48 protein-coding genes, 1 tRNA gene and 2 pseudogenes (1 of these 51 only partly in view) are annotated in these 57,671 nt (G+C 61.1%); 29 read left to right on the top strand and 22 right to left on the bottom strand.

Features of this window, described 5'->3' with window-relative positions; translation table 11 throughout:
* Positions 1-249: 249 nt before the first annotated feature.
* Both carB and MKZ91_RS17750 read left to right on the top strand, forming a co-directional pair.
* On the top strand, positions 250-3,741 hold the full coding sequence (carB, locus tag MKZ91_RS17755) for a carbamoyl-phosphate synthase large subunit (RefSeq protein WP_336172383.1): 3,492 nt from the start codon (positions 250-252) through the stop codon (positions 3,739-3,741).
* A 217-nt stretch (positions 3,742-3,958) separates the two neighbouring features.
* Positions 3,959-4,234, top strand: coding sequence for a hypothetical protein (locus MKZ91_RS17750; RefSeq protein WP_336172382.1), 276 nt, complete (start codon positions 3,959-3,961; stop codon positions 4,232-4,234).
* A gap of 38 nt (positions 4,235-4,272) precedes the next feature.
* Here the strand turns inward: MKZ91_RS17750 and MKZ91_RS17745 are convergent, their stop codons facing one another.
* Entirely contained in the window at positions 4,273-5,739 is a 1,467-nt protein-coding gene (locus MKZ91_RS17745) for an MFS transporter (RefSeq protein ID WP_336172381.1), read from the bottom strand.
* Between the two features lie 295 nt (positions 5,740-6,034).
* Here MKZ91_RS17745 and greA point away from each other — a divergent pair, with 295 nt between their 5' ends.
* Both greA and MKZ91_RS17735 read left to right on the top strand, forming a co-directional pair.
* Positions 6,035-6,511: a transcription elongation factor GreA gene (gene greA / locus MKZ91_RS17740; protein WP_034791305.1), complete on the top strand. Its 477-nt coding sequence runs from the start codon at positions 6,035-6,037 to the stop codon at positions 6,509-6,511.
* A gap of 90 nt (positions 6,512-6,601) precedes the next feature.
* A complete protein-coding gene (locus MKZ91_RS17735) occupies positions 6,602-7,660 on the top strand; it encodes a glycosyltransferase family 4 protein (protein WP_336172380.1) in 1,059 nt (352 codons plus the stop codon).
* Positions 7,661-7,717: 57 nt separating this feature from the next.
* On the opposite strand, the gene MKZ91_RS17730 is transcribed toward MKZ91_RS17735, so the two are convergent.
* From MKZ91_RS17730 to MKZ91_RS17715, 4 genes are read right to left on the bottom strand one after another with little or no spacing between them, the layout of a single operon-like run.
* Positions 7,718-8,740, bottom strand: coding sequence for a glycosyltransferase (locus tag MKZ91_RS17730; RefSeq protein ID WP_336172379.1), 1,023 nt, complete (start codon positions 8,738-8,740; stop codon positions 7,718-7,720).
* Positions 8,737-9,768: a glycosyltransferase gene (locus MKZ91_RS17725; protein WP_336172378.1), complete on the bottom strand. Its 1,032-nt coding sequence runs from the start codon at positions 9,766-9,768 to the stop codon at positions 8,737-8,739. Before MKZ91_RS17725 ends, MKZ91_RS17730 begins: the two co-directional genes overlap by 4 nt.
* Positions 9,769-9,772: 4 nt before the next feature.
* A complete protein-coding gene (locus MKZ91_RS17720) occupies positions 9,773-10,585 on the bottom strand; it encodes a glycosyltransferase family 2 protein (RefSeq protein ID WP_336172377.1) in 813 nt (270 codons plus the stop codon).
* 8 nt (positions 10,586-10,593) lie between these two features.
* Positions 10,594-11,064: an Lrp/AsnC family transcriptional regulator gene (locus tag MKZ91_RS17715; RefSeq protein ID WP_043614306.1), complete on the bottom strand. Its 471-nt coding sequence runs from the start codon at positions 11,062-11,064 to the stop codon at positions 10,594-10,596.
* 656 nt (positions 11,065-11,720) lie between these two features.
* On the opposite strand from MKZ91_RS17715, the gene trxB reads away from it, so the two are divergent.
* From trxB to MKZ91_RS17690, 5 genes are all read left to right on the top strand, one after another.
* Positions 11,721-12,695 carry a thioredoxin-disulfide reductase gene (gene trxB, locus MKZ91_RS17710; protein ID WP_336172376.1) on the top strand — a complete coding sequence of 325 codons (975 nt, stop codon included), beginning with the start codon at positions 11,721-11,723 and terminating at the stop codon, positions 12,693-12,695.
* Between the two features lie 114 nt (positions 12,696-12,809).
* On the top strand, positions 12,810-13,706 hold the full coding sequence (locus tag MKZ91_RS17705) for a LysR family transcriptional regulator VtlR (RefSeq protein ID WP_336172375.1): 897 nt from the start codon (positions 12,810-12,812) through the stop codon (positions 13,704-13,706).
* Positions 13,707-14,316: 610 nt separating this feature from the next.
* Entirely contained in the window at positions 14,317-14,607 is a 291-nt protein-coding gene (locus tag MKZ91_RS17700; RefSeq protein WP_336172374.1) for an ArsR/SmtB family transcription factor, read from the top strand.
* A 44-nt stretch (positions 14,608-14,651) separates the two neighbouring features.
* Entirely contained in the window at positions 14,652-15,773 is a 1,122-nt protein-coding gene (locus MKZ91_RS17695) for an alkene reductase (RefSeq protein WP_336172403.1), read from the top strand.
* A gap of 64 nt (positions 15,774-15,837) precedes the next feature.
* Positions 15,838-16,641, top strand: a complete 804-nt coding sequence (locus MKZ91_RS17690) for an aminoglycoside phosphotransferase family protein (RefSeq protein WP_336172373.1) — start codon at positions 15,838-15,840, stop codon at positions 16,639-16,641.
* A 2-nt stretch (positions 16,642-16,643) separates the two neighbouring features.
* Here the strand turns inward: MKZ91_RS17690 and MKZ91_RS17685 are convergent, their stop codons facing one another.
* Positions 16,644-17,213: a helix-turn-helix domain-containing protein gene (locus MKZ91_RS17685; RefSeq protein WP_336172372.1), complete on the bottom strand. Its 570-nt coding sequence runs from the start codon at positions 17,211-17,213 to the stop codon at positions 16,644-16,646.
* 37 nt (positions 17,214-17,250) lie between these two features.
* On the opposite strand from MKZ91_RS17685, the gene MKZ91_RS17680 reads away from it, so the two are divergent.
* Both MKZ91_RS17680 and MKZ91_RS17675 read left to right on the top strand, forming a co-directional pair.
* Complete coding sequence (locus tag MKZ91_RS17680) at positions 17,251-17,760, top strand: GNAT family N-acetyltransferase (protein ID WP_336172371.1); 510 nt, start codon at positions 17,251-17,253, stop codon at positions 17,758-17,760.
* Positions 17,761-17,898: 138 nt separating this feature from the next.
* Positions 17,899-18,804 carry a lytic transglycosylase domain-containing protein gene (locus MKZ91_RS17675; RefSeq protein WP_442892309.1) on the top strand — a complete coding sequence of 302 codons (906 nt, stop codon included), beginning with the start codon at positions 17,899-17,901 and terminating at the stop codon, positions 18,802-18,804.
* Positions 18,805-18,906: 102 nt separating this feature from the next.
* Here the strand turns inward: MKZ91_RS17675 and MKZ91_RS17670 are convergent, their stop codons facing one another.
* A complete protein-coding gene (locus MKZ91_RS17670; protein ID WP_336172370.1) occupies positions 18,907-19,923 on the bottom strand; it encodes an SDR family NAD(P)-dependent oxidoreductase in 1,017 nt (338 codons plus the stop codon).
* 101 nt (positions 19,924-20,024) lie between these two features.
* Between MKZ91_RS17670 and MKZ91_RS17665 the strand changes: the two genes are divergently transcribed.
* Complete coding sequence (locus MKZ91_RS17665) at positions 20,025-20,945, top strand: LysR family transcriptional regulator (protein ID WP_442892308.1); 921 nt, start codon at positions 20,025-20,027, stop codon at positions 20,943-20,945.
* 113 nt (positions 20,946-21,058) lie between these two features.
* Here MKZ91_RS17665 and gyrA read toward each other — a convergent pair whose 3' ends face one another.
* Positions 21,059-23,836, bottom strand: a complete 2,778-nt coding sequence (gene gyrA / locus MKZ91_RS17660; protein WP_336172368.1) for a DNA gyrase subunit A — start codon at positions 23,834-23,836, stop codon at positions 21,059-21,061.
* A 423-nt stretch (positions 23,837-24,259) separates the two neighbouring features.
* On the opposite strand from gyrA, the gene MKZ91_RS17655 reads away from it, so the two are divergent.
* The gene (locus MKZ91_RS17655) at positions 24,260-24,889 is read left to right on the top strand and encodes a MarC family protein (protein WP_336172367.1); all 630 of its coding nucleotides are present in this window, start codon (positions 24,260-24,262) and stop codon (positions 24,887-24,889) included.
* Positions 24,890-24,992: 103 nt separating this feature from the next.
* Here MKZ91_RS17655 and MKZ91_RS17650 read toward each other — a convergent pair whose 3' ends face one another.
* Positions 24,993-25,541 carry a single-stranded DNA-binding protein gene (locus tag MKZ91_RS17650; RefSeq protein ID WP_336172366.1) on the bottom strand — a complete coding sequence of 183 codons (549 nt, stop codon included), beginning with the start codon at positions 25,539-25,541 and terminating at the stop codon, positions 24,993-24,995.
* 280 nt (positions 25,542-25,821) lie between these two features.
* Between MKZ91_RS17650 and uvrA the strand changes: the two genes are divergently transcribed.
* The 4 genes and pseudogenes from uvrA (at position 25,822) to MKZ91_RS17630 (ending at position 34,729) form a co-directional block, all read left to right on the top strand.
* Positions 25,822-28,743, top strand: a complete 2,922-nt coding sequence (uvrA, locus tag MKZ91_RS17645; protein WP_336172365.1) for an excinuclease ABC subunit UvrA — start codon at positions 25,822-25,824, stop codon at positions 28,741-28,743.
* 41 nt (positions 28,744-28,784) lie between these two features.
* Positions 28,785-29,232 (top strand): annotated as a pseudogene (locus tag MKZ91_RS17640) (GNAT family N-acetyltransferase).
* Positions 29,233-29,269: 37 nt separating this feature from the next.
* Positions 29,270-30,073 carry a DUF72 domain-containing protein gene (locus tag MKZ91_RS17635; RefSeq protein ID WP_336172364.1) on the top strand — a complete coding sequence of 268 codons (804 nt, stop codon included), beginning with the start codon at positions 29,270-29,272 and terminating at the stop codon, positions 30,071-30,073.
* 849 nt (positions 30,074-30,922) lie between these two features.
* Positions 30,923-34,729, top strand: coding sequence for a vitamin B12-dependent ribonucleotide reductase (locus MKZ91_RS17630; RefSeq protein WP_336172363.1), 3,807 nt, complete (start codon positions 30,923-30,925; stop codon positions 34,727-34,729).
* A gap of 158 nt (positions 34,730-34,887) precedes the next feature.
* On the opposite strand, the gene MKZ91_RS17625 is transcribed toward MKZ91_RS17630, so the two are convergent.
* A complete protein-coding gene (locus MKZ91_RS17625) occupies positions 34,888-37,236 on the bottom strand; it encodes an ethanolamine ammonia-lyase (RefSeq protein ID WP_336172362.1) in 2,349 nt (782 codons plus the stop codon).
* Between the two features lie 204 nt (positions 37,237-37,440).
* A complete protein-coding gene (adhP, locus tag MKZ91_RS17620) occupies positions 37,441-38,466 on the bottom strand; it encodes an alcohol dehydrogenase AdhP (RefSeq protein WP_336172361.1) in 1,026 nt (341 codons plus the stop codon).
* A gap of 455 nt (positions 38,467-38,921) precedes the next feature.
* Here adhP and MKZ91_RS17615 point away from each other — a divergent pair, with 455 nt between their 5' ends.
* Positions 38,922-39,350, top strand: a complete 429-nt coding sequence (locus tag MKZ91_RS17615; RefSeq protein ID WP_336172360.1) for a GNAT family N-acetyltransferase — start codon at positions 38,922-38,924, stop codon at positions 39,348-39,350.
* A 94-nt stretch (positions 39,351-39,444) separates the two neighbouring features.
* Positions 39,445-39,520 (top strand) — tRNA-Ala (locus MKZ91_RS17610).
* Between the two features lie 120 nt (positions 39,521-39,640).
* Here MKZ91_RS17610 and MKZ91_RS17605 read toward each other — a convergent pair.
* The 4 genes from MKZ91_RS17605 to MKZ91_RS17590 form a co-directional block, all read right to left on the bottom strand.
* Entirely contained in the window at positions 39,641-40,063 is a 423-nt protein-coding gene (locus MKZ91_RS17605; RefSeq protein WP_336172359.1) for a hypothetical protein, read from the bottom strand.
* A 285-nt stretch (positions 40,064-40,348) separates the two neighbouring features.
* Positions 40,349-40,537 carry a hypothetical protein gene (locus MKZ91_RS17600; RefSeq protein ID WP_336172358.1) on the bottom strand — a complete coding sequence of 63 codons (189 nt, stop codon included), beginning with the start codon at positions 40,535-40,537 and terminating at the stop codon, positions 40,349-40,351.
* 146 nt (positions 40,538-40,683) lie between these two features.
* Positions 40,684-41,178, bottom strand: coding sequence for a BRO-N domain-containing protein (locus tag MKZ91_RS17595; RefSeq protein ID WP_336172357.1), 495 nt, complete (start codon positions 41,176-41,178; stop codon positions 40,684-40,686).
* An 11-nt stretch (positions 41,179-41,189) separates the two neighbouring features.
* Positions 41,190-41,357 (bottom strand): hypothetical protein, encoded by a 168-nt coding sequence (locus MKZ91_RS17590; protein WP_336172356.1) that lies wholly within the window; start codon positions 41,355-41,357, stop codon positions 41,190-41,192.
* 224 nt (positions 41,358-41,581) lie between these two features.
* On the opposite strand from MKZ91_RS17590, the gene MKZ91_RS17585 reads away from it, so the two are divergent.
* Together MKZ91_RS17585 and MKZ91_RS17580 are read left to right on the top strand one after the other, a co-directional pair.
* Positions 41,582-42,373, top strand: a complete 792-nt coding sequence (locus MKZ91_RS17585) for a sulfite exporter TauE/SafE family protein (protein ID WP_336172355.1) — start codon at positions 41,582-41,584, stop codon at positions 42,371-42,373.
* A 666-nt stretch (positions 42,374-43,039) separates the two neighbouring features.
* The gene (locus MKZ91_RS17580) at positions 43,040-43,270 is read left to right on the top strand and encodes a hypothetical protein (RefSeq protein ID WP_336172354.1); all 231 of its coding nucleotides are present in this window, start codon (positions 43,040-43,042) and stop codon (positions 43,268-43,270) included.
* A gap of 280 nt (positions 43,271-43,550) precedes the next feature.
* Here MKZ91_RS17580 and MKZ91_RS17575 read toward each other — a convergent pair whose 3' ends face one another.
* From MKZ91_RS17575 to MKZ91_RS17565, 3 genes and pseudogenes are all read right to left on the bottom strand, one after another.
* A complete protein-coding gene (locus MKZ91_RS17575) occupies positions 43,551-43,808 on the bottom strand; it encodes a hypothetical protein (RefSeq protein WP_336172353.1) in 258 nt (85 codons plus the stop codon).
* Positions 43,809-44,012: 204 nt separating this feature from the next.
* Positions 44,013-44,714 (bottom strand): annotated as a pseudogene (locus MKZ91_RS17570) (recombinase family protein).
* Positions 44,715-45,472: 758 nt separating this feature from the next.
* Positions 45,473-47,092 carry a DUF6538 domain-containing protein gene (locus MKZ91_RS17565; protein WP_336172401.1) on the bottom strand — a complete coding sequence of 540 codons (1,620 nt, stop codon included), beginning with the start codon at positions 47,090-47,092 and terminating at the stop codon, positions 45,473-45,475.
* A gap of 19 nt (positions 47,093-47,111) precedes the next feature.
* Here MKZ91_RS17565 and MKZ91_RS17560 point away from each other — a divergent pair, with 19 nt between their 5' ends.
* The 5 genes from MKZ91_RS17560 (at position 47,112) to MKZ91_RS17540 (ending at position 54,233) form a co-directional block, all read left to right on the top strand.
* Complete coding sequence (locus MKZ91_RS17560) at positions 47,112-47,483, top strand: hypothetical protein (RefSeq protein ID WP_336172352.1); 372 nt, start codon at positions 47,112-47,114, stop codon at positions 47,481-47,483.
* A gap of 390 nt (positions 47,484-47,873) precedes the next feature.
* On the top strand, positions 47,874-48,545 hold the full coding sequence (locus MKZ91_RS17555; protein WP_336172351.1) for a CBS domain-containing protein: 672 nt from the start codon (positions 47,874-47,876) through the stop codon (positions 48,543-48,545).
* 69 nt (positions 48,546-48,614) lie between these two features.
* Entirely contained in the window at positions 48,615-51,059 is a 2,445-nt protein-coding gene (locus MKZ91_RS17550; protein WP_336172350.1) for a phosphoketolase family protein, read from the top strand.
* Between the two features lie 131 nt (positions 51,060-51,190).
* Positions 51,191-52,510, top strand: a complete 1,320-nt coding sequence (locus MKZ91_RS17545) for a glucoamylase family protein (RefSeq protein ID WP_336172349.1) — start codon at positions 51,191-51,193, stop codon at positions 52,508-52,510.
* A 40-nt stretch (positions 52,511-52,550) separates the two neighbouring features.
* Positions 52,551-54,233: an ABC transporter ATP-binding protein/permease gene (locus MKZ91_RS17540; RefSeq protein ID WP_336172348.1), complete on the top strand. Its 1,683-nt coding sequence runs from the start codon at positions 52,551-52,553 to the stop codon at positions 54,231-54,233.
* Positions 54,234-54,341: 108 nt separating this feature from the next.
* On the opposite strand, the gene MKZ91_RS17535 is transcribed toward MKZ91_RS17540, so the two are convergent.
* Positions 54,342-54,467: a hypothetical protein gene (locus tag MKZ91_RS17535; RefSeq protein ID WP_336172347.1), complete on the bottom strand. Its 126-nt coding sequence runs from the start codon at positions 54,465-54,467 to the stop codon at positions 54,342-54,344.
* Between the two features lie 211 nt (positions 54,468-54,678).
* On the bottom strand, positions 54,679-54,921 hold the full coding sequence (locus tag MKZ91_RS17530) for a hypothetical protein (RefSeq protein ID WP_336172346.1): 243 nt from the start codon (positions 54,919-54,921) through the stop codon (positions 54,679-54,681).
* A gap of 218 nt (positions 54,922-55,139) precedes the next feature.
* On the opposite strand from MKZ91_RS17530, the gene MKZ91_RS17525 reads away from it, so the two are divergent.
* A complete protein-coding gene (locus MKZ91_RS17525) occupies positions 55,140-56,057 on the top strand; it encodes a J domain-containing protein (protein ID WP_336172345.1) in 918 nt (305 codons plus the stop codon).
* Positions 56,054-56,368, top strand: a complete 315-nt coding sequence (locus MKZ91_RS17520; RefSeq protein ID WP_336172344.1) for a chaperone modulator CbpM — start codon at positions 56,054-56,056, stop codon at positions 56,366-56,368. The genes MKZ91_RS17525 and MKZ91_RS17520 overlap by 4 nt, the downstream gene beginning before the upstream one ends.
* On the opposite strand, the gene MKZ91_RS17515 is transcribed toward MKZ91_RS17520, so the two are convergent.
* Positions 56,332-56,811 carry a nuclear transport factor 2 family protein gene (locus tag MKZ91_RS17515; RefSeq protein WP_336172343.1) on the bottom strand — a complete coding sequence of 160 codons (480 nt, stop codon included), beginning with the start codon at positions 56,809-56,811 and terminating at the stop codon, positions 56,332-56,334. The genes MKZ91_RS17520 and MKZ91_RS17515 overlap by 37 nt on opposite strands.
* A gap of 208 nt (positions 56,812-57,019) precedes the next feature.
* Here MKZ91_RS17515 and MKZ91_RS17510 point away from each other — a divergent pair, with 208 nt between their 5' ends.
* Positions 57,020-57,379 carry a hypothetical protein gene (locus MKZ91_RS17510; protein ID WP_336172342.1) on the top strand — a complete coding sequence of 120 codons (360 nt, stop codon included), beginning with the start codon at positions 57,020-57,022 and terminating at the stop codon, positions 57,377-57,379.
* A gap of 22 nt (positions 57,380-57,401) precedes the next feature.
* Here MKZ91_RS17510 and MKZ91_RS17505 read toward each other — a convergent pair whose 3' ends face one another.
* Positions 57,402-57,671, bottom strand: the 3' end of a protein-coding gene (locus tag MKZ91_RS17505) for a copper chaperone PCu(A)C (RefSeq protein WP_336172341.1). Its footprint extends 717 nt past the window's final position; only the last 270 of its 987 coding nucleotides appear in the window; its start codon lies off the right edge, out of view — the gene reads right to left on this strand; the stop codon is at positions 57,402-57,404.

The following is a 57,671-nucleotide window of genomic DNA, read 5'->3' as shown; positions in this document are numbered from 1 at the left end:
AAGGTTATCGCGGTGCCGGGCGGGGTGTGGCAGCAGGTTCTGGGGCTCTCGCGTATCCACCCGACGCACGGCGAAAGCGCAGGCGGAAATATGTCGGCTTTCCTGTCGATTCCGGAATTTTCGGGGTTTCGCTTGCAGAAACATTTGCCTATAAGCCGCTTCTAGCCTGAAAAGACCCTCAATGCGTGCCCGGCCGGTGACCTCCCACCTTGGCCGGTTTTTCGCGCAGCTAGAAACGGATGATCGACCATGCCGAAGCGCCAAGATATCAAGTCCATTCTTATCATCGGCGCGGGGCCGATCGTCATCGGTCAGGCATGCGAATTCGACTATTCCGGTACCCAGGCCTGCAAGGCGCTGAAGGAGGAAGGCTACCGGGTCATCCTCGTCAACTCCAACCCGGCAACGATCATGACCGATCCGGGCCTGGCGGACGCAACCTATGTCGAGCCGATCACCCCTGAGGTCGTCGCCAAGATCATCGCCAAGGAGCGCCCGGACGCGCTGCTGCCGACCATGGGCGGCCAGACCGCGCTCAACACCGCGCTGTCGCTGCGCCGCATGGGCGTTCTCGACCGCTACAATGTCGAGATGATCGGCGCCAAGCCCGACGCGATCGACAAGGCCGAGGACCGCGCGCTCTTCCGCGAGGCGATGGCCAAGATCGGCCTTGAGACGCCGAAGTCGCGGCTCGCCAACGCCACCGACATCAAGGACCATGACCGCAAGGTGCACGAAGCCGAGCGCGCCGAGCTGAAGGGTCGCCTCTCCGGCCCGGACCTCGACAAGGCGCTCGACGATCTCGAAAACCGCTGGAACCTCGGCGAAGGCGACCGCAAGCAGCGTTACATGAACCATGCGATGGCAATTGCCGCGCAGGCACTCGACGATGTTGGCCTGCCCGCGATCATCCGCCCGTCCTTCACGCTTGGCGGTACCGGCGGCGGCATCGCCTATAACCGCACCGAATTCTTCGACATCGTCGGCAGCGGCCTCGATGCCTCCCCGACCACCGAAGTGCTGATCGAAGAATCGGTTCTCGGCTGGAAGGAATACGAGATGGAAGTGGTCCGCGACACGGCGGACAACTGCATCATCATCTGCTCGATTGAAAACATCGACCCGATGGGCGTGCATACCGGTGATTCGATCACGGTCGCTCCGGCGCTGACGCTGACGGACAAAGAATACCAGATCATGCGCAACGCCTCGATCGCGGTGCTGCGCGAGATCGGCGTCGAGACCGGCGGCTCGAACGTGCAGTTCGCCGTCAACCCGGAGAACGGCCGCCTGGTCGTCATCGAAATGAACCCGCGCGTGTCGCGCTCCTCGGCTCTGGCGTCGAAGGCAACCGGTTTCCCGATCGCCAAGATCGCGGCAAAGCTTGCGATCGGCTACACGCTCGACGAGCTCGACAACGACATCACCGGCGGCGCGACCCCGGCTTCGTTCGAACCGTCGATCGACTACGTCGTCACCAAGATCCCGCGCTTTGCCTTTGAAAAGTTCCCGGGTGCCTCGCCGGTCCTGACCACCGCGATGAAGTCGGTCGGCGAAGTCATGGCGATCGGCCGCACCTTTGCCGAATCGCTGCAGAAGGCGCTGCGTGGCCTCGAGACCGGCCTCACCGGTCTCGACGAAATCGAAATTCCGGACATGGACGAGAACGGCGATGGCCGCAACGCCATCCGTGCCGCGATCGGCACGCCGACGCCGGACCGTCTGCGCATGGTCGCCCAGGCGCTGCGCTACGGCATGAGCGAAGCGGAAGTCCACGAGGCGAGCAAGATCGATCCGTGGTTCATCGCCCAGTTCAAGGCGATCGTCGACATGGAAGCGCGCATCCGCGAACACGGCTTGCCCCAGGATGCCGAGAACCTGCGCATGCTGAAGGCCATGGGCTTCTCCGACGCGCGCCTGGCAACACTCGGCGGCAAGCGCCCGAAGGAAGTGGCCGAACTGCGCAATGCGCTCAACGTCCGCCCGGTCTACAAGCGCATCGACACCTGTGCTGCCGAATTCGCCTCGCCGACCGCCTACATGTACTCGACCTACGAGACCCCCTTCGTCGGGGCTGCCCGTTCCGAAGCCGAAGTCTCCGACCGCAAGAAGGTTGTCATCCTCGGTGGCGGCCCGAACCGCATCGGCCAGGGCATCGAGTTCGACTATTGCTGCTGCCACGCCGCCTTTGCGCTGAAGGATGCGGGCTATGAAGCGATCATGATCAACTGCAACCCGGAGACGGTTTCGACGGACTACGACACGTCCGATCGCCTCTACTTCGAGCCGCTGACGGCAGAAGACGTGATCGAGATCATGCGCGCCGAGCAGGAAAAGGGCGAGCTTGTCGGCGTCATCGTGCAGTTCGGCGGCCAGACGCCGCTGAAGCTTGCCGAAGCGCTGGAAAAGAACGGCATCCCGATCCTCGGCACGGCACCCGACGCGATCGACCTTGCCGAAGACCGCGACCGCTTCCAGAAGCTTCTGATGAAGCTCGACCTCAACCAGCCGAACAACGGCATCGCCTACTCGGTCGAGCAGGCCCGCCTCGTCGCGGCCGAAATCGGCTTCCCGCTGGTTGTGCGCCCGTCCTACGTTCTCGGCGGCCGTGCCATGCAGATCATCCATTCGGAAAGCATGCTGCAAAGCTATCTGCTCGACACGGTTCCGGGCCTCGTCCCGGAAGACATCAAGCAGCGCTACCCGAACGACAAGACTGGCCAGATCAATACGCTGCTCGGCAAGAACCCGCTGCTGTTCGACAGCTATCTGACGAACGCAACGGAAGTCGACGTCGACTGCCTGTGCGACGGCAAGGACGTCTTCGTCTCGGGCATCATGGAGCACATCGAGGAAGCCGGAATCCACTCGGGCGACAGCGCCTGCTCGCTGCCCGTGCACACGCTCGACACCGCCATGGTCTACGAACTGGAGCGCCAGACGGCAGCGCTTGCCAAGGCGCTCAATGTTGGCGGGCTGATGAACGTGCAGTTCGCCATCAAGGACGGCACGATCTACGTGCTTGAAGTCAATCCGCGCGCATCGCGCACCGTGCCCTTCGTCGCCAAGACCATCGGCGCGCCGATCGCCAAGATCGCTGCCCGCGTCATGGCCGGCGAGGCGCTGGATGTCGCAATCGCCGCCTATGGCGAAAAGCCGGATCCGCGCAACCTCAAGCACATCGCCGTCAAGGAAGCGGTCTTCCCGTTCGCTCGGTTCCCCGGCGTCGACACGCTGCTCGGCCCGGAAATGCGCTCGACCGGCGAAGTCATCGGGCTCGACACCGACTACGCGCTCGCCTTCGCCAAGTCGCAGCTCGGCGCCGGCGTCGATCTGCCGCGCGATGGAACGGTGTTCGTCTCGGTGCGTGACGAGGACAAGACGCGCGTGCTTCCGGCAATTCGCATCCTCGTCGATATCGGCTTCAAAGTGATGGCAACCGGCGGCACCGCACGCTTCCTTGGTGAAAACGGCATCGCCGCCACCAAGGTGAACAAGGTGCAGGAAGGCCGCCCGCACGTCGAGGACGCGATCCGCAACCGCCAGGTCCAGCTCGTCATCAACACGACCGACGGCAACAAGGCGATCTCGGACTCCAAGTCGCTGCGTCGCGCCACGCTGATGCAGAAGGTGCCCTACTACACCACGATGGCCGGCGCCGAAGCGGCAGCGCACGCGATCAAGGCGCTGAAGGCCGGCAGCCTCGAAGTGCGCCCGCTGCAGAGCTACTTCAAGGCCTGATGTTCGATGCGGCGCGCGACAAACCGCGCGCCGCTTCCATGCCCGCGAAACGATCGTCCGACAACGCTGCTTTAATTCAAGGTCTTTGTCCGGTTCTTCCAGCTGAATGCTGGATGAATGCACAGTTCAGCCTGCATTCTTCTGCGCCATGCTCTTATGTGCCTGCGCGCTTCGGGATCGGAGGGGCCTCCGACAAGGCGCGATACGGGGCAAGATCGTGCAACTCTATTTCTTTGACTTGCATTGGGGCGACGAGCACTTCGTCGACGAAGACGGCATCCATCATTTCGACGAGGGTTCAGCCCTCTATTATGGGCAACGCATCGCCGACAAGATCGGCCGTGACGCAGACTACGGATCCTTGAAGGTTCAGGTCTTTTCTTGGGATCGTCGGCTCCTGGCAACGATCTCGCCGTCCGCAGGGCGCGGCGGCGAACAGCGCGCCCTGCTCGCGCGTCGTCACGTTGGAGCGCTGCTGCAGGCTGCCGCCTAGCGGCGACGTCGTTTCATCTCCAGGCGCTCGCGGGCGATTCACCTGGTTTCTTGCCCGCGCCGCGATGATTTTGCCGCAAGTCCCACGGTTCTGAGGCCAAAAAACAGCGCAGCCGTCGAGATCAGGAATGCGACGACGAAGACGCTGAGCAAGGCCGTGTGCAGCGTGGCGACGCTCGCCTTCTCGTCAAAGCCGCGCAGATTGGCAGTCAGCCCACAGATTGCCGCGCCGATGGCGTAGCCGGCCGATTGCAGTGTCGGCAGTAGTGCCGAGGTCTTGTCGCGCTCGCGGCGCGGCGAAACGTCCATCATCAACTGGCTGAGCGTTCCCCACGAGATGCCGAACCCGGCGCCGACAGCGACCTGGCTTGGGAACACCAACCGGAAATCGTCGGCCGCGACTGCGATTGCCAGGCCGGCAAGCCCGAGGCTGAGAAGTGCCGGCCCCGTTGGTACCAGTTTCACACGCAGCTCGTGTGAGCGCAGGCTCGCAACGAGAATGGCGGTCACGCTCCATGACATCGCCATCAGCGCACCGGAAAATCCCGCCGCTGTCGGACCGAAGTCCCACACATATTGCAGGCCATAGATGAGGTAGACCGAGCCCGATGCCTGGGCCAATGGCATGAGCAGAACGACCCAGAGGCCGGTGCCGAGCGGTTTCCTGATGGCGAAGGCTCCTGATGGCAGGATCGAGTGTTCGGCACGCCGATCGGTCTGGACGGCCGCCCAGAGGATGGTCAGCGCCGTCGCCAGTACCGCCGCCATCAGCGGCGCGCTGCTGGCTTTGCTCGAAACCGAGATCAGGAGAATGCCGGCGCCGACGACAAGGAGACGCAACAACGGGATTGGACGGCGGGCTTCGGTCGATGATTTTTGCGCCGGCACAATAATGACGACGAGCGCGATGAAGATCGCTGCCGCCGGAATATTGACGGCAAAAGCCGCGCGCCAGGACCAGTACTCGGTGACGAAGCCTGAGATGAGAGGTCCACCGAAAGCAGCCATTGCCCAGACGATGGCTTCGGCGCCGAAGATTTTCGGTACCAGCCGCTGCGGGAAGAGCTCCGGGATCAGCGCGTAGCAAATGGCGGCGATGATGCCCTCGCCAAACCCTTGAAAGGGCCTGCCGAAAAGGACCTGCGGCATGCTGTTTGCGGTAGTCGCTATGATCGTGCCGGTGACAAATATGATGGCCGCGACGATCAGTGTGCGGCGCGCCCCGAATCGTGCCTTGAGGTTAGCGGCCGCGGCGCCACCGAGGATGGCAAAGACGAGATAAAGCGTGACGGCCCAGGACAGCAAGGTCGCGCCACCGAACTCTTCGACGGCGCTCGGCAGGGCGGTCGAAATGAAGAATTCGTTGAACGCAAACAATGCCACCCCAAGACAGAGCGTGACCGTTGCCGCAATATAGTCCGGCCCGAGCAGTTCGGACCAACGGCCATTTTCCTGCGGTTCTGCCACGCGGTTGTCCACCTTGATATCGACCTCAACCAGATCCATGCGCTAACGTTCCCGTCCTGATCGTTCCTGGGAACATCACTGTTACGACCTCAACCGCAGTTGAGGTAAAGCGCTTTCTCCGGAAGCTGCCAATTGTTGCTTTCTTCCGCAAGTTGCAGTGGCCCGACAGCGTCCGGTGGACGATGGCGAAAGATCTGGCTTTCGCGCTTCCGTTTCTGCTATAAAGGCTGTTCGAAGTTTCGGACGGTTCCGGTGTTCGCGCGCCGGAGACCGTTTTCTTTTGCGTTGGCGCCGCCCTAAGGGCGGCGCCTCGTGCTTGATGAAGGACAAAAAAATGGTCGAAAAAGTGCCGATGACACAGGGTGGATTCGTCAACCTGCAGGAGGAGCTGCGCTGGCGCCAGCAGGAAGAACGTCCACGAATCATCGAGGCGATTGCTGAAGCCCGTGCACATGGCGACCTGTCGGAAAACGCCGAATACCACGCTGCCAAGGAGGCACAGAGCCACAACGAAGGTCGGATCACCGAGCTCGAAGACTTGATCGCCCGCGCGGAAGTCATTGATCTCTCGAAGATGTCCGGTTCGAAGATCAAGTTCGGCGCCAAGGTCAAGCTCGTCGACGAAGACACCGAAGAAGAAAAGACCTACCAGATCGTCGGCGACCAGGAAGCCGATGTGAAGGCCGGCCGCATCTCGATCTCGTCGCCGATTGCGCGCGCGCTGATCGGCAAGGAAGTGGGCGATTCCATCGAAGTGAATGCGCCCGGCGGCTCGAAGGCTTACGAAATCCTCGCCGTCAACTGGGGCTGATCGCCCTCGTGACAAGGGGCGAAGCTCTGCTTCGCCCCGTTCCCTTCCTTTCTGTAAGACCATCGTTGCTCGCGCAAGGAGTGCGCTTTCGTGGCCGATATCCGGAACGTCGAGGTCATCGCTCCCAATTTCAAGCGCCGTCTGTCGGGCGTGACATCCACCATCATTCAGCTGATCCCGATCCAGCGGGCGCTTGGCGAAAAGATTGCCGTGCTCGGCCCGGGCCTTCCGGACACCCTGCCCTCGATCCGGTTTCGCGATCTCCTGGGCCTGTGGAGCGCCCCTGAAGGACGCCCCTGCCGCGTCTGGCACGCACGCCGCAATGTCGAGATGCTGCCAGCGATTGTGCTGCGCGATCTGTTGCGCATGAAGCTGAAGATCGTGTTCACCTCCGCTTCCCAGCGCCGCCATACCGGCTGGAGCAAGTTCCTGATTTCCAGGATGGATGCTGTCATCGCCACGAGCGGCAAGACCGCTGCCTATCTCGAAGTGCCGAACACCGTCATCTTGCACGGCATCGACACCAAGCGCTTTCAACCGCCGGCGGACGCTGTTGCGGCCAAGGTCGCGCTCGGGCTTGATCCAGTGCAGAAATATGTCGGTTGCTTCGGACGCGTTCGTAAGCAGAAGGGAACCGATCTCTTCGTCGACAGCATGATTGCCCTTCTGCCGTGCCGACCGGGCTGGAGTGCGGTCGTTGCGGGACGGGCCACCGGGCCGCACGTCGCGTTCGAGAACGAACTGAAGGAACGCGTCGCCAAGGCCGGCCTTTCCGACCGCATCCGTTTCGTCGGCGAGCACACCAACATTCCCGATTGGTATCGCGCACTCGATCTCTTCATCGCGCCGCAGCGCTGGGAGGGGTTCGGCCTGACGCCGCTCGAGGCGATGGCCACCGGTGTCCCTGTCGTGGCGACCGATGTCGGTGCGTTTTCGGAACTGGTCGTCGTCGGCGAACAGGAAACGGGAACGATCATACCGGCCGGCGAACTTCAGGCGATGGTCGAGGCCAGCGCCGGGTTCATGGACGACGATCGGCGGCGGACGACCGCCGGGGCGAATGGCCTCGGCCTTGCGCGTGCCTCCTTCGCGATCGAAGGCGAAGCCCGTGCCATCAACGCCGTTTATGAGCGTCTGATGCGTTTCTGAAGTGGAGCCGGAGCCCGCGAGGCGATCCGGCCACTGAACGCCTCATCCTGAACCGTGTCAGCGCCTCGAGGCGAACAGCTTCAGATAGGCGTCGGTGATTGCCTGTTTCGAGAACTGGCTCATCAGGGTCTCGTGTCCGCGTTCGGCGAGCCGTTCGCCCAGTGACGCGTCGCTTGCGATGCGGTCGATCGCCTGGGCGAAGCCGTCGGCATCGCCGATGTCGACCATCAAGCCGTTTTCGCCGTCGCGCATGAACCATTGAGGGCCTTCCGAGCGACTTGAAACGACCGGAGTGCCTTGAGCCCAGGCTTCGAGGATGACATTGCCGAGTGGCTCATGGCTCGATGCCATGACGAAAATGTCCGAAGCGGCGAGGAAAGGACGCGTATCCTTCTGCCAACCCGCAAAGCGGACGCGCTTCGAGACGCCGAGATCGGCCGCCAACTTCTCGAGGTTTTCACGCTCTTCGCCGTCGCCGACCAGCCAGAGGTAGGCGTCCGGCACCTTGGCGAGCGCCTGGATCAGTGTGTGGAAGCCCTTGCGTGGGACGAAGCGTCCCATCGACATGACGACTGGTGCGTTTTCCGGCGTATCGAGTGTCGTCCGGCTGACGGGGGCGACCCGCTCGGTACCGGTGAAGTTTGAGATGACCTCGACGTCGCGGTTCCAGCCGAGCTTGCGCACATGTTCGGCAATGCCCGGCGTGTTGCACACGAGGCAATCGGTATTGCGGAAATAGTCGAGGCGCAGCGGATAGTCGCCGAGGCGGGAAATCTTGATGCAGCCCTTGTAGTTCGGCATGAGGCGGCTTGCGCGCGGCATCCAGGCGAAAAGCGCGTCCGGCTTCTCGCGGCGCGCCATGCTGTTCACCTTCATCGGCAGCAGGATCCGGTCCAGCGACAGGTTGCGGAAGTTGCTTTCGATGATGCGGGTCGCATCTTCGATATCCTTCCGCCAGATGCGTCCTGGCCGGATGATCGAGGTCTGCTCGACGCCGCGTTCGCTAAGCGCATTTACCAGATGAACGAAGAAGCGCTCCGCCCCGCCGTCCTTGCCAAAGTGGAAGTGCATGACCTTCATCGGCGCGCAGTGCCTTTCGCAAAGAGCTCAAGATAGGTATCGGTGATCACCTGCTCGGAAAAGCGCGTGCGCAGGGTTTCTGAGCCGCCGGCAACCAGCTTGTCACGAAGTGCAGGATCGTCGCGCACCCTGCGGATCGCGTTTGCAAGGCCCTCGTCGTCGCCGCAATCCACCATCAGGGCATCGCTTTCATGCGACATGACCCATGACGGGCCCTCGGCGCGGGAGGAAACGGTGGGCTTGCCCGCTCCCCACCCCTCGAAGCAGACATTGCCGAGTGGCTCATGCGACGAGTTGATCACAAAGACGTCGCTGGCGGCCAGATAGCCATAGGCATTGGTCTGCCAACCCGGGAAGCGGACGCGGTCGCGAAGCCCGAGTTCGTCGGTCAACTGTTCCAGCGCCTCTCGCTCCGGGCCATCGCCGACGAGCCAAAGATAGGCACAGTCGATGTTCTTGATGGCGCGGATCATGCCGTCGAAACCCTTGCGCTTGACGAACCGCCCCATGCCGATGACGACGAAGGCATCGGCCGGCGTCTGCATGTCGCTGCGGGCGACAGCTGGGACTGGCGTGGAACGGGTGAAATTGGCGATCACCTCGACGCCGCGTTTCCACCCGAGCTTGCGCACCCTGTCGGCGATGTCAGGTGTGATGCAGACCAAGGTCTCGACATTGGTGTAGTAGCCGAGATGTTCCGGATAGTCGCCGAGGCGAGAGATGCGAAAGGCGTCCTTGTGGGCAGGCATGAAGCGGCTGGCGCGCAACTGCCAAGCCATGATGACGTCAGGCTGGAACTCCCTGAGGATGCGTTGCATGCGCCAGCGCAGGAAGAAGCGCGAAAGCGAGATCCGGCGGAAGACGCCTTCGTAGATCCGCGCCCGACCTTCCAGATCCTTGCGCCAGCTCCGGCTCGGTCGAATGAGGACACGCTGTTCGACGCCACGGTCGTGCAGGGCGTTGACGAGGTTGACGAAGAAACGTTCTGCCCCGCCTTCCGTGCCGAAGTGCACATGCATGACCTTCATCGTCTTACCTTTTTGCGATCGCGTCGTCAGTGTTCGGGCGCTCCTTCAGCGCGTGACGCTGATAGATCTTGGCGGCGGTGAGGAAGGCATAGACCGCCCCCGTCATCGCTTCGATGAAACCTGGGAATCCGCAGCGCCAAAGGCCGTTGCGGAAATAGAGCCGGTAGAAATAAAGCGGAGGGCTGAACAGCATCTTGTAGGGGCGCGCCGATTTGCCCGCCGCAAACTGCTGGTCTGCCTTCAGCGTCGAGTATCTGTTTTCCTTGAGGATCTGCTCGTCGATGATCAGCGGCCGGTAGTGCAGCAGGCTGCCCTTGCGTGCGGCACTGACGGCGCCATCCGGAACGATGCCCTCGTGCACCTTCTGGCTGAGATCGTAGCGTCCCCTGCCCTGACGGATCAGCCGCAGGTTCCGCCGCTCGTGCACGCGCTCGGGCGTGTAGCCGTAGCCGATGAGATAGGGCCTGCGCGCGACGCGCCAGCCGACGGTTTCCGGCGGCGCATCAAGCAGCGATGGCAGCAGCGCCTTCAACGGTTCGTCCAGGCGTTCGTCGGAATCGATGTTGAAGCACCAGGGCTGCGTGCACTGGTCGAGTGCAAACTGCTTCTGGCCGGCATAACCCCGCCAGGGCTCGTGCAGGAAGCGGATCGGCCAGCCCCGGTCGATATAGGATTGCACGAGCGCGGGCGTGCCGTCGGTCGAGCCGGAATCGACGATGACGATTTCCGCGCATTGTTCGAGGCTCTCGATGCAATTGCCGAGATAGGCCTCTTCGTTCTGGCAGATGATGAAGGCGGAAAGCGGAAGTTTGTTCATGTCGCGCCCTAGATCTGCACGAGCCCGATATCTTTGACCTGGCGAATGGTCAGCATCGTGCGCACTGTGTCGACGCGCTCGTTGGCTGTCAGCACTTCAATGACGAAATCTTGGAAAGTCGTCAGGTTCTCGGCGACACAATGCAGCAGAAAGTCGCTTTCGCCGGAAACTGTCCAGGCTTGGCGGACGATCTGCCATTCGGCCGTGGCAGCGGCAAAGGCCTTGAGATCGGCCTCCGACTGGCGCTTCAGGCCGACCATGCAGAAGGCGACGAGGTCGAAGCCGAGCGCGGGGGCGTTCAACAGCGCGTGGTAACCCTTGATGACGCCAGTTTCCTCGAGTTTGCGCACACGCCTCAGGCACGGCGGCGCTGAAATGCCGACGCGTTGGGCCAGGTCCACATTGGTCATCCGGCCGTCACGCTGGAGCTCGCGAAGGATCTTGAGATCGATAGCGTCGAGCTCGACTTGTTTCGTCATGAACATTCGTCCTTTTTGCGCGGTGACTTTGTGAACGGGCAAAGTCAAAAACCGGATTCGGTCAGTGATTGGTCGACCTCTCGGTCGGCAAAGGGTGATCTGGTGGCTGTCGCTATCCTGTCGGCGCAGTCGCGATCGTCTCGAAGAGATGTTCTGCGACGGCGCGGCTTAAAGGACGCGGTTGTCTGGTGGCGGCGGTTCGCTGCCGAACGCGGCATGTTCGCGGATCGAACCAAGCACGACCGGCATTCAACCCCATATGCTTCTCCAGCAAAGTGAATCCGCGTGAAATATCGCCAAACCCGCTGGACAACAAGCAGCCGCGCCGACTATTCGCCGGAAAATGCGGTTGCCGGCCCCAGTAGAACGGGCAAATGCGCGGATATGGCGCTGTCGACGGACCGCCCGCGCGACGATCGGGGCGCAATGACAGCCCCTTGGGTGTCGTGGTCCCGATCGGCCCTCGGCGCCGAACCTGATGCACAAACGCGTCATCTGGTGGCAAAACTGGGCTGATAGCTCAAGCACTTGTGTGTATCGGGGCGGACGCCCTTGAAAGTCATGGTAGGGAATACCTAAACTATGGAACTATTTCCCATTGACGCAATGGAATCGGATGAGGTCGTTCACCTCTCCGGTGAACGAAGGACAAGACTATGACTGCCCGTCACGTGAAAGTGCTGATCATCGGCTCCGGCCCGGCTGGTTATACCGCTGCCATCTACACGGCGCGCGCCATGCTTCAGCCGGTGCTGATCGCCGGCCTGGAACAGGGCGGCCAGTTGATGATCACGACGGACGTCGAGAACTACCCGGGCTATGCCGATCCGGTCCAGGGCCCCTGGATGATGGAGCAGATGCTGAAGCAGGCGACCCACGTCGGCGCCGAGATCGTCAACGATCTGGTGACGGATGTCGACCTGTCGGTCCGTCCCTTCCGTATCAAGACCGACAGCGGCACCGACTGGACCGCCGACGCCCTGATCATCGCCACCGGCGCCAAGGCGAAGTGGCTGGGGATCGAGACCGAGCCGACCTTCATGGGCTTTGGTGTCTCTGCCTGCGCCACCTGCGACGGCTTCTTCTACCGCAACAAGGACGTCATCGTTGTCGGCGGCGGCAACTCGGCCGTGGAAGAGGCTCTCTACCTCTCCAACCTCGCCAAGACCGTGACGGTTGTTCACCGTCGTGATTCCTTCCGGGCCGAAAAGATCCTGCAGGAGCGCCTGTTCGCCAAGCCGAACGTCAAGGTGATCTGGGATCACGAGGTTGTGGAGTATTTGGGCGCGCCGCCCAAGCCGCCGATGCCCGCATCGGTGAACGGCGTGAAGCTGCGCAACACCAAGACCGGCGAAACCTCCGACATGGTCACCGACGGCGTTTTCGTCGCGATCGGCCACGCGCCGGCTGTCGAACTCTTCAAGGGCAAGCTGCGCCAGAAGTCGAACGGTTACCTCTGGACCGCCGCCGATTCGACCGCCACTGACGTCCCGGGCGTTTTTGCCGCGGGCGACGTGACGGACGACATCTATCGCCAGGCGGTAACGGCCGCCGGCATGGGTTGCATGGCCGCGCTCGAAGCCGAGAAATACCTGGCGGGTCATATGCCCGTCGCAATTGCAGCCGAATAGAAGCTGCGAATCGGGGCGGAGCCATAAGGCACCTCCCCGAGTGGGAACAGATGCATCAGCCACGCCCGGAAGACAGAGCCCCGTCTTCCGGAGTGGTATCTTATGGGGGACTTCATGTCGCTGGACTGGGACAAACTGCGCATTTTTCACGCGGCGGCCGAGGCTGGGTCGTTCACACATGCAGCAGACAAGCTCCACCTCTCGCAGTCGGCGATCAGCCGTCAGGTCAGCTCGCTCGAGCAGGACGTCGGCATCAAGTTGTTTCACCGCCACGCGCGCGGCCTGATCCTCACCGAACAGGGCGAAATCCTCTACCGCACCGCACACGAAGTCTTGATGAAGCTGGAAAGCGTCAAGGTCCAGCTGAGCGAGACCACCGACAAGCCGAGCGGCAAGCTGCGCATCACAACCACGGTCGGCCTTGGCCAGGGCTGGCTCACGGACAAGATCCAGGAATTCATGTCGCTGCACCCGGACGTGCAGGTCCAGCTCATTCTCGACAACGAGGAGCTCGACGTGAACATGCGCCACGCAGATTGCGCCATCCGTCTGCGCCAGCCGCAGCAGTCGGACCTGATCCAGCGCAAGCTCTTCACCGTGCATATGCACGTCTACGCGGCGCCCTCCTACATCAACAAGTATGGTGAGCCGCAGTCGGTCGATGACCTCGACAATCACCGCATCATCACCTTCGGCGAGCCGGCGCCGAACTATCTGCTCGATGTGAACTGGCTGGAAATCGCCGGTCGCGATTCCGACAATCCGCGGGTCTCGCATCTGCAGATCAACAGCCAGACCTCGATCAAGCGCGCCTGCCTGCTTGGTATCGGCGTTGCCATGCTGCCCGACTACATCGTCGGGCGCGACCCGGGCCTGATTCAACTGCCGATCAGCGCCGACATTCCGTCCTTCGATACCTATTTCTGCTATCCCGACGAAATGAAGAACGCCGCGAAGCTCAAGGTCTTCCGAGACTATATCGTCGCCAAGGCCAGGAACTGGAACTTCTGATGTCGCGTCGGCAAGTGCTTGATTTGTGGGCATTTGCCGAATTGCTTGCTTAATATCTTGTTTTTGAAGAGAAATTTTCGATGCGCCGCGGATATTGTGCGGCGCATTTTTGTTGTGCGCTGCAAAATTGTGCAGGGATGCGCACATCACATGGCTGTCATGCATATTAAATGATTGCTGCTCGCCCAAAAAAGCAGCATACCAAACACAGCTGATGCATCTTTGGTGGCTTCTCCTCCCAGTGCCACCGCAGCAGCTGTTCCCCTCTGGAGGTTTAAATTACCTTCACAACTTATAAGGGCCCAAGTCATCTTGTGGCCCTCTTTTTTTGTCTACTGTTGGAAGACAGGCGAGCCGTGATGAAAATCACTGTCGGCTATTGAAAGCCGATACTTCGCTTACCATATCAAGATGTAGCTGATGCATTCTTGGTGGCTTCTCCTCCCCGCCACCGCATTAGCTGTTCCCCTCTGGAGGTTCTGATTACCTTCACAACTGCAAGGGCCCAAGTTTTCTTGAGGCCCTTTTTTTTGCCTTCGTGATAGCCACGGTCTTGAATATCGTCATTTAGCGATACATCTATCGATAAAACACGATATGGCAATATGTGATGGACCGAGACGAGATACTGAAGGCGCTTGCTCACCCGGTGCGGGTGAACATCCTCGCATGGTTGAAAGAGCCCGAGCGTCACTTCCCGACGCAGGAGCATCCGCTCGATCTCGGCGTGTGCGCCGGGCAGTTCGAACGCTGCGGTCTCTCGCAGTCGACTGTTTCCTCGCATCTTGCCGTCCTTCAGCGCGCCGGCCTCGTGACAACGCGCCGGGTTGGACAATGGGTCTTTTACCGTCGTGACGAAGACACGATTGCCGCCTTCCTCAAGAGCATTGGCGATCTCTGAAACAAGCACCTCCTCCCAAGCAGACCTCCATGAAAGGACTTCCCATGGCCTCGCTTTTCGACCCGATCACCATTGGCGATATCGCGCTCAAGAACCGCATCGTCATGGCGCCCCTCACCCGCAATCGTTCGCCGGGGGCTGTGCCGAACACGCTAAACGTCACCTATTACGAGCAGCGCGCCAGCGCCGGCCTGCTGATCACCGAGGGAACGGCGATCACCCAGCAAGGCCAGGGCTACGCCGACGTGCCCGGCCTCTACTCGCCGGAAGCGCTCGAAGGCTGGCGCAAGGTGACCGATGCGGTGCATGCCAAGGGCGGCCGGATCGTCGTCCAGATATGGCACGTCGGACGCGTCTCGCACAATTCGCTGCAGCCGGGTGGCGGCAAGCCGGTGGCGCCTTCGGCAATCCGTGCCAAGTCGAAGACCTACCTGATCAACGGTGACGGAACCGGCTCCTTCACCGAGACCTCCGAGCCGCATGCGCTGAACGTCGCCGAGATTGCAGGCATCATCGAAGACTATCGCAAGGCGGCGCGCGCAGCGATCGACGCCGGCTTTGACGGTATCGAGATCCATGCGGCCAATGGTTATCTCATCGATCAGTTCCTGCGTTCCGGCGCGAACGATCGCAGCGATGCCTATGGCGGTTCCATCGAGAACCGCGCCCGCTTCCTCTTTGAAGTCGTGGATGCGGTGACGCAGGAAATCGGCGCTGGCCGCGTCGGTATCCGCCTTTCGCCTGTCACCCCGGCCAACGATGTTTTCGATCCTGAACCGCAGGCGGTCTTCGGCTACGTGGTCAAGAACCTCGCGCGCTATCCCCTCGCCTACGTCCACATCATCGAGGGCGCGACGGGCGGCCCGCGCGATCACCAGCAGGGTGAACGGCCGTTCGACTATCAGGCGCTGCGCGCCACCTATCTTGCCGCCGGCGGCAAGGCTGCCTGGATGACAAACAACGGCTATGACAGGGCGCTGGCCGTGGAGACGATTAGGGACGGCGACGCCGATCTTGTCGCCTTCGGCAAGCCGTTCATCGCCAATCCGGATCTGGTCGAACGGCTGAAGCGCAACGCGCCGCTGAACGCACCGGACCAGGCGACATTCTATGGCGGCGGTGCCAAGGGCTACACCGACTATCCGGCCCTTGAACAGGTTGACTGAGGCTCCCACATGGCGAGATGCCCTGCCACTCCGGCGGGGCATCTCCCCTCTGGAAGCTCAATTCATGTTCTCATCCTATTTCGAAAAATGGTCATTGCAGCCGGACGGCGACGTTATCGTTACGCCCTCCAGCCATCTTTATCCGGTCCGCTATCGTAACCAATTGGCGATGCTGAAGATCGCCCGGGATCCCGAAGAAAAATTCGGCCGCCTGCCGATGGTCTATTGGGACGGTAAAGGTGCCGCGAAAGTCTACGAGTGGGATGGTGATGCCGTCCTCATGGAACGGTCCGACAGTCAGCGCAATCTGTTCCACATGGCGATGACGGGAAGCGACGAAGAGGCGACGCGCATCATTTGCCGTGCGGTTGCCGAACTCCATGCGCCCCGCGCGACCCCCATACCCACGGACCTTGTGCCGCTCGACAAGTGGTTCGCCTCGCTGGAGGCGGCAGCGCCGGCCCAGGGTGGTCTCTTTTCACGCGCATTGGCGGCGGCGAAAACGCTGTTTGCCGACCCTGAACCATCCGTCGTCCTGCACGGCGACGTGCACCACGCCAATATCCTCGATTTCGGTGACCGCGGCTGGCTGGCGATCGATCCGAAGCGGGTCCTTGGCGATCGCGGTTACGACTACGCCAACCTCTTCTGCAATCCCGAACTGCCCCTGGTCACCGCCCCGGGGCGGTTGCAGCGGCACCTGCCCATCGTCGCCGAGGAAACCGGGCTTGACCCGCGCCGCATCCTGCTGTGGGTTCTCGCCTATGCCGGGCTCTCCGCAGCCTGGTTCCTCGAGGACGGCGACGACGCAGGCGTCGAGAGCGACCTGACCATGGCTCAGATCGCGATTGCCGAACTTGAGCGATAGGGTCAGCCGGTCTTCAGCAGGATGACCGCGTAGGTGCAGAGCCCGCTGCCGGCATTGCGGAAGACGCAATCCTGTGGCGGGCCGAGTTCCAGGCAGTCTCCCTCGCCGAGCAGGTGTGTCTCGCCGCCTTCCACAAAGGTCAGGTTGCCGGCCTTCACCCATATCCATCGCCGATGAAGCGCATAGGCGGATGCCGGGATCGGTACGTCGGCTCCTGCCGGAAGCTCGACCTCGACGAGTTCGAGCGGCAGTTCCGACATCGGCGAGACATGACGCCTGATGTATCCGCTTTGCGGGTCGCGCCAGACTGGCTGATCCTGCCGCCGCGACAATCTTCCCTGGCTTGCTTCGGCGCGCGCAATCAGGCTCGACATGGTAAGCCCGAACGCAGCCGAAAGCTTCGCAAGCAAAGTCGCCGTCGGGCTGCTGTCGCCTCGCTCGATCTTGTGGATCATCGCCCGGGACACGCCGGCTCGCTCCGAGAGCTGACTGAGCGACCAGCCGCGCGCCTCTCTCTCAAGACGAATTCGCTCACTGAGCCGTTGATCAAGGTCGTCTACTTTAGTATTCATGTCGTAGTCATATAGTGAACGAGCATGAGGAGCAAGCATGTTGATCAGGGCGGCCACTGAAGGCGATCTTCCAGCCATCTGCGAGATCTACAATGACGCGGTGGCAAACACGACGGCAATCTGGAATGAGACCCTGGTTGACGTCTCCAATCGAGCGGCCTGGTTGAAGGCGCGTGCGGACGCGGGCTATCCGGTTCTGGTGGCCGTTTCCGAGGACGGCGACGTGGTCGGCTACGCCTCGTTTGGCGACTGGCGCGCCTTCGACGGCTACCGCCATACCGTCGAGCACTCCGTCTACGTTCACAAGGATCGCCGTGGCGGCGGCATTGGCCGCAAGCTGATGATTGCGCTCGTGGCCGAGGCGGAGCGCATCGGCAAACATGTGATGGTGGCGGCGATCGAATCTGAAAATGCCGCTTCGATCCACCTTCACGCCCAGCTCGGCTTTGCCGAGACCGGCCGCATGCGCGAGGTCGGCACGAAGTTCGGCCACTGGCTGGACCTGACGTTCATGCAGCTGGTGTTGCCGACGGGAGCGCCGCGCTAGCCTTGCCAAGTGGCGCGGAGTTTTTCAACGCCGCCGAAGATGGTATGAACGCGTCACGACTGTTCGGGGAAACACTGTAACGTGGACCAAAGGCGAAACCGCAAATCGACGGTGACGGCACGTATCGTGACAGCGGCGATCGCCCTGTTCGTTGGCGCCCAGATTTTCGCAGCGCTGCCGGCCAAGGCTCGGGTCGATGACCTCCCTTCTCGTCCCAAATGCGTCTATTCCGGGCGTTCCGTCGCCGACCCCGCAAGGTCGCTTTGCATCAGCAAGGAGAATTTCGCGCGCGACGTCTGCGGCGTCATCGACCACTATGCGACGGTGAACGACCTGCCTGCGGCCTTCTTCGCCCGGCTGATCTGGCGTGAAAGCCTGTTTCGCCCGAATGCCGTCAGCCCCAAGGGCGCCGAAGGCATCGCCCAGTTCATGCCCGGCACGGCGAAGCTGCGCGGCCTTTCCAACAGCTTCGATGCCGTCGAGGCGCTCGGCAAGTCGGCCGAATATCTCAATGAACTGAAATCCCGCTACGGCAATCTCGGCTTTGCCGCTGCTGCCTACAACGCCGGTGAAAACGGGCTGGAGCGGTTTCTTGAGGTCGATTGGCTACCGGCGGAAACCCGCAACTATGTGCTGGCGATCACCGCATATAGTGTCGAGGACTGGCGCGACAATCCGCCGAAGACGCTCGACCTGACGCTCGACAAGGGCAAGACCTTCCTCGATGGCTGCGTCGCGCTCGCCAGCACCCGCAACCTCCGTGATATCGAGGTGATCGACGAAGCCGAATGGGCGCCCTGGGGCGTGCAGCTTGCCGCCCACTTTCAGAAGTCGATGGCGCAGCGACTGTTCGTGAGCGCGGTCAAGCGCCTGCCGGCGCCGATCCGCAGCGAGAAGGCTCTCTTGCTCCGGGAGCGCAACGCCAGCTTCGGCCTCAGGATCCGCTACGCCGCACGCATCGGCCGCGAGACCCGGGCGGAAGCGAACAAGCTCTGCGCCACCATTCGAAAGAGTGGCGGCGCCTGCCTGGTCTTCAAGAACTGAGTCTTCAAGAACTGAGACTTCAAGAACTGACTGCCGACTGAGCTGTCGATGCGCGGCCACGCCGCTTGACGCCACTGCTTCGCCGGGCAATCCCACGGTGCTTCACGCAAGAACGCGAACACCGCTGGTCTTGCTGGCGACTGTCTCGACTGGCATGCAACCGAGCCCCTTGAGCGTTGTTGCAACCGCCTCGTCGATCGGCGTATGCGGTTCTTCGCCGAGAACGGCCAGGAGCCGCTCGTTCGGCATCCTCAGAGGTTCGCGCCAAACGTAGCGCATCTTGCGCAATTCCCGGAAGAGCGGGACGAACGGCGAGGCAAGGCCGATCAGCCACCAGGGAAAGGCCCGAACGGGTAGCGCCGGCTTACCGACGACACGGCGGATCGCTGCCGCCATCTCCGTTCCGTTGCGGTCGAGGAACCCGCGCATGTGGTAGACGGCAAAGTGCGGCAAGCTTTCGGTGCGCTCGACAAGGCGGATCATGGTCTCGGCGACATCGGGCAGATAGGCCCATTGGTGCGCAATGCCTTCACGGCCGGGATAGGAAATCGCGGTTACCGGTTTCCCAGGTCTTACAAGGCCTTGCGAGAACCAGTTGTTGGCGGCTCCCGGGCCGAAGAAGTCGCCTGCCCTGACGATGATGACGCCGACGCCCGCCTCGGACGCGTCCTTCAGGCGACGTTCCATCTCCTCGCGGATCAGCCCCTTGTCGGTGTCCGGGTTCTGCGGTGCGTCCTCCGTCAGAATAGGAAAGGCATCCCGGCCGAAATTGTAGATCGTTCCCGGCAAGAGGATGCGGGCACCTTCGGCTTTCGCAGCCGCGATCGTGTTGTCGAGCATCGGCAGCACCAGGGTTCCCCAGTTGCGATAGCCGGGCGGATTGACCGCGTGCACGATCAGATCGACCCCTTCCGCCGCGGCGTGGACGTCGTGCGCGCTCATGGCATCCCCTTGCCGCCAGTCGAATGCTGGCTCCGCCTGTGCCGCCCTTTCGGCGTTTCGGTTCAAGGCGCGCACCTGCCATCCACGTCTGTTGAGCCCGCGCGCGACGGCGCCACCAATGCCACCCGTCGCTCCGAGCACCAGTGCAATGTTTGTTCTTTCCTGCGTCCCGGCCATTTCACGCTCCATCCGTTTCGATGGAGAGAAGATGCGGCATCCAGGGGATATACGGAATTGCCGAATTATTTTGATCGGATATACTGAAATATATGAGCAAGATGGATTTGAGCTGGGATTTCTATAGAACCTTCCTTGCAGTTCTGCGGGAGGGGTCGCTGTCGGCTGCCGCCCGCGAACTTGGCCTGACGCAGCCGACCGTTGGCCGGCACGTCGACGCCATGGAAGCGACGCTCGGCTATCCGCTCTTCGTGCGCTCCCCGCATGGTTTGCTGCCGACCGATGCCGCTCTGGCGCTCAAGCCCTATGCCGAGACCCTTTCCGCCACATCGGCGGCGCTGTTACGCGCGGCGTCAAACCAGCGTGATGCGGTGAGCGGCACGGTGCGCATCAGTGCCAGCGAAGTCATCGGCATTGAGGTTCTGCCGCCGATCCTGACGGAACTGCACGCGACCTATCCGGAGTTGACGATCGAACTCTCCGCCTCCGACACGGTCGAGGATCTGTTGCGCCAGGAGGCTGATATCGCGGTGCGCATGGTCGCGCCCGCACAGGATGCATTGATCGCCCGCCATCTCGGCGTCGTCCCAATCAGCTTTCATGCGCACCGCCGCTATATCGTGCGACGCGGCATGCCCATGGCATTGAGCGACCTCGCCGAACACAGCCTGATTGGCTACGATCGCGAAACTGCAGCGATCCGGGCGATCATCGCCCGGTCGCCCGAGCTGCCGGCCACACGGTTTGCGCTCAAGGCCGATAGCAACCTCGCCCAGCTTGCGGCGATCCGCGCCGGATTCGGCATCGGCATCTGCCAGAACGGGCTGGCGGCGCGCGACCCCGATCTTCTTCCGGTGCTGCCTGGTCTCTTCGAGATGAAGCTCGACACCTGGCTGGTGATGCACGAGAACCTGAAGACGGCGCCGCGCTGCCGCGTCACCTTCGATGCGCTCGCCAAGGGCCTGCGCGACTACATTCGCGGTCAGGCACCTCAGGCGCAGGACAGCGACGCCTCACCGTAACGCATCGGCTTCGCATCAAGCGGCGTCGCTTGCGAATGGCGACTGCGCGTCCAATAGAAAAAGCCCGCCGGATGGCGGGCTTTCAATTTCCTTGGTGCTTCAATCGCGGGCGATCAGCCCTCGGATTCGGCTGGCGTTTCCGGTGCACCGCTTTCGACGGCTGCCTCTTCGCCCTCATCCTCGCCCTCAGGCTCACTGATGCGTTCGACCGAGACGACCTTCTCGTCCTTGGCGGTCGAGAAGATGGTGACGCCCTTGGTTGCGCGGCTGGCAAGCCGGATGCCGTCGACCGGCACGCGGATCAGCTGGCCACCATCGGAGACGAGCATGATCTGGTCGTTGGCCTCGATCGGGAAGGCAGCCACGAGTTCGCCGATTTCCGCCGTCCGCGAGGTATCGGTGGCGCGGATGCCCTTGCCGCCGCGGCCGGAGGTGCGGAAGTCGTAGGAGGACGAGCGCTTGCCGAAGCCCTTGGCTGAGACGGTCAGCACGAACTGTTCGCGTGCCTTCAACTCCTCGTAGCGCTCATTCGAAAGCTCGCCGCCATCGGTGACTTCTTCGCCGACCAGCGCGATTTCTTCCTCTTCGCCATTGGTGGCGCGCCGTTCGGCAGCCGCACGCTTGAGGTAGGCGGCCCGTTCCCACGGCTCGGCGTCAACGTGGCCGACGATCGCCATCGAGATGATGCGGTCGCCATCACCGAGATTGATGCCGCGAACACCGATCGAGTTGCGGCCGGCAAAGACGCGCACGTCATCGACCGGGAAGCGGATACACTGGCCGAGCGCCGTCGTCAGGATGACGTCGTCGCGTTCGGTGCAGGTGTCGACCGAGAGGATCTCGTCGCCCTCTTCCTCGAGCTTCATCGCGATCTTGCCGTTGCGGTTGACCTGGACGAAGTCCGACAGCTTGTTGCGGCGAACCGTGCCACGGGTCGTCGAGAACATGACGTCGAGGTTCTCCCAGGTCGCCTCGTCCTCGGGCAGCGGCATGATCGTGGTGATGCGCTCGCCGGGCTCCAGTGGCAGCATGTTGATGAGCGCCTTGCCACGCGATTGCGGCGTGCCAATCGGCAGGCGCCAGACCTTCTCCTTGTAGACGATGCCACGCGAGGAGAAGAACAGCACCGGCGTGTGGGTGTTGGCGACGAATAGCCGGGTAACGAAATCCTCGTCCCTGGTCGCCATGCCCGAGCGGCCCTTGCCGCCGCGGCGCTGCGCCCGGTAGGTCGTCAGCGGCACGCGCTTGATGTAGCCGAGGTGCGAGACCGTCACGACCATGTCTTCACGGGCGATGAGGTCCTCATCGTCCATATCCGGACCGCCTTCCATGATCTCGGAGCGGCGCGGCGTGCCGAACTCGTCACGGATGGCGATGAGCTCGTCCTTGACGATGCTCATGATGCGCAGGCGCGAGGACAGGATGTCGAGGTAATCTTTGATTTCCTCGCCGATCTTGTTGAGTTCGTCGCCGATTTCGTCGCGGCCGAGCGCTGTCAGGCGCTGCAGGCGTAAGTCGAGGATGGCACGCGCCTGCTCTTCCGACAGGTTGTAGGTGCCGTCCTCGTTGATGCGGTGGCGCGGGTCGTCGATCAGCCGGATGAGGCTCTCGACGTCATGGGCCGGCCAGCGGCGCTCCATCAACTGCTCGCGGGCCGTCTGCGGATCGGGTGCCGTGCGGATCAGCTTGATGATTTCGTCGATGTTGGCGACCGCAATTGCGAGGCCAACCAGGACGTGAGCGCGGTCGCGTGCCTTGCGCAGGAGGTATTTCGTACGCCGGCTAACGACTTCCTCGCGGAACGAGACGAAGGCCCTGAGCATGTCGAGCAGCGTCATGTGCTCCGGCTTGCCGCCGTTCAGTGCCACCATGTTGCAGCCAAACGAGGTCTGCAGCGGTGTGTAACGATAGAGCTGGTTCAGGATGACGTCGGCATTGGCGTCACGCTTCAGTTCGACGACGACACGGTAGCCCTGGCGGTCCGATTCGTCGCGCAGGTCCGAGATGCCCTCGATGCGCTTGTCACGCACCAGTTCGGCCATCTTCTCGATCATTGTCGCCTTGTTCACCTGGAACGGGATCTCGGTGATGATGATTTGCTCGCGGTCGCCGCGCATCGGCTCGATATGCGCGCGACCGCGCATGATGACGGAACCACGGCCGGTCTCGTAGGCCGAGCGGATGCCCGAGCGGCCGAGGATCAAGGCACCGGTCGGGAAATCCGGACCCGGGATGATCTCCATCAGTTCCGGCAGTTCGATCGCCGGATTGTCGATCAGCGCGATGCAGCCGCCGATGACTTCGACAAGGTTGTGCGGCGGAATGTTGGTCGCCATGCCGACCGCGATACCGCCGGCGCCGTTGACGAGCAGGTTCGGGAACTTCGCGGGAACGACGACCGGCTCCTGCAAGGTGCCGTCATAGTTGTCGCGGAAATCGACCGTTTCCTTGTCGAGATCGTCGAGCAGCGAATGGGCAGCCTTCTGCAGGCGGCACTCGGTGTAGCGCTCGGCCGCTGGCGGGTCGCCGTCGACGGAGCCGAAATTGCCCTGGCCATCGATCAGCGGCAGGCGGAGCGACCAGTCCTGCGCCATGCGCGCCAGCGCGTCGTAGATCGCCATGTTGCCGTGCGGGTGGTACTTACCCATCACGTCCCCGGTGACGCGGGCGCACTTGACGTATTTCTTGTTCCAGTCGATGCCGAGTTCGCTCATCCCGTAGAGGATGCGGCGGTGCACGGGTTTCAGACCGTCACGCACGTCGGGAAGCGCGCGGCTGACGATGACGCTCATGGCGTAATCGAGATAGGACCGCTGCATTTCCTCGATGATGGAAATCGGCTCGATGCCTGGCGGAGTTTTTCCGCCGCCGGGGGTGCTTTGCTCAGTCAATGGTGATCACGATCTTTGTTCAGAATCAGTCGGATATTTATAGCGGAATGCCGTCAGAATCGCCAATTTGGACGCCACCGCGCCCTTTGCCCTTCCGGGTGTGAAGACATGGTCGCAACACTTTGATTTGCTGCATGTTTCGATCGATAAAGCCGATCTCGGCCTGCCAAGCTCTGCAGCAGTTGTAAACAGTCTTTTGCCGTTGCTGCAGGCTTTTCTAGGGCATGGCGCGGGAAATCGGAAGTCCCGGGCCGCCGATAGCCGCTCCAGCGTGCCGTTGGCCCTGATGCGGTCGCAGAAGGTGCTGATTAAGTCATTGCTGAGACTTTGTTTGTCTCCCCCTTCCCAAGCCCTCGCCGCTTGCCTAACAATGATCGCCTGCCACCGGGAAAACCCGGGGCAAAAATCCGGAAGGGGAAACGGATGTTCAATGTCGACCTGCTGGTCAACGCGCTTACCACGCTTCTCGTCACGCTCGATCCACCGGGCCTTGCACCAATCTTCCTGAGCTTGACCGTCGGCCTCAGCCGGCAGGAGCGCTTTCAGGTGGCCACCCGCGGCTCGCTGATCGCTTTCTTCATTCTTGCGGCCTTCGCGCTCTTCGGTAACGGAATTCTCGGCCTGCTCGGCATATCGATCGGCGCCTTCCGCATCGCCGGCGGTATGCTGCTTTTCTGGATCGCCTTCGAGATGATTTTCGAGAAGCGGCAGGAGCGCAAGGAAAAGACCGGCGAGAACGCGACGGTCAAGGATCACATTCACAACATCGCAGTCTTCCCGCTGGCTTTGCCGTTGATAGCCGGGCCGGGCGCGATCTCGGCGACGATCCTGCTGGCGGGCTCGTTCCCGACGCCTGTTGAGCGCGCACAGCTCATCATCGTCATTGCGCTGTCGATCTTGAGCCTTTTCCTGGCGCTCGTCATTGCCGAGCGCATCGACCGCTTTCTTGGCGTCACCGGGCGCGCCATCCTCACCCGCCTGCTCGGCGTGATCCTCGCGGCGCTCGCGGTGCAGTTTGTCGTCGACGGGGTCAAGTCCGCGATGGCGCTGTAAATTTGGCAATTGCGGCCCTTCCACCGAAAGGGCCGCAATGGGTAACAAAAAACGCCGCGTCCTGAGGACGCGGCGTTTTTTGCTAATACCGATCCGCTCGCGATCAGAACGGAATATCGTCGTCCATGTCGCGCGAGAAGCCGCCGCCCTGGCCACCCTGGTTGCTGCCGCCCGAGCGTCCGCCGCCGGAAGACTGGCGCGGCTGGTCGTAGTCGTCGTAGCCGCCGCCATAGTTGCCACCACCGAAGTCGCCCGCACCACTGCCGCCGCCACGGCTGACGCCGGAGCCACCGCCTTCGCCGCGGCCGTCAAGCATCGTCAGCGTCGAGTTGAAGCCCTGCAGCACGATTTCCGTCGAGTAGCGGTCATTGCCGTTCTGGTCCTGCCACTTGCGGGTCTGCAGCGCGCCTTCGATATAGAGCTTGGCGCCCTTCTTCACATATTGTTCGACAACCTTGCACAGGCCCTCGTTGAAGACGACGACCGTGTGCCATTCGGTCTTTTCCTTGCGTTCGCCGCTGTTGCGGTCGCGCCAGGTTTCCGAGGTTGCGATGCGCAGGTTGGCGATCGGGCGGCCGTCCTGCGTGCGCCGGATTTCGGGGTCTGCCCCGACATTTCCGATCAAGATCACCTTGTTGACGCTTCCAGCCATTGTCGCTTTTCCCGTGGTTTCGCCGCGCCTGGGGCCCGGCTTGGAATTTCAAGAGCGCGTATCTTAGCGGCCCGATGCTGCCGATACGCCCCGCCTCGCACATAATCCACAACAGTTTTGGCCGTTTTATGGGCGATTTGTTCTTTATTTGTTCTAGTATTTGGCTATGATCCTGTCAACCGACTCGAATTGGCCGCCTGTTTTGCCGATTGCGCCTCGACATGGGCGATAGCGTCATTACATAGGGGGCTTTCAACCGACATGCAAAAGCTGGCTTCCGATGAGTGAACTCAAGACCATCTCCATTCGTGGTGCGCGCGAGCACAATCTGAAAGGCATCGACCTCGATCTGCCGCGCAACAAGCTGATCGTGATGACCGGGCTTTCCGGCTCGGGCAAGTCCTCGCTTGCCTTCGACACGATCTATGCCGAAGGCCAGCGCCGCTATGTCGAAAGCCTGTCGGCCTATGCGCGCCAGTTCCTGGAGATGATGCAGAAGCCGGATGTTGACCAGATCGACGGCCTGTCACCGGCGATCTCGATCGAACAGAAGACGACGTCGCGCAACCCGCGCTCGACCGTCGGTACCGTCACCGAGATCTACGACTACATGCGCCTGCTGTTTGCGCGTGTCGGCGTGCCGTATTCGCCGGCGACAGGCCTGCCGATCGAAAGCCAGACGGTCAGCCAGATGGTCGACCGGGTGCTCGAATTCGGCGAAGGCACGCGCCTTTATATCCTTGCGCCGCTCGTCCGCGGCCGCAAGGGCGAGTACAAGAAAGAACTCGCCGAACTGATGAAGAAGGGCTTCCAGCGCGTGAAGGTCGATGGCACCTTCTACGAAATCGCCGAAGTCCCGGCACTCGACAAGAAGTACAAGCACGACATTGACGTCGTGGTCGACCGTGTGGTCGTGCGCCCGGATCTGGCTACACGGCTTGCCGACAGTCTAGAGACCTGCCTGACGCTCGCCGACGGTCTCGCGGTTGCCGAGTTCGCCGACAAGCCGCTGCCGCCGGAAGAAACGGCAGCTGGCGGCTCGGCCAACAAGTCGCTGAACGAAACCCATGAGCGTGTGCTGTTTTCGGAAAAGTTCGCCTGCCCGGTCTCCGGCTTCACGATCTCGGAGATCGAACCGCGGCTGTTCTCTTTCAATAATCCTTTCGGCGCCTGCCCCACCTGCGACGGCCTCGGCAGCCAGCAGAAGATCGACGTGGCGCTGATCGTGCCGGAAGAGCACCGGACGCTGCGCGACGGTGCGATTGCGCCCTGGGCCAAGTCGTCGTCGCCCTACTACAACCAGACGCTCGAAGCGCTGGGCAAGGTCTTCGGCTTCAAGCTCGGCAGCCGCTGGAACGAACTGTCGTCTGCGGCGCAGAATGCGATCCTGCACGGCACCGAAGAAAAGATCGTCTTCCACTATGAAGACGGCGCCCGTTCCTACAACACGACCAAGAACTTCGAGGGCATCGTGCCCAACCTCGAACGGCGCTGGAAGGAGACCGACAGCGCCTGGGCGCGTGAGGAGATCGAGCGCTTCATGTCGGCAGCACCCTGCCCGGCCTGCGCAGGCTTCCGCCTGAAGCCCGAGGCACTAGCGGTCAAGATCAACGCGCTGCACATTGGCGAAGTCACCAACATGTCGATCCGCATCGCGCGCGACTGGTTCGAAGCGCTGCCGGAGCACCTGAACGCCAAGCAGAACGAAATCGCGGTGCGGATCCTGAAGGAAATCCGCGAACGCCTGCGCTTCCTCAACGATGTCGGCCTCGAATATCTGAGCCTGTCGCGCAACTCCGGCACGTTGTCCGGCGGCGAAAGCCAGCGTATTCGCCTGGCCTCGCAGATCGGCTCTGGCCTGACGGGCGTTCTCTATGTTCTCGACGAGCCGTCGATCGGCCTGCACCAGCGCGACAATGCCCGCCTGCTCGATACGCTTCGCCACCTGCGTGACATCGGCAACACCGTCATCGTCGTCGAGCATGACGAGGATGCGATCCTGACGGCGGACTATGTCGTTGATATCGGTCCGGCTGCCGGCATTCACGGCGGTGAAGTGATCGCGCAGGGCTCGCCCTCCGATATCATGGCCAATCCGAAGTCGCTGACCGGCAAGTATCTGTCCGGCGAGCTTTCGGTTGCCGTGCCTGGGGAGCGCCGCAAGCCGAAGAAGAAAAAGGAAATCACCGTTGTCGGCGCCCGCGCCAACAACCTCAAGAACGTCACCGCATCGATCCCGCTCGGTGTCTTCACTGCCGTGACCGGCGTTTCCGGCGGCGGCAAGTCGACCTTCCTGATCGAGACGCTCTACAAGGCCGCCGCCCGCCGCATCATGGGGGCGCGCGAAAACCCGGCCGAGCACGACCGCATTGACGGTTTCGAACATATCGACAAGGTGATCGACATCGACCAGTCGCCGATCGGCCGCACGCCGCGTTCGAACCCGGCCACCTATACCGGTGCCTTCACCCCGATCCGCGACTGGTTTGCCGGTCTGCCGGAAGCGAAGGCCCGTGGCTACCAGCCGGGCCGCTTCTCCTTCAACGTCAAGGGCGGCCGCTGCGAGGCCTGCCAGGGCGACGGCGTCATCAAGATCGAGATGCACTTCCTGCCGGACGTCTACGTCACTTGCGACGTCTGCCACGGCAAGCGCTACAACCGCGAGACGCTCGATGTTCATTTCAAGGGCAAGTCGATTGCCGACGTGCTCGACATGACCGTCGAGGAAGGCGTCGAATTCTTTGCCGCTGTCCCCTCGGTGCGCGACAAACTGGTGACGCTCAACCAGGTGGGTCTCGGTTATATCAAGGTCGGGCAGCAGGCCAACACGCTTTCGGGCGGCGAGGCCCAGCGCGTCAAGCTCGCCAAGGAACTGTCGAAGCGCTCGACCGGGCGCACGCTCTACATCCTCGATGAACCGACAACCGGCTTGCATTTCCACGACGTAGCCAAGCTTCTTGAAGTTCTGCATGAGCTCGTCAACCAGGGAAACTCCGTCGTCGTCATCGAGCACAATCTCGAGGTCATCAAGACGGCGGATTGGGTGATCGACTTCGGTCCGGAAGGCGGCGACGGCGGCGGCGAGGTCATCGCCAAGGGTACGCCCGAGGAGGTCGTCAAGGAGAAGCGCTCCTATACTGGCCAGTTCTTGAAGGAACTATTGGAACGCCGCCCGATGAAGAAGGTCGAGGCGGCGGAGTAAACGTCGCGGCGCCGATCAGCGACCGGAAAGGTGATCGCGGCATGATGCGGCCCGCTCGTTTGGAAGATCTGGCTGCGGTGCAAAGCGTGACGGAGGGGGCCTATGAACCCTACCGGGCGTTGCTCGGAGGGCCGCCTTTGAAGGCTATGCGCCACGCGTCCTGCGTGGTGAGGTGTGGCTTTGGGAGCGTGATGCGGTGATCGCCGCGCTTGCCGTCCTGGAGCGGCTGTCGATCACGTGATGATTTTCAGCCTCGCCGTTGCGCCCAGCCATCAGGGCCAGGGACTTGGCATAGAACTGCTGAAATTTGCCGACGGCAAGGTCGCCGACTGGGGCTTGCCTGAGATGCGCCTCTATACCAATTCACGCACGGAGCGAAACATTGCGCTCTATCGCGCCTATGGATTTCAAGAAACGGGTCGCCGACCCAATCCCTATCATCCAGGGTGGACACTCGTCGACATGACGAAATCGATTAAGATTGAATGAAAGCAGCCATTTGCTGGCTGCTGTTGTGGAGGATGGCATGGCACAGGCCGGAAAGATCCGTGTTGGTATCGGTGGATGGACCTTTGAGCCCTGGGAGGGCACCTTCTATCCCGAGACGCTCGCGAAGAAGCGGCAGCTCGAATACGCAGGCAAGCAGTTGCGTGCGATCGAGGTGAACGGCACCTATTATTCGTCGCAGAAGCCAGAGACCTTCGCCAAATGGGCCTCTGAGGTGCCTGACGATTTCATCTTTTCGTTGAAGGCCAGCCGCTTCGTCACCAACCGCAAGGTTCTCTCCGAAGCCGGTGAATCGATGGAGCGATTCCTCACTCAAGGGTTGACCGAGCTTGGGCCGCATCTCGGCCCCATCCTGTGGCAGTTCGCGCCGACGAAGAAGTTCGATCCCGATGATTTCGAGGGTTTTCTGAAGTTGCTGCCGGAAAAGCAGGACGGGCTGCCGCTTCGCCATGTGGTCGAGGTCCGCAACCCCACTTTCCAGGCTCCGGACTTCGTGTCGCAGCTTGAGAAGTACAAGGTCGCCGTCGTGCTCGCCGAGCATGCGGATTATCCGATGATTGCCGATGTCACCGCTGATTTCGTCTATCTCCGCCTGCAGAAGGGCAGCGACGATATCAAGACCTGCTACCCTGCCGACAAGCTCGATCTCTGGGCTGAGCGCGCCAAGGCTTTCGCCGCCGGCGATGAACCGGGCGGGCTTGAGAAGAGCGCCCCGGATCGCAAGGCTGCGAAGGAGCCACGTGACGTGTTTGCCTTCTTCATCACCGAGGGCAAGGTCAATGCGCCGAATGGCGCGCGCGAACTGCAAAAGCGCGTTGATTGAGTTTGAAGGTGGGATCGGGAAGCGGTAGGCTTCCGGTCCCGCCGCATCATTTGATGCGGATTGCCGCCGGTGCCCACAGCGCCGCGCGCCTTATCGCACGCGCAAAGGTCGCTGTAGCACTTTGAAGTGGTGTGTCGATCTTGCGCTGGCGGGACCGAGAAGCGATGGATTCGACCGCGTGTTTCGGCCGCATTCCGCCGCGATTGATCGGATAATCGACACGCTTCCCGGGGGCGGAGCGCGAATCACCGTCACGCACCCCATATCGCGTTCGCCAGTACAACCGAGGATGCCGTTAGGGGTGGTTTTTATCTGGTTTTTTACCCGTCAATTTTTTGATTTTTCTCTGACCGTTGCGTCAGTCTCACAGGCAACAGGCGGAAGTACCTGATTTTCATGGCCTTGCTCGATGTCCCCGTTTTCCACAGTTGCTCCACACAACATCTAGCGCTCAAACTTCCGTCACAAACCACCCCTTGACGCCCCCGGACGATTCACGGTTAATGGATTTCACGTTGCAACGGCGGCGGACCGGATTGTTTAGCGCCCGGTTCCTCTCACCAAATCGGCGGTTCTGACGGGCGGCATTCATGGATTTCACCATGCGGTCGCCGTGAGGATTTTTGTGCGATTTTTGGGACCCGCTTGAGCAACTTTTGGCTGGCGTAAATCAGCTGTTAACACTATATTTAGTGCTTGCAGTCAGCCTATCTCACAAGATACAGGGTCACCCAGTTATGGGTTTCTCTCCAAGGACGGAAGCTGAGACTGGCTGCGGAAAGCCCCGCGGCCGGACGGGGACAACTGCGCCTGTGGCGGGCGCATGGCAACACGAAGGACCAGGGACAAATGAAGATCGAACGCCGTTTCACCAAGGCCGGGCAATCCGCCTATGCGGAGATCGAATTCCGCAAGGCTACGAGTGAAATCAAGAACCCCGATGGTTCGATCGTCTTCCGTCTTGCCGACATCGACGTGCCGGCTCAGTTCAGCCAGGTCGCTGCCGACATCCTCGCGCAGAAGTACTTCCGCAAGGCCGGCGTACCGGCCAAGATGAAGCGCGTCGAGGAGAACGATGTCCCCTCCTTCCTCTGGCGCTCGGTTCCCGATCAGGACGCGTTGAAGGCGCTTCCGAAGGAAGAGCAGTACGGTTCTGAAACCGATGCCCGCCAGGTCTTCGATCGCCTGGCAGGCACCTGGGCCTATTGGGGCTGGAAGGGCGGCTACTTCGACACCGAGGAAGATGCCTCCGCCTTCCAGGACGAGCTTGCCTACATGCTCGCCACCCAGCGCGTCGCGCCGAACTCGCCGCAGTGGTTCAACACCGGCCTGCACTGGGCCTATGGCATCGACGGCCCCGGCCAGGGCCACTTCTACGTCGACCCCTTCACCGGCAAGCTGACCAAGTCTAAGTCGGCTTACGAGCACCCGCAGCCGCATGCCTGCTTCATCCAGTCGGTTGCCGACGACCTCGTCAACGAGGGCGGCATCATGGATCTCTGGGTGCGTGAAGCGCGCCTGTTCAAGTACGGCTCCGGCACCGGTTCCAACTTCTCGCACCTGCGCAGCGAAGGCGAAAAGCTCTCCGGCGGCGGCAAGTCCTCCGGCCTGATGTCGTTCCTGAAGATCGGCGACCGTGCCGCCGGCGCCATCAAGTCGGGCGGCACCACCCGCCGCGCCGCCAAGATGGTCGTCGTCGATATCGACCATCCGGATATCGAGGAATACATCAACTGGAAGGTCAAGGAAGAGCAGAAGGTTGCCGCCCTCGTCACCGGCTCCAAGGTCGTCGCCAAGCACCTGAAGGCGATCATGAAGGCCTGCGTCAACTGCGACGGCACCGACGATGCCTGCTATGACCCGAAGCAGAACCCGGCGCTGAAGCGCGAGATCCGCGCTGCCAAGCAGGCTCTGGTTCCGGAAAACTACGTCCAGCGCGTCATCCAGTTCGCCAAGCAGGGCTACAAGGATCTTGAGTTCAAGACCTACGACACCGACTGGGATTCGGAGGCCTACCTCACGGTTTCCGGCCAGAACTCCAACAACTCAGTCTCGATCAAGGACGACTTCCTGCGCGCCGTCGAAGCCGATGGCGACTGGCATCTGACCGCCCGCAAGGATGGCCGCGTGATGAAGACGCTGAAGGCTCGCGACCTCTGGGAGTCGATCTCCTACGCCGCCTGGGCCTCGGCTGACCCGGGCCTGCACTTCAACACGACGATGAACGACTGGCACACGAGCCCCGCCGCTGGCCCGATCCGCGCGTCGAACCCGTGCTCGGAGTACATGTTCCTCGACGACACCGCCTGCAACCTCGCTTCGCTGAACCTGATGATGTTCAAGGACGCGGCGACCAAGCGTATCAACATTGCCGACTACGAGCACGCCGTCCGGCTCTGGACCATCGTTCTCGAAGTCTCGGTCATGATGGCGCAGTTCCCGTCCCGTGAGATTGCCGAGCTTTCCTACGAATACCGCACACTCGGCCTCGGCTACGCCAACATCGGCGGCCTCTTGATGTCCTCGGGCATCCCCTATGACAGCGCCGAGGGCCGTGCCATTGCCGGTGCCCTGACGGCAATCATGACCGGTATCTCCTACGCCACCTCGGCCGAGATGGCCGAGAAGCTGGGTCCGTTCCCGGGCTTTGCCCCGAACCGCGACAACATGCTGCGCGTCATTCGTAACCATCGCCGCGCTGCCTATGGCGAGACGACCGGTTACGAGGCGCTGTCGGTCAATCCGGTCGCCCTCATTCATGGCGACAGCCCGGACCAGGACCTCGTCATCCATGCCATGAGCGCCTGGGACAAGGCGCTGGAACTCGGCGAAAAGCACGGCTACCGCAACGCCCAGGCAACCGTTATTGCGCCGACCGGCACGATCGGTCTCGTCATGGACTGCGACACGACCGGCATCGAGCCCGACTTCGCGCTCGTCAAGTTCAAGAAGCTTGCCGGCGGCGGCTACTTCAAGATCATCAACCGTGCCGTTCCCGAAGCACTGCGCTCGCTCGGCTATAGCGAAAGCCAGATCGCCGAGATCGAGGCCTACGCTGTCGGCCACGGCAACCTGAACCAGGCGCCGGCGATCAACCCGTCGACGCTGAAGGCCAAGGGCTTCACCGACGAGAAGGTGGAAGCGGTCAATGCCGCGCTGAAGAGCGCCTTCGATATCAAGTTCGTCTTCAACCAGTGGACGCTCGGCGCCGACTTCCTGAAGGGCACGCTGAAGGTCACCGACGAACAGCTCGGCGCGATGGACTTCAACCTGCTCGACCACATGGGCTTTTCGAAGAAGGACATCGAAGCGGCCAACATCCACGTCTGCGGCGCTATGACGCTTGAAGGCGCGCCGTTCCTGAAGAACGAGCACCTGCCGGTCTTCGATTGCGCCAACCCCTGCGGCAAGATCGGCAAGCGCTACCTGTCGGTCGAAAGCCACATCCGCATGATGGCGGCTGCCCAGCCGTTCATCTCGGGCGCCATCTCCAAGACGATCAACATGCCGAACGAGGCGACCGTCGAGGACTGCAAGAACGCCTACATGCTCTCGTGGAAGCTGGCGCTGAAGGCCAACGCGCTTTACCGCGACGGCTCCAAGCTGTCGCAGCCGCTGAACGCCTCGCTGATCGAGGACGACAAGGACGAGGATGCGCTGGAGGATCTGATCCAGGCGCCGGCCGCCGCCCAGGCCGTGACCATCACCGAGAAGATCGTCGAGCGCGTCATCGAGAAGGTGATCCGCGCCCGCGAAAAGCTGCCGAACCGCCGTCAGGGCTACACCCAGAAGGCCGTCGTCGGCGGGCACAAAGTCTACCTGCGCACCGGCGAGTTCGGTGATGGCCGCCTCGGCGAGATCTTCATCGACATGCACAAGGAAGGCGCTGCTTTCCGTGCGATGATGAACAACTTCGCCATCGCCATCTCGCTCGGCCTGCAATATGGCGTGCCGCTCGAGGAATATGTGGAGGCCTTCACCTTCACCAAGTTCGAGCCGGCCGGCATGGTCCAGGGCAACGACGCGATCAAGAACGCGACCTCGATCCTCGACTACGTCTTCCGGGAACTCGCGGTTTCCTACCTCGGCCGCCACGACCTTGCACATGTCGATACCTCCGACTTCGGCAACACGGCACTCGGCAAGGGCATCCAGGAAGGCAAGACCAACCTGATCTCCACCGGCTGGACCCGCGGCTACAAGCCGACCATCGTCGGCGGCACCGGTGACCGCACGGGCAGCGAGCCCAAGGGTTCGGCAACCACCGCCCCTGCCCGCGCCTCCTCCGGTGCGACGGTGACGGCAATTGCCGGTAACACGGTGCGCAAGATCGAGACGACGACCGCGATCGCAACGTCTGAAATCGTTGCCTTCAAGCGTGACTATGAAGAGCGTGCCGCGGAACTCGCCGAAGAGATCGCCGAGGAAACGGCAGAGACGGCAACGGACGTGACCGCCCTCTTCTCGGACAAGGCGGCCGCCGAAGCGGCATCGGCCAAGACCGACGCCAAGAAGGTGGAAGCCGAACGCCGCGCCCGCTCGATCATGCAGGGTTACACCGGCAACATGTGCACCGAGTGCCAGAACTTCACGATGGTGCGCAACGGCACATGCGAGAAGTGCGACACCTGCGGCGCGACCAGCGGCTGCAGCTGAGTCTTGATGACGTCGATTATGGCAGCCAGGCTAAATTCCTAGAAGGCCCGGTTGTCCCCGGACCAGAAGTTTGCCCAGGGGCGTTGAGCCGTGCCCCTGGGTTTTTTCGTGCGCGCAGCATGGGGGCACTCGATCGGCGCGTCAGGTGCGAATTGCCATCACCCATATCGCCGACTGCCGTTCACGTCCTTGCCGATGATCTCGCGGATAATGGTCAGGGTTTCCTTGGCGGCCTCCTTGGGGGCAAGTGCTGTATCGGCGACGTTGCTGACCAGTTTGGTCATGTCGTGATCGATATCCTTTTCCGCCCAGCGCTTGCCCTTGGCGACGGTGATGTAGACCGAGTAGGCATGGTGCATGGTTCCGGGCCGCTCGCCGATGATGTGGAGGATGCCCCGGAAACTGTTGGGATCGGCGTCTGCAAAAAGCATCTCGCCGATCCTGTAGCCGGCCCGTACCCTGCCGCTGGTGACCACGATGTTCTTGTCGCTCACCGTAACGCCGGCGTCTCCAAGCAACCGGCGCATCTCTTCGAGGTAAGGCGCGAGGTGCCCGTCATCCATGATGGCCTTGGCGTTCAGACCGTCCGAAATGACGATCTGCCCCTTGGGCATGTCGGCCTTCCAAGATGCCCTTATCCGTTCGATCTCTTTCATCGACTCCGGGCTCAGCGTTTCGCCGGTGGTCGGATGCGCAATGTAGTCATTCCGGTCCTTGGATAGGGTGCGAACGGGGACGGCGTCAGGGACAGCCGCGATGAACTCGGGCGTAAGCTCGGCCCAAAGCGATAGTTTGGCATCGTCGTAAAGTCCCCTCACTTTCGTCGCGAGCGCCGGATTGAGATCCCAGAGTTTCTCGCCGTGGCCCGTCGCGAGATCGACACCGCGCGCTTCGACCTCCGTCATCATCTGCCGGCCCTCGGCGTAGACGGCGTCCTTGGCCCGCTTGTCACCCTTGGCGAGGCGGTACTGGTAATAGACCCAGAGGGGATCTCCATAATTTGACGTGTAGGTGTTGTCGTTGCCGACAATCCCGATGCGTTTGTAGAAATCCCACATTGCATCGTTGACCTTGAAACCGAATTTCTCCCTCACGCGCACATGGTCCTGAAATGCGGTCGTCAGATAGCTCAGCATCGGGTCGTTTTTGGTGGGAAGCGCAATCAGATAGGCGGGATTGGCCGGCATGATCTGGTCCTGGCACCAGTCCAGGTCGTCGAGGCTGACCGTCATGTGCAGGGTGGTGCAGATATCGAGGCCGATGGTGAGGCCGTGGAGCTTGCCCATGACCATGTCTTCCAGGCAGCAGCGGACGAGTTGCTCGCGGCTCTTGAAGACCTCCGGTCCGATGAAGCCGGCAACATCGTTGACGTGGAGCCAGGCGCCACTGGGCTGAACCTTGGCGAGCTCCAGGCCGATGGCCCTGCTGAAGCCGTATTTTCGCGACTCGAGCACCATCATGTCGACGCCGTTTGCCACGCCATTGGTAAACTCCGACCCCTGCCCGGTCTCGAAGTAGAGACCATACCTCTCGCCGGCCTTGGCGCGCGCATATTTCACGATCTTGTCGTTGGTGATGTCGAAGATCTTGTTGCAGTCATCCGTTCCGGCAAGGCTCTGGAACACGGTGGCAACGGTGCCCGGATAGCTTTCGTTCACCTCGGCCTGAACGTCGATATGGGCGAGCACGCACCATGGAATGACATCGCCGAGCTTGAATGTATCCACGACGTCCTTGAGCGCCCGCTCTACCGTCACGACGCTGGCGACGGTACTGTCCACCGGATTGGTGCCGATGACGATGTCGCCGGTTGCATAGGAGAATGCATCGAAGACCTGCCACATGATGTCGTCGGGGTGGTCGGTTGGCGAGTTCGGCTGGATACGGGCGCCCATGTATCCCTTGGCGCCGAGCTTGGTGCCGGGCATGACATTAAAGATCTTCTGGCTGACGGTGATCAGCTCTTCGTTGCTCATCAGTTTCGGCACGAAGCCGATCGTATCGCTGGTCAGGCCATTCATGACGCCTTTGATCTCTTCTTCCGAGGCGGTCAGAAGAAACTCCTTTAGCTGGCCCATGGTCCAGTCTTTGACTTTTTCATGCTGGGTCTTGTCCGTCGTCTGCCAGATCAGCCGTTGCAACTCGTCTTCAAGCAGCGGGTGATCGAAAAGGTCACCGATCTTCGTGTTTGCCAGCAGAGCCCGGGCGTTCGTTCGCGACGTCTCATTTTCCGCCGCCACGCCGATCGTCTGATCGCCTTCCTTGAAGGCGTTCGCGCAGCCAAGCACCTGTCGGTAGGTTGTTTGGTCAAAGGCCCCCTTGCTCCTGCTGACATAGGCAAAGACGTCCTCTCCCGGCTTCACCTCATCGATGACAAGGGTACTGTCGCCGGAGGCTGCTCGGGCAACTGAGCTGTATACGCTAAGCGTGGCCGCGGCAGTCCCTGCCACCACGAGCAGATCGCGTCTGGAAAGCCCGCACTGATCTGAGAACATGCCCTTGCTCATTGCCACTTCCTTTCTGCAGACGGTCCGCCAAGCGCCTTTTTGACAGCCGCTTGGAACGACGATTTGAGGAGGCCGCAGAGTGTGCGCGACACATGCTCCACGCCGGGCAATGATGTGTCGCCCGCAGGTGCCCTAATCGATGCGGCACCGTTCTCCGCGTCGAAGGGAAAGCGGGTTTGCTATCAGCCGAGGCGCACGGGCCGGCTATTGCAGACGCAGGACGATGCGACCGTCGATCTTCCCGGCCTCCATCCGGTGGAAGATCTCATTGATGTTCTCAAGGCTGTCCCAAGAGAAATGTGGCGCCACCTTGCCCTCTGCGGCAAACTGCAGCGATTCCTCCAGGTCCTGGCGGGTGCCGACGATCGATCCACGCACCGTGATGCGTTTGAGGACCGTTTCAAACACCGGCACGGAGATCATCCCGGGAGGCAGGCCGACAAGCGCCATTGTTCCCTTTGACCGCAGGAACCCGAACGCCTGTTCCATTGCGGCAGGCGAAACTGCCGTGACGAGCGCGCCATGCACGCCGCCGGTCGCCTTCGTTACCTGCTCTACCGCATCCTTCGCCTTGCCGTTCACAGTCAAGTCGGCGCCCAGTTGCTTTGCCAATGCCAACTTGTCGTCGAAGATATCGGCGGCAACGACGTGCATGCCCATCGCCTTCGCATACTGCACGGCCATGTGGCCAAGCCCCCCGATCCCGGAGATGGCAACCCATTCGCCGGGGCGCACTTCCGTTTCCTTCAAGCCCTTGTAGACGGTTACGCCCGCGCACAAGACCGGCGCGGCCGGACCGAAGTCGAGCCCGCCCGGCAGGTTGCCGACGAAGTCAGGATCGGCCAGCCCATACTCGGCAAACGTTCCGTTGACCGAATACCCGGTATTCGACTGCGATGCGCACAGCGTTTCCCAACCGGTGCGGCAATGCGGGCAGTAGCCGCACGCGCTATGAAGCCAGGGAACGCCGACCCGATCACCCTCTTTCACGCGTTTGACGCCAGCGCCCACCGCAGCGACGTAGCCGACACCCTCATGCCCCGGAATGAACGGCGGGCTGGGCTTCACGGGCCAGTCTCCGCTTGCCGCGTGCAGGTCTGTATGGCACACGCCCGTTGCTTCATATTTGACGAGGATCTGCCCGGGCTGGGGCGTCGGCACCGCCATTTCCTCGATCGTCAGGGGAGCGCGGAACTGCCGAACGACAGCTGCCTTCATCGTCTGAGCCATTGCTATTCCTCCTCCACTCGCCGGTCCACGGAGAGGTTTTTCTAGGGAATTGCGGAGCCGGCAGGCGTCCAGTTCACATGGGGACCAGGAAATGCTGGACATTGGCCCGGCCATCATTGACCTAGTGGCACCTCAGTCATTCCATGCCTTGCGCAACCGGAACTCCAACGAAGTTCGGCTAACGCCATCATCGGGCGTCAGCCTAGTCCCGTCAGCATGGTTCGACAATGCTTCCGCGCCGTTCGAGGCGTGGCCTACTGTAACATACAGTCGCACGCCCAGATGGTGCCTTGTCTGTCGCGACCAGGACATGAACGTGGGCGGCCGGGTGTGCTGCACGACCGGTTGGTGCGCGACGGGTTGGTGCGCGACCGCGTGTCAACGTTCGCTTACGCAGACCCCAATCAGACGGCCCGAAACCCTGGCACCGGCCGGACATCAACAAAGGTCCCAGCATGCCTGTCCCTGTTCTCGACATCATTCTCACCGACCCCAGCAGAGATGACCTGCGCGGCATAGTCTCAACGCTGGATGCCTACAATGACGCCCACAGCGGAATGGTTGGCCTGCCCGGTTTTGCCATTGTCCTTCGCGATCCCGAGACGCAGGCGGCGATCGGCGGGCTCTATGCAACTGACGGCTACGGCTGGGCCTTCATCCGTTACCTCGCGATCCCGCAGCAGTATCGCGGCCAGGGCCTTGGCCGGCGGTTGATCGAAGAGGCGGAGACGATTGCGCGACAGCGCGGCTATGTTGGCCTGTGGCTCGACACCTTCGAGTTCCAGGCCCGACCGTTCTACGAGAAGCTCGGTTTCGAACTCTTCGGCGAACTTGAAGGCGGCCAAGGTGCGATTGCCCGTTACTTCCTGAAGAAGCGGCTGTGAAACCGAGTTGCTGTTGGCGGCATTGCCGGTCCGATCCGTGGTGCGTGACTTGCCACTTGCAACGGCAACAGATTTCTTCATCATTCGGTTCGATGGGGCCGTAGCTCAGTTGGGAGAGCGCCGCAATCGCACTGCGGAGGTCGAGGGTTCGACTCCCTTCGGCTCCACCATCGTTTCTTTCGTGTCTAATTTGATAACAAATTCAGTGCTTTGTTGTGGGCGCCTGAAAAGTGAGTACCCAGGAAAGTACCCACGGTGAGTACCCAAGAGCGCGGATGGTATCAGCCCCGTTAGATGTCGTCGTGCCATTCCCGCTTTGGCTGGAAGTAATGGTCGATGATCGCAGAGGTGTTTGTAGCGTCCGAGTGACCGCCGCGCACCGCATCCGTCAGAAGAACAGCGACGGGGAGCGCCGGGACGGTCTCCAAGCCAAACCGCCGCAGGGCTGTAGGTGCCGGAACGGCATAGACACGGTTCACGCTCTTCTCTGTGGCATCCAAGAGGCGCTCTTGTTCCTTCATCATTGCGTCCAGAGGCTCTTCCATGTCGCCGATGATCTCAGGCTCCCAACGCGAGGTGAAGCCGAAGACGGTATCGTAGCCAGCCGGGACAGGCGCATCCTGCCACTCGCTCCAGTCCGCAGCCTTGGCAAGCTCTTGGCTCCATGGGCGCGTCCTGTCGGTCATGACGAGGTGTAGTTCGTGCGGGTCCATTCTCATATTCTCCATTGCAAATCACTCGGGCCTAAACCCGAGGGCGCATCTATGGAGTGCGTGAGTCGCCGTCAATCCGTGTCTGGGAGAATTATTCAATGAAATCATTGCACTAAGGCAACCATTCCACCAGTGCAACTATCTCTACACGGCAGTTCCCGGACCGCAACGCCCTGCTGCGTAGGCGACAGGCGAAGGAGGTGGCAATCGCTAAGGTGCGAATAGTTGCACCAGTGGGAACAATTCGACGCGCTGGAAAAGCTGGGGGTTCAGCCCAAGCCAGCCTCAGTGCATTGAGATTTCGGCGTCTTCCGGCTCATCGAGGATCAGCCAGTCGGAAATGTCACAGAACCGGATGGAGAACTTGGAGCCGCGATGGCTAAGGATCATGCCGTCGGCCCGTTTATGCCAATGCGTTGCGACGTAAACGCGTTTGTCACCCTCGCTGTCGATGATCTCGAATACGTACTTCAAGTTGCGCCTCCCTCTCTTCCATACAGCAAAACAGATGTATTTCAGATGCTTAGAAGCAGAATGTAGGTCCTCGGTCTTGAGTGAAGCTGACCGTCCCCGGATCGTTATAGCAATTGTGGATTGAAGAATTTATCAATTACTAAAGACTAATATGACGGAATACAGAAAGAGAACGGACGGATAACGAAGGCAGACAACCGGTCCATCTTGCGCTTCATGACCTCCATGGCCTTGAACACAAGCTCGTCCTCGGTCATCGCCCCAGCCACGTGGCGTTCGGAGACAACATGCTCCTCGCCGTGGATGTAGCCGCCGTCCTTGCGGATCGCCGGGAGGACAACCTTGGTCACCCAGTTCTGGAAGTCCTTGGCATCCGGCTTGTTGGACCGCATGACCAGCCTGTAGAGGCCGCTCTCGGAGACGAACTTCGATCCAGTCCCTCGGTTACCGCTGATCCGAGCAGTGATAACTTCGTCAGCCCCGAGGGTCCGTAGGGCGTTGTAGACGTTCACGCTTCCGTCCGCCTTAACCGAGTAGCCGATGGACAGGCAGACATCAGCCGCCACGAACCAAGGCGCACCTTCGATCTTCGCCGTGCGGACTTCGTGATCCCCAAACCTGAAGAGAGAAACGTTCGTCATTGGCACTCTCCTCAGTTCGACTGGACGGCTGCGGTCGGGGCGACCAGCGGGTTCGACGCAGGGCTGGGCGTCGGGACCGGAGCTACGGCGGGAACCTGAGGCTGCTCTTTCTCGTCATCCCCGAAGAGCCAGTTGTAGGCACCCATGCCGATCATCGTGCCGACGATGTTGGAGAACATCCCGCCACCCCGCAGGGCTCCGCCCGAGGACGGGCTTGACTGCTGTTGGATGACCGTGGTCGGCGCTGCACCCACTTCGAAGGATCGATCTCCAGTTCGACCTGACGCTGAAAGTCATTCGCATCGATCATAATAAATGGGACCCTTCTTGCGCTTGGCATGGGCGGTTGTTCTTCGTTATGTTCGCGCGGCTATATCCCCCAGCAACCTCTCAGGAGATTGGAATGCGCGACAACAAGGCCGCTGGTTTTGCGGGTGGCATGACCATCGGCGCTCTTGGGGGGCTCATTGGTCTCGGCGGGGCAGAGTTCAGGCTCCCGTTGCTGATTGGACTGTTCCGGTTTGCTGCTCTGGAGGCTGTCATTCTGAACAAGGCGATGAGCTTGGTGGTGGTGGCGACTGCGCTTCCGTTCCGAGCTGGGACGGTTCCACTGTCCGAGGTCGCTTCTCATTGGCCGATCGTGGTGAACCTCTTGGCAGGTAGCCTTCTCGGTGCTTGGTTTGGAGCTGACTGGGCGCTTCGTCTCAAGGCAGCGACACTTCACCGGGTCATCGCTGTGTTGCTCCTCGTGATCGCCCTCGTTCTGATCCTCGGTCACGGTGGTGATGCCGGAGGAGCGCCTCTCTTCATCGGCTGGCAACAGATGGTAGCCGGAGTGGTCGCAGGGTTTGCGATTGGGGTCGTGGCGTCACTCCTCGGGGTAGCGGGTGGCGAGCTGCTGATCCCCACCTTGATCCTGCTCTTCGGTGCCGACATCAAGTTGGCCGGTAGCCTGTCTCTGGCAGTGAGCCTCCCAACCATGCTCGTGGGGTTCGCTCGTTACAGCAGGGACCAGAGCTTCGTGGTACTCAGGAAGAACTCGCGGTTTGTCTTGGTGATGGCGCTTGGGTCAATCGTCGGTACGTTCATCGGTGGCCGACTACTCGGTGTGATCCCGAGCGCGGTTCTGCTGCCGCTTCTGGCAGTGATCCTCGTTGTCTCGGCGTTCAAGGTGTGGAGACACTCGGAACATTAGTCGGTGAGCCTCGATGGCCACGACTGAGAGCCCGTGCAAAAGACACCGATGTAGACGCGAAGGGGCAAAACAAACTGATCCAGCGGCGGGGTTGCCCCGACAGGGAAGCCAGCGTGTTACCGCCGGTCCCCGCCAAGGACGCGCTTCAAGGTCTTCTGGCTACCGGTGCCGTCCGAAGGCGCTAACCCCTCTGGAATGCGTCTACCGCGTCAGGATATGGCCGATATTTCTGGGGGCGGACGGACTTCGTTTCACTCTCTGGAAGACGGGAATGTGTCCGTCCCTGTCGAGGGCCTTGCGGATGACGTGGACCTTCCCGCTCGGGTCATGCCCAGGGTCAACGAGCTTCCGACACAACGGGGAGATCGGCCCCTTGGTGGTGCTACGGTTCCGGTGGGAGGTGAGATCGACCGTGAGGCCGCTTTCGACATGACGGGCTGGAAGCCTTGTCTGCAGCTGTCACAGATCGCCCTGGGTGAAGACGACGGCGCAACTCCGGTTGACATCACTTGCGAGAGAGGGCCTCAGCAAAGCCGAAGGCAATGCTGCAGGTGCAGACCTTGGTTCACTTCTGGTTGATACGGTTGCGTACGAAGAGTTCGTGTGAAATGAATTCTCGTGCCAGCTATGCTGCTAAGTTCGGAGTTCCTTGGGAGGGGTTCAACGATGCTCGACCCGAAAGCCTATCACCCAAACGATGTCTTCGTGATGCGTCAAGCGCTCGATGACTGGTGTGCCCGACGGCGCATCGAGGCCAACAGCAGGGAGGGCCACCGGATTGCCCTTCGTATCCTCGACTTGATGAAGGGCGAGAGGCTCACCCGAACCGAAATCTTTATGCGTCTCGCTGAGGCGGACACCGAGTGCAGCTCCCGTCGACCTCAGGCTGCCTACTGACTGGAAGGGGATCGCTGATCCTCCTCATTCCGGTTCACAGCCTCGGTGTGGACGGTGGAATGCTCTTGCGTGGATGCCACGGTGGACCACCTGCGAGAGGGAGCCTCAGGACAGCCCAAGGCAATGCCGCAGGTGTGGACCGTGGTTCACTGCGGTGGGGGCTCTGGTCATGGGAAGGAGTGGTGATGACACCTCCTCCTCTCTCGGGAGCTATGGTCAGGAACCCCAGTCCATCTGGGTGGATACCTAAGTTATAACTATAGAGGAACCCGGGGTAGACCTACTGTTGCCCCAATTCGCCAGAGCGCTGTCGTCGGGCTTCCCGGCGCTCCTCGAAGTCTGCCCCGTTGATCTCGACAAGCTCCATCCGGTCGGCATCGGGTGGCATGTTTGATCGGGCGATCCGCTTGGCGCGACACAGAAGTTTCGAACGGAAGACGGACTGACGGCCCCCGCTCAGGGTCTCGGCCCCGTCGAAGTACGTCACCGCGAAGTAGCGGACTGGTCGTGATTGCTTGGCATTGCTGGTCGGTGTCATGGTGGCGGTTTCTTTCGGCGAGGTCGATGGGATGTGTGAGGCGGTGCGAGATCGAAATGAAATCGCTCCTGTTGTCCCTATTCGACCCCGCTTCATGGCGCCGTAGCGGCCTTCTGAGCGCGTTCTGCGGTTTTGGCTGTGGTAGTGGCCGGGAGACTCTGTCGCCTCTGGAATGCCGCTACCGCAGCAGAATACGGCCATCCGCTATGACGACTGGGCTGAGGCCCGATCCAAGACCCTCGACACTTGCGTCGGCGTCCACTTGCCGCCTCTGGATGTCGGGATGCTCATGCTGTCCAGTGTCTCGGCTATGGCGCTCAGGGTCTGCCCCGCAGCCCTTAACGGGCCGACGATCTTCATGACCTTGGCCGCTTCGGCATCGGCCTTCTGCTGGATCGCCTCGTTGCGCTTCATCGTCTTGTCGCGGAGACCACCGATCCGCTTGGAGAAGGTTGGGTCTTTCTCTCGCTCGGTTTGGTGGCGCAGTTTCGCCGCCTTGAGCGCCGCCTTGGTCCGCTCCGAGATGAACGTCCGCTCCTGCTCGGCAAGGGCTGCATAGATATGAAGCTGGAACTTGTCCGCTTGAGGCATCTGGGCGACCCTGAGCTTCACCCGCTTGTCGTCCATCAGAGCGGCAATGAACGAGACCTTGCGGCTCAGGCGGTCCAGCTTGGCGACCAGCAGCTCGGCCCCGGTCTTGCGCACAAGGTCCAGCGCCTTGGTCAACTCAGGGCGTTCGTTATCCGCTCCCGACTACACGTCACGGAACTCGCCGATGATCTCGAAGGGGATGTCGGAGAACTTGTCGAGGAAGATGGCGATGTCCCGCTTCTGAGCTTCAAGCCCGTGGCCGCTGCGGCCTTGGTCTTCGGTGCTTACTCGGGTGTAGATGACATACTGCTTCATGGCCTGATCTCCTGTGTTGGAAGGGGCATGTCAGGGTGATTATCTAATGTCAACGTTCGTTGTGAATGTAAATTACAATGAAATCAGTAGACGCCGCAGGAGCCCCTTCGACATGTCGCGGGAGGATCATGCCACGCAACTGGGGCAAGGCACTGAGGAACCGAGGGGCCTCCTGTCGATGAGCCAGCGCCTCGCCCCGAGTTCGACGCCCGGGAGCCGAACACCCTCGAAACGCCCGGGCATCGTCGCCCGTGCAATAGATCGGGAGGGGGCCAGGGGGGAAACCTGCCTGAGCCGCTGATCTGATTGGGTGGCAGAGAAATTTCTACCGAATATTTCGAGTGAACGCGCAGAGCTAACCCGACATAGTTAGACGATGGGGGATTTGCGACATCAGAATGGAGAGGTAGGGTAAGCGTATGGGACGGACATGCGACTCCCACCGCTCTCCCCAGAGCTGGGCTTCCTGAAGAGCCTTCGTTGCGGGTCCGCTCCATCCTTCACAATGGCTTCACTTGAAGGCTCGGACATCCCCAGATGGTCCGGGTCTTCTTTTTGACACATGCATAGTCCGGGCGACTAACCCAATATGTGTAGGTGATGAGCGTTGAGAAGCTGGCTGCTTTAGCATATTCTAATGATGGGTGGACATGCGCCCTCCCGAGCCCCACATTCCCCGTCTGGGCCTCGATGCCGTCTGAAGACCCCCTGCGCATGTCCACCCCCTCCCAATTGATCATCAGTGAGGACCGGCTCGCTCAAGGTTGACGTTCGGTCAAATCTGGCAGCTTCACGGCCTCGACACACTGGCGGGCCTGTTCCAATGCCGGTCCAGCGGAATAGACGCCGAGAGTGATGCCATTGCGCTTATGCCCGATGACGGCGGCGATAATGTTCTCTGGCTGTCCCGCCTGTTCTGCTTTGGTCGCGAACCATCGGCGAAACGAATGGAAGTTAACGAGGCTCCGACGCTTCCCTTCCCTCTGATCGTCCACGCCAACGTCTCGTCGGTAGTCGGTGAACTGGTTCGATGTCTTGAATGAGCGCTCCCGCAGCGAGTCGAGTTTCTTCGGTCCGGGCCATTCGGGAAAGATGTCGTCCATGTCTTGTTTGCCTTCAGACCTCCGAGCAATGATCAATGCCAAATCAGGATGGATCGGGCAAAGGCGACGCCCCGGTTCCTTCTTCTGGGGCTTGAAGGTGAAGGTGTCGTTCTGGCAGTCTTTCACCTTGAGGCAAACAATGGCGTCCAGCCTTGCGCCGGTTAGCGCCCCAATTCGCATAACGTCATGCATGGCTTCGGTCGCTGGCCCCAAGAGCAACTTCCGCATCTCCCCGTCAGTGAACGGGCGTTCCCTCTCGTCCGTCGTCTGTAGCGGCATCTTAAATCTACGGCCTCGCCATATGTTGGCGTCGACCTCATGTCGTCCTTCCAGCCAGCCCCAGTATACGGAGAGGCGACCAATGTACTTGTTCAGCGTTGCAGGGTGCGACTTGCCAACGAGGCCGGGAAGATCGTCACAAAACCGGACAGCCTCCCGTTTCGAGATGGCCTGAAGGTACGGGGGCACACCATTCGCCTCGCACCAGTCCTTCAGATACTTGAGGGCCCGTTTGTCGTCGGCGGCTGTTCGGGCCTTCACCTGAGACGCCGACATGTATTTCGAATGGTGGAAATCGATCGGCGTCCTCTTTCCCTTCGCCACGGCGAGAAACTCCATAGCAAGCGTGTCGCGCTCAGTCTCGTAGACGGGGTGGCCATGGTCCCCAGTCTCTACAGGATCGCCAGCCAGAGCCTCGGCATAGTCCTCAATCGCATCATCGACACGCTCGCGCTGATCGGTGCCGAACGCAACCAGTCGCTGTAAGGAGAGTCGCCGCGCTTCCTCCATGGCTTTCACTCTGGCGTTGGCGAAGGCAGCCTCTTTCGACATGTCGGGCCGCTGAGCCTGTAGGATAACCGCCTTTAGTTCCGCCACAACTTCCCATTTCAGCCGGTTGGCTGCGCTGAGGCTATCGGTCCCCAGAGGCCGCTTGAGTTTCGTCCCGAGTTTCCCTTGCAGCTTCCTCGGTACGTTCATGACGACGCGCCATTTGCTGCCATGAGCTTCGAGATACTTGGTGTCGGCTGATGATGGCGCTGGCATGAAACCTCTGTGAGTACCCAAAAAAGTACCCAGACTTAGTCCCAATGGCCATTGAAATTCAACAACAATTTGAAACAAAACGAAAAAAGAGGTGGAAAGGTTGCCCTCCCTTCGGCTCCACCATTGTCTGGAAAAATTTACCAACAAATTCAGCTGTTTGCCGTCGCAATGTGAAAAGTGAGTACCCAAACAAGAACCCGTAATGAGTACCAGTTGTGGGCTGGGCATCATCACACTTTGGAGATCCCCAATGACAACCACCGAGGACGAAGCAACCTATAGCTCTTTGGATGTTCCAACAGTAAGAGACCTGCCGCCTGTCGAAATCGAGCGCGTCGAAGACTCTGGTGCCTTCCGCGCCGCTGGGTCTGTGGTGATCAGGGCGCGTTGGAATATGCGTGTAGAAATCGGCTTCGCCGGGGTCACCAGAGACAGCATCGTCATGGCGAGCATCACAGAGCTGTTCCCTAATCCTGATGGGAGCGGCATCAATCTCCCCGGAATCGGCGCCGCCCACATGTACATCCGAGCGGTTGCGCCACAGAAGGATAAGGTATTCGTGAGCGGATATATTGACTGGGACAGAGACCTGACTGTCCGGATCAGTCTGTTTGTCGCCTGACCCTATGACATCACTGCCATCAGTCGTCTGCGTCCTGCATCGCCTTCCCGGCGAGCGCCGGCCCGAAGCAGACCTACGGCATTGGTACGGCACAACCGTTTCGAGCGAAAGACTGACTGCGGCCACAGCTCAGGGGGGCTCGCCCCTGTCGAAGTATGTCACCGCAAACATGTCCGAGCCATGCCAGGTCTGGGGCGACTTTCAAATGGATGGTCCGGTCGGGAGCTGATATCACAATTTTAGGTGGGGAATGACCGCTGCAAGATAGTCGCCGCCCTTTATCGTTCCTTGCCGAATCGCTACCGGTCAACCGGTTGCCGAACAGCTTCGATAGGTTTACTTTACGCCCGCTGATGACGGTACCAAAGTCCTCTCGGGAGTTGGGTCGACATGCGCGTCAAAGATGTAATGACGACAAAGCTCGTCAGGCTCTCGCCTGACAACAGCGTCAGACAGGCAGCCCAGATCATGTTTGACAATCACGTTAGCGGCCTTCCGGTCGTTGACGACGAAGGTCGTCTCGTTGGGCTGATCAGCGAGGGCGACCTGATCCGGCGGACCGAACTTGGTGGCGGTGGGCCTCTGGCGGATTCGTCGCTTGCGGCTGACGACAAAGCCCACGCCTATATACGCCGATCCTCCTGGAGAGTGGGCGACGCCATGACAGCCGATCCCGTTACCATCGACGAGGATGCACCGCTGGCGCGCGTCGCAGCCTTGATGCAGGAACGCGGCATCAAGCGCCTCCCCGTCCTCAGGAACGGCGCACTGGTTGGTATCGTTAGCCGCGCCGATCTGTTGCAGGCGATCCTGGCCGCAAGGCTGGATGAGACCGCGGCCGGTGATGACGCGATCCGGCGTAGCATCCTTGTGCGCCTTGAAGAGAACACCGGCCTTGAGGGATTGGATGTGAAGGTCGCGGTGACGGATGGCATCGTGCATCTCTGGGGCAATGTGGAGACCGACGATTGCCGCCGCGCCGCGCGGATACTCGCCGAAGGCGTTCGTGGTGTGCGGGGCGTGGTCGAACACTATTCAGAACCCTATCCACAAGAGCGCTAACCTACCCCACTGCCTTCGAAATCGCGCAACTGCTGAGGAAAGCAACGCCCCAAAAGACGGGAGGAACACATGGTTTCGCTTGAAACGGCATCCGGCAAGTCGCAATCCTCCGCCCCACTGTCGCCCGAAGAGCTCCGGCTATTGGACGGCTACTGGCGGGCCTCCAACTATCTCTCGGTCGGCCAGATCTATCTGCTCGACAATCCGCTGTTGCGCGAACCGCTGAAGCGCGAACACATCAAGCCACGCCTGCTCGGTCACTGGGGCACCTCCCCTGGCCTCAACATGCTCTATGTCCACCTCAACCGGGTGATCAAGCGCGACGATCTCAACATGGTCTATGTGATCGGCCCGGGGCACGGCGGCCCGTCGCTGGTGGCGCATGCCTATCTCGAAGGCACCTACAGCGAAGTCTACCCGAATATCGCCGAAGACGCCGAGGGAATGCAGAAGCTCTTCAAGCAGTTCAGCTTCCCCGGCGGCATTCCGAGCCATGTGGCTCCAGAGACGCCCGGAAGCTTCCATGAAGGCGGCGAACTGGGCTATGCGCTGAGCCACGCCTATGGCGCGGCCTTCGACAATCCCGATCTGATCGTCGCCTGCGTGGTCGGCGATGGCGAGGCCGAGACCGGACCGCTTGCGACCGGCTGGCAGAGCAACAAGTTCCTCAATCCGGCCCGTGACGGCTGCGTGCTGCCGATCCTGCACTTGAACGGCTACAAGATCGCCAATCCCTGCTTCCTCGCGCGCATCCCGCATGACGAGTTGCAGAAGTTCTTCGAGGGCATGGGCTACAAGCCTTATTTCGTAGAGGGCCACGACCCGGCAAGCGTTCACCAGCAACTGGCCGGCGTCCTTGATACGGCGATGGCCGAGATCCGGACGATCTGGGACGACGCCCGCGTCAAAGGCAATCTGAAACGGCCGGCCTGGCCGATGATCGTCTTCCGCACGCCGAAGGGCTGGACGTGCCCGAAGGAGATCGACGGCAAGAAATGCGAGGACTACTGGCGCGCGCACCAGGTGCCGATGGGCGAGATGGACAAGCCCGAGCACATCCGCATTCTCGAGCAATGGATGAAGAGCTACCGGCCGGACGAACTGTTCGGCGAGAACGGCAGGCTGAAACCGGAGCTGGCCGCATTGGCTCCGTCGGGACACCGGCGCATGAGCGACAACCCGCATGCCAATGGCGGGTTGCTCTTGCGCGACCTGAAGATGCCGGCCTACCGCGACTATGCCGTCGAGGTTTCTCGCCCGGGAGCAATCACGGTGGAAGCGGCGCGGGTCATGGGCAAGTTCCTGCGCGACGTGATGAAACTCAACCTGGACGCCAAGAATTTCCGCCTGTTCAGCCCGGATGAAAACAACTCCAACCGCTGGCAGGACGTGCTCGAGGTCACCAATCGTTGCTATATGGCCGAGATCTATCCGGAGGACGATCACCTCTCACCGGATGGCCGGATCATGGAGGTGTTGAGCGAGCATCAGTGCCAAGGCTGGCTCGAGGGTTATCTTTTGACCGGCCGTCATGGCTTCTTCTCCTGCTACGAAGCCTTCATCCACATCATAGACTCCATGTTCAACCAGCATGCCAAGTGGCTGAAGGTCTGCAACGAGATCCCCTGGCGCCGGCCGATCGGGTCGCTGAACTACTTCCTGAGCTCACATGTCTGGCGCCAGGACCACAACGGCTTCAGCCACCAGGATCCGGGCTTCATCGATCACGTGGTCAACAAGAAGGCAGAAGTCGTCCGCGTCTATCTGCCGCCGGATGCCAACACGCTGCTTTCGGTGACCGACCATTGCCTGCGCAGCCGCAACTACGTCAACGTCGTGGTCGCCGGCAAGCAGCCAGGGCCGCAATGGCTGACGATGGAGCAGGCCGTGCGCCATTGCAGCATGGGTGTCAGCATCTGGGACTGGGCGAGCAATGACGCCAACAGCGAACCGGACGTGGTCATGGCCTGCTGCGGTGACGTGCCGACGCTGGAAACACTGGCTGCCGTGCAGTTGCTGCGCGAGCACCTGCCCGAGGTCAAGGTCAGGGTCGTCAACGTCGTCAACCTGATGAAGTTGCAGCCGGCGGAAGAGCATCCGCACGGGCTATCCGACAGGGATTTCGATGGCATCTTCACGCGCGACAAGCCGATCATCTTCGCCTTCCACGGCTATCCCTGGCTGATCCATCGCCTGACCTATCGGCGCACCAATCACGACAACCTGCATGTGCGCGGCTACAAGGAGGAAGGCACGACCACGACGCCGTTCGACATGGTGGTGCTCAACGAGCTCGATCGCTTTCATCTCGCCGGCGACGTGATCGATCGTCTGCCCCAACTCGGGGCTCGGGCGGCCTATTTCAAGCAGGCGATACAGGCCAAGCTGATCGAACATCGGGAGTACATCGAGAAGCACGGCGACGACATGCCCTCGATCAGTGGATGGAAATGGGGCGTTCAAGGCGCGCAGCAAGCGAAAGCAGGCACCTCGACGGAAGGCGACAATGTCTAGCTGCATCCGTGTCCGCTTGGAGCTGAACGTCTTACCATGACTGCCCGAACGGGCGGTGAGCCGTTCCAGCGGGAGCGGCTCGGCCGCCTGCGATGAATGAAGCTCTCTTTAACATCCGCGGTTGCCTGGCCATGTCGGAATTGCCGTCGACAGATCCCGAAATGAAACGGATGCCGACCGAGCAGGATCTCGCTCGGCTCCAGTTCACGACGCTGCTCTACTATCTCCACTGCACCAACCCCGATAACGGGCTGGTGCGCGACAAGACGCTGGACGACGCGCCTTCGAGCATTGCTGCGATCGGCATGTCTCTTGCGACAATCCCGGTACTGGTCGAGCGCGGCATCATCATCCGCAAGTTTGCCGCCAAGATCGCGCGCCGGCGCCTGAAATTTCTGTTCGAATGCCCCCAGGGACCTGAGCCGGATGCCTCCGGCTACAAGGGCTTCTTCTATCATTTCCTCGACATTGAAACCGGCCAGCGCGTCTGGGAATGCGAGTTGTCGACGATCGATTCGGCATTTCTGTTTGCCGGCGCGCTGACAGTTGCCGCTTACTTTGACGAGCAAAATGCCGAGGAAGCAGAAATTCGCCAGCTCGCAAATGCGCTCTATGGGCGCGCGGACTGGAACTGGGCCTGCAATCACGAGCTGACGCTGAGCCATGGCTGGCGGCCGGAAAGCGGCTTCATCCCGTACCGCTGGCGTGGCTACGACGAAGGCCTGCTTCTCTATATCCTCGGCCTTGGCTCTCCCACCCATCCGCTGCCGCCCGAATCCTACCGCGCCTACACGGAAAGTTACGACTGGCGGAACATCTACGGCCGCGAACTGCTCTATTCGGGACCGCTCTTCACCCACCAGCTCTCGCACATGTGGATCGACTTTCGCGGCATCCGTGACGACTTCATGCGCGAGCACGACAGCGACTATTTCCTCAACAGTCGCCATGCGACCTATGTCCAGCAGGAATATGCGATCCGTAATCCGTTGAACTTCAAGGGCTATGGCGCAAATTGCTGGGGTTTTACCGCAAGTGACGGTCCCGGCTGGATCAAGCGCAATGTTGACGGCACCGACAGAGAGTTCTTCGACTATATCGCGCGCGGTGCGCCATTCGGCCCAGACGATGGCACAGTGTCGCCCTGGGTGGTCGTCGGATCCCTGCCCTTCGCGCCTGAGATCGTCATCCCGACCATCTGGAATTGTGCCCAGATGGGCCTAGGCATGACCCGTCTCTACGGCTTCAAGCCATCCTTCAACCAGACCTTTGCGGTGGACGGCAGCGATACCGGTTGGTGGGTCAGTCCCTATCATTTCGGCATCGATCAGGGTCCGGTGGTGCTGATGGTCGAAAACTATCGCACCGGCCTGCTCTGGAACATCATGCGCCGATCCGAGCCCATCGTTACCGGGCTTCGCCGGGCCGGGTTTTCAGGCGGTTGGCTATGAAGCGAAATGAAGGTCATTCGAACCGTATCAGGCGGTCGCTATGGAACAGCAGCAAACTCCGCTCAGGGATACGGCGGCGCGCTTCCTGCGCACCGTCAGGATATTTGCCAGTTCCGAGGTCGGGCTAAGGGCGAAGCTTCCGTTTGGCGGCCTGATCGCGCTCTTGTGCGGGCTGAGTGCTCTCAACGTCGTCAATAACTATGTCGGCCGAAACTTCATGACTGCGATTGCGGAACGCCAGATGGGCGAATTCGTCCGTCAGGCGATCTATTACGTCGCTGTTTTCGCCACCCTCACCGTTGTTGGTGTCTATGCGCGGTTTGTCGAGGAACGTTTGGCGCTGCTTTGGCGCGAGTTCCTGACCAGGCGGATCGTCGATCTCTATCTGGAGGATGAGACGTACTACCGCCTCGACGTAACCGGGAAGCTGACGCATCCCGATCAGCGCATCTCCGAGGATGTGCGTGCATTCACGGTCACAACGCTCTCCTTTGTCATCATGCTGTTTAGCAGCACGCTGACAGTCGTGAGCTTTTCCGGCGTGCTTTGGTCGATAAGTCCGCTGCTTTTTGGCGTTGCCGTTCTCTATGCGGCGTGTGGCTCGTACATGACGTTCGTTCTGGGGCGACCGCTGATCACCTTGAACTATGACCGTCTCGACCGGGAAGCAACCTTCCGCTCCGGCCTTATCCATGTTCGCGAAAATGCCGAATCCATCATGCTCGCGAACGCAGAAGGATGGCAGCGGCAGCGACTGCACCACAAGCTGGACGAGTTGATCACCAACATCCGGGCGATTATCAGCGTCAATCGCAATCTCGGCTTCTTTACGGGTGGCTACAACTGGATGATCCAGCTCGTCCCGGATCTGATCATCGCACCCGCCTTCATTCGGGGAGAAATCGAGTTTGGCGTCGTGACCCAGTCCGGCGCCGCCTTTGCGATGCTGGTGGGGGCTTTCTCGCTGATCGTCCGTCAGTTTAATTCGATCTCGAACTTCGCAGCGGTGGTCTCGCGGTTGAGTTCATTGCATGAGGAAGTCGCAAGGTCGCATGCAAGGGAAACGCAAATTGAACTCGTCGAGCGCGACGGCCCTGTGACATTTGTGGGCCTGACGCTTCTTTCGCCGACACAAGATGAGCCGGCGCTCTTGAATGATCTTTCGGTTTCGATTCCGGTGTCGACGCGAGTGCTGGTTACCGGATCGCGCCCGGCAACCGGCCTCGCCCTGTTCAGGGCAATGGCCCACATTCCAACGCCGGGCGCGGGCCGCATCGAGTACCCGGCAGGCACTCTGTTCTTGCCGCAGCGGCCCTACCTGCCAGAAGGTGTTCTTCGACAGTTGCTTGTCGACCCGGACCATGAGGGCGAGATTTCCGATGCTGCGATGCTCGCCCTGTTGCAGGAGCTCGGCCTTGGTCGGCTGCTGAGCCACGAAGGCGCGCTCGACGTGGAACGCGACTGGGAAAGGGAGCTGTCGCTACGGGAGCAGCAGCTCCTCGCCCTCGCCTGCATTCTCCTCATGTCGCCGCGGTTCGTCATCCTGGATCGCGCCGAAATGACGCTCGGACCGGAGATGTTGGACAAGGTCATGCGTCTGCTGTTCGATCAATCGATCGGCTGCATTCATATCGGTCGGGCCGAGGGCCGGCTCGACGTTTACGAGGCGATCATCGAATATGACGACGACGGTCGATGGAGATGGTCGGCGAGCCATTCTTGATGGACGGCGCGCCTTTGAGCGCGGCGTCGATGCGCACGTTGGAGGAAAGCCTGTTTGCGCCACGGCTTTCCATCTCAATGATGCCTGCGTCCGCGCAGAACCGCGTTCTCACCTTGGCGCGACGATGCCCTGATAGTAGTCGCCATCGCCACCGACATAGCGCGGACCGCCACCACCGGTCTGCGAGCAAGCGGCCAGCGTCGTGAGCGTAAGAAGCAATACGATCGTTCTCATGAAGGCGGTCCCTTTCTGGCCTGCATGTCGGCTATGTCCTTGAGACTCGTAAGAATCTGCGGTGGAGTCTGCCCGAAAACAAGTAGCGAAATGGTGGTATAGTAAATTGCTTGATCGTTGAAGATGCAATTTTAGTTGGTCGCGTCATGCGGCGAACCGCCGCCGCCAGGACAATCGCCGGTCAGCCGAATTCACCGACAGCGCGTCCCACTCAGGTCGACGGATTCTTTTCCGAAAGTTCGCGTTCCCGCCAGTATCTCAGCCGCAGGCGCGGCGCCATGAACCAGGCAACGAACGGCGTGATACAAAAGCAGATCGCGACCAGGGCCGGGATGGAGTACTTGGCATTGTCGGCGAGGAATGGGACCGATAGCACCGTTACGATGCCGATTCCGAACAGAATGGCGTTGATCATCAGGCCGACCATGATCGCGAGTTGCAGGTGGACGGACATTTCGACCTCCCGAAGCGTCGAGGCGGTACACGAGCCCCGAGCGATTGTTTCCGGAACAGATTGTACCAGAGCCGCCGTTTTCGCGAAATGGTGGAGCACGCCCCCTGTCGCTGTGGCAAATCTGCCCTATGCTCCTAGGCGAGCGATTGGAAGCAAATCGCCGATGGCCGATGGCTGCGATGAGGTTCTGTCGATCGCTCCGGCCTGAAGGAGACCGCATGACGAGCCCATACGAAACGCTTGGCGTCAGCCGCGATGCGACACAGAAAGAGATCCAGAGCGCCTATCGCAAGCTCGCCAAGAAGCTGCACCCGGATCTCAATCCGGGAGACAAGGGCGCGGAGGACCGCTTCAAGGCGGTCTCTGCCGCCTATGCGCTGTTGGGCGACGAGGAGAAGCGCGGCAAGTACGATCGTGGCGAGATTGACGAGACGGGTGCCGAGACCCCGCCCCGACACTACTATCGAGACTATGCTGCCGGCGGCGACGCCGCGGGGCGCTACGAAAACACGCACGGATTTTCCGACTTTGCCGAGGCCGATGATATCTTCTCCAGCTTCTTCTCGCGTCGTGGTGGTGGCCAGCAACGCCAGCGCGGTCGTGACGCGCATTTTTCGATGGAGATCGGGTTCCTCGAGGCCGCGAACGGCGCCAAGAGACAGATCAGCCTGCCAGGTGGCGGCCCGGCGCTCGATCTTACCATTCCGCCCGGGACGCGCGACGGCCAGACGCTGAGACTGCGCGGCAAGGGCGAGCCGGGCTTCAACGGCGCACCGGCCGGTGACGCCTTGATCGATATCCGGGTTCAGCCACATGCGCTTTTCGTGCCTGACGGTGACGACGTGCGCTATGACGTGCCCATTTCGCTGAGCGAGGCGGTGCTCGGCGGCAAGATCCGGGTTCCGACGATCGACGGTGCCGTCAATGTCACGATCCCGCCGCACTCCAACACCGGCAAGACGTTACGACTGAAGGGCAAGGGGCTGCACAAGTCGGGCGGCGGCCATGGCGACGCCTATGTCACCTTGAAGATCGTGCTTTCGCCGAACGCCGATCCAGCACTCTCGGCCTTCGTCGAAGGCTGGACCGCCGGCAAAGCCGAAGACCCGCGCAAAGACCTGGGAGGGAACGCATGAACGACCGCGAATTCTGCGAACACCTCGAGATCGAGGTCAAAGTCCTGCGCATCTGGGTCGAGCAACGTTGGCTCGTGCCCCGAGAAGCGGAAGCAGGCTGGGCCTTCGAAGAGGCAGACATCGCCCGAGCTCGCCTGATCCTGGATCTGACCGGACCGATGGGCGTCAACGACGACGGCGTCGACGTCGCCATGCGGCTGCTCGACCAGATCCACGGTCTGCGCGGCCGGCTTGCGGCGCTGATGAATGCCATTCGCTCACAGGAACCGGAGGTTCAGAGGCTCATCCTGTCGAGGGTCGAGGGAGAATAGTCGGCCGTTTCGTCGCGATGGTCGCCCTGTTCGCCTAACAGGCCGATCGTCTCGGCGACGAACAACGTATCCACGAATTCCGTGAAATCGATAATTCGACCGTTCCGGAAGGTGAACTTGTCGATGAATTCGGTTTCGGCTTCGGTGTCAGATGGAATGAAACGGATCGTTCCGGATCGGTGAGTGACGATGGTCTCGCCATCGACATAGGTCCCGATTGTCTTCATCCCGCTGAGGTCCCAACTGTCCATCAGATCCAGGAACGTGCTGCGTACGCTTTCGGGTGTGTTCACCGCCATGGCGATCGCCCCGAGCCGGCCGCTCGCGGCGATGCGGAAACTGAATTCTGGATCGAGTTGGGCCATGATGGTATCAATGTCATTGGCAATGCGGGCACGATAGAGGGCCTGCACAGCGCGTTTCAGTTCGCTTGATCTAGGCATGGGGAGCCTCCCGTCCTTCTATTTGAGCGAGTGTGCTCGCACTTTAGGGATATCGCAAGTATAGACGAAACGCGTCCGTTGATTTGCTCGCGGAAGTCGGTTTGCGGCGATCCCGACGATTTTCATAAAATGCGACCGCACGTTTTCACCCGCCTTCAAGTGAAACTGAGCGAAAAGAAAGGATTGGCAACGAGAAGGTGTGCAGGACGTGACACAGGTCGTCACCGTATCCGCGACGACGGCGGCTTATGCAGCAGAAGCGCTGAAGCCGTCGGCGCGCGTGCGTGGCGACGGTCCGACCGATGAGGCCATCACGTTGCTGTCGACCAAGCGCACCGAACAACCGGCCCTGACGCCGGTGTCTATCCCGAAGACGAAGGGTGCCCTGCCCCTGTCTTTCATGCTGACGACTGCGGATGGACGGCTGCCGGAACGCTCTGAGGCGGAAGCCTTGCGTCGCTATCTGGAGTTCATGCGCGACGAAGACGACGACGGCTCCGAGAAGCAAGAAGACGAAGGCCGGCAGGATGAACCGGTCGGCCAGGAGGATGAAAGCGACGCCGCCTGAGGCAGCGTCGCAATCTCACTGATCAATGATGCTTCTGGCCTGCGGCGGCCTCGCCGCCCTTGGCCGAGCCGACCGGGAACGTCGCGTCGACCTTGCCGGCCTTTTCAAAGGTAAGCGTGACGGGAACGGCATCGCCTTCCTTGAAGGGCGCCTTTACGTCCATGAACATCAGGTGCAGGCCACCGGCCTTGAGCTCGACCGTTTTGCCGGCCGGCAGGGCAATGCCGTCGTCGAGCTTGCGCATTTTCATGACGTCGTTTTCCATCTTCATTTCATGAATTTCGACGCGTGC

The organism is Ensifer sp. MJa1 (assembly GCF_037026475.1).
Classification (GTDB): Bacteria; Pseudomonadota; Alphaproteobacteria; order Rhizobiales; family Rhizobiaceae; genus Ensifer.
Note: the sequence above shows the minus strand (reverse complement) of the source record. Positions and strands in the feature narration are given on the sequence as shown.

Bases quoted from the DNA above. Each gene is read 5' to 3' on its own strand.
- carB (WP_336172383.1), top strand. From the start codon at position 250: ATGCCGAAGCGCCAAGATATCAAGTCCATTCTTATCATCGGCGCGGGG.
- MKZ91_RS17745 (WP_336172381.1), bottom strand. From the start codon at position 5,739: ATGGATCTGGTTGAGGTCGATATCAAGGTGGACAACCGCGTGGCAGAA.
- greA (WP_034791305.1), top strand. From the start codon at position 6,035: ATGGTCGAAAAAGTGCCGATGACACAGGGTGGATTCGTCAACCTGCAG.
- MKZ91_RS17730 (WP_336172379.1), bottom strand. From the start codon at position 8,740: ATGAAGGTCATGCACTTCCACTTTGGCAAGGACGGCGGGGCGGAGCGC.
- MKZ91_RS17725 (WP_336172378.1), bottom strand. From the start codon at position 9,768: ATGAAGGTCATGCATGTGCACTTCGGCACGGAAGGCGGGGCAGAACGT.
- MKZ91_RS17720 (WP_336172377.1), bottom strand. From the start codon at position 10,585: ATGAACAAACTTCCGCTTTCCGCCTTCATCATCTGCCAGAACGAAGAG.
- MKZ91_RS17715 (WP_043614306.1), bottom strand. From the start codon at position 11,064: ATGACGAAACAAGTCGAGCTCGACGCTATCGATCTCAAGATCCTTCGC.
- trxB (WP_336172376.1), top strand. From the start codon at position 11,721: ATGACTGCCCGTCACGTGAAAGTGCTGATCATCGGCTCCGGCCCGGCT.
- MKZ91_RS17705 (WP_336172375.1), top strand. From the start codon at position 12,810: ATGTCGCTGGACTGGGACAAACTGCGCATTTTTCACGCGGCGGCCGAG.
- MKZ91_RS17700 (WP_336172374.1), top strand. From the start codon at position 14,317: ATGGACCGAGACGAGATACTGAAGGCGCTTGCTCACCCGGTGCGGGTG.
- MKZ91_RS17695 (WP_336172403.1), top strand. From the start codon at position 14,652: ATGGCCTCGCTTTTCGACCCGATCACCATTGGCGATATCGCGCTCAAG.
- MKZ91_RS17690 (WP_336172373.1), top strand. From the start codon at position 15,838: ATGTTCTCATCCTATTTCGAAAAATGGTCATTGCAGCCGGACGGCGAC.
- MKZ91_RS17685 (WP_336172372.1), bottom strand. From the start codon at position 17,213: ATGAATACTAAAGTAGACGACCTTGATCAACGGCTCAGTGAGCGAATT.
- MKZ91_RS17680 (WP_336172371.1), top strand. From the start codon at position 17,251: ATGTTGATCAGGGCGGCCACTGAAGGCGATCTTCCAGCCATCTGCGAG.
- MKZ91_RS17670 (WP_336172370.1), bottom strand. From the start codon at position 19,923: ATGGCCGGGACGCAGGAAAGAACAAACATTGCACTGGTGCTCGGAGCG.
- MKZ91_RS17665 (WP_442892308.1), top strand. From the start codon at position 20,025: ATGGATTTGAGCTGGGATTTCTATAGAACCTTCCTTGCAGTTCTGCGG.
- MKZ91_RS17655 (WP_336172367.1), top strand. From the start codon at position 24,260: ATGTTCAATGTCGACCTGCTGGTCAACGCGCTTACCACGCTTCTCGTC.
- MKZ91_RS17650 (WP_336172366.1), bottom strand. From the start codon at position 25,541: ATGGCTGGAAGCGTCAACAAGGTGATCTTGATCGGAAATGTCGGGGCA.
- uvrA (WP_336172365.1), top strand. From the start codon at position 25,822: ATGAGTGAACTCAAGACCATCTCCATTCGTGGTGCGCGCGAGCACAAT.
- MKZ91_RS17635 (WP_336172364.1), top strand. From the start codon at position 29,270: ATGGCACAGGCCGGAAAGATCCGTGTTGGTATCGGTGGATGGACCTTT.
- MKZ91_RS17630 (WP_336172363.1), top strand. From the start codon at position 30,923: ATGAAGATCGAACGCCGTTTCACCAAGGCCGGGCAATCCGCCTATGCG.
- MKZ91_RS17625 (WP_336172362.1), bottom strand. From the start codon at position 37,236: ATGAGCAAGGGCATGTTCTCAGATCAGTGCGGGCTTTCCAGACGCGAT.
- adhP (WP_336172361.1), bottom strand. From the start codon at position 38,466: ATGGCTCAGACGATGAAGGCAGCTGTCGTTCGGCAGTTCCGCGCTCCC.
- MKZ91_RS17615 (WP_336172360.1), top strand. From the start codon at position 38,922: ATGCCTGTCCCTGTTCTCGACATCATTCTCACCGACCCCAGCAGAGAT.
- MKZ91_RS17605 (WP_336172359.1), bottom strand. From the start codon at position 40,063: ATGGACCCGCACGAACTACACCTCGTCATGACCGACAGGACGCGCCCA.
- MKZ91_RS17595 (WP_336172357.1), bottom strand. From the start codon at position 41,178: ATGACGAACGTTTCTCTCTTCAGGTTTGGGGATCACGAAGTCCGCACG.
- MKZ91_RS17590 (WP_336172356.1), bottom strand. From the start codon at position 41,357: ATGTTCTCCAACATCGTCGGCACGATGATCGGCATGGGTGCCTACAAC.
- MKZ91_RS17585 (WP_336172355.1), top strand. From the start codon at position 41,582: ATGCGCGACAACAAGGCCGCTGGTTTTGCGGGTGGCATGACCATCGGC.
- MKZ91_RS17580 (WP_336172354.1), top strand. From the start codon at position 43,040: ATGCTCGACCCGAAAGCCTATCACCCAAACGATGTCTTCGTGATGCGT.
- MKZ91_RS17575 (WP_336172353.1), bottom strand. From the start codon at position 43,808: ATGACACCGACCAGCAATGCCAAGCAATCACGACCAGTCCGCTACTTC.
- MKZ91_RS17565 (WP_336172401.1), bottom strand. From the start codon at position 47,092: ATGATGCCCAGCCCACAACTGGTACTCATTACGGGTTCTTGTTTGGGT.
- MKZ91_RS17560 (WP_336172352.1), top strand. From the start codon at position 47,112: ATGACAACCACCGAGGACGAAGCAACCTATAGCTCTTTGGATGTTCCA.
- MKZ91_RS17555 (WP_336172351.1), top strand. From the start codon at position 47,874: ATGCGCGTCAAAGATGTAATGACGACAAAGCTCGTCAGGCTCTCGCCT.
- MKZ91_RS17550 (WP_336172350.1), top strand. From the start codon at position 48,615: ATGGTTTCGCTTGAAACGGCATCCGGCAAGTCGCAATCCTCCGCCCCA.
- MKZ91_RS17545 (WP_336172349.1), top strand. From the start codon at position 51,191: ATGTCGGAATTGCCGTCGACAGATCCCGAAATGAAACGGATGCCGACC.
- MKZ91_RS17540 (WP_336172348.1), top strand. From the start codon at position 52,551: ATGGAACAGCAGCAAACTCCGCTCAGGGATACGGCGGCGCGCTTCCTG.
- MKZ91_RS17535 (WP_336172347.1), bottom strand. From the start codon at position 54,467: ATGAGAACGATCGTATTGCTTCTTACGCTCACGACGCTGGCCGCTTGC.
- MKZ91_RS17530 (WP_336172346.1), bottom strand. From the start codon at position 54,921: ATGTCCGTCCACCTGCAACTCGCGATCATGGTCGGCCTGATGATCAAC.
- MKZ91_RS17525 (WP_336172345.1), top strand. From the start codon at position 55,140: ATGACGAGCCCATACGAAACGCTTGGCGTCAGCCGCGATGCGACACAG.
- MKZ91_RS17520 (WP_336172344.1), top strand. From the start codon at position 56,054: ATGAACGACCGCGAATTCTGCGAACACCTCGAGATCGAGGTCAAAGTC.
- MKZ91_RS17515 (WP_336172343.1), bottom strand. From the start codon at position 56,811: ATGCCTAGATCAAGCGAACTGAAACGCGCTGTGCAGGCCCTCTATCGT.